Source organism: Curtobacterium herbarum (assembly GCF_016907335.1).
Lineage (GTDB): Bacteria > Actinomycetota > Actinomycetes > Actinomycetales > Microbacteriaceae > Curtobacterium > Curtobacterium herbarum.
The window spans coordinates 56,479-110,887 of the sequence record NZ_JAFBBT010000001.1 but is presented as its reverse complement, the minus strand read 5'-3'; the positions used below and the strand labels follow the sequence as shown (position 1 = coordinate 110,887).

65 protein-coding genes (2 of these 65 running past the window's edge) are annotated in these 54,409 nt (G+C 72.2%); 18 read left to right on the top strand and 47 right to left on the bottom strand.

Translation table 11 applies throughout. The features are described 5' to 3' along the window. From JOD51_RS00600 to JOD51_RS00580, 4 genes are all read right to left on the bottom strand, one after another. Positions 1-408: the 5' portion of an ATP-binding cassette domain-containing protein gene (locus JOD51_RS00600; protein WP_204606591.1), read on the bottom strand. It extends 207 nt beyond the left edge of the window; 408 of the gene's 615 nt are visible here — the first part of the coding sequence; it begins with the start codon at positions 406-408; its stop codon lies beyond the left edge, outside the window. A gap of 17 nt (positions 409-425) precedes the next feature. Beyond that, on the bottom strand, positions 426-2,453 hold the full coding sequence (locus tag JOD51_RS00595) for a bacteriocin-associated integral membrane family protein (protein WP_204606590.1): 2,028 nt from the start codon (positions 2,451-2,453) through the stop codon (positions 426-428). 172 nt (positions 2,454-2,625) lie between these two features. Further along, a complete protein-coding gene (locus tag JOD51_RS00585; RefSeq protein ID WP_204606588.1) occupies positions 2,626-2,928 on the bottom strand; it encodes a hypothetical protein in 303 nt (100 codons plus the stop codon). A gap of 99 nt (positions 2,929-3,027) precedes the next feature. Further along, on the bottom strand, positions 3,028-4,008 hold the full coding sequence (locus JOD51_RS00580; protein ID WP_204606587.1) for an NAD-dependent epimerase/dehydratase family protein: 981 nt from the start codon (positions 4,006-4,008) through the stop codon (positions 3,028-3,030). 88 nt (positions 4,009-4,096) lie between these two features. On the opposite strand from JOD51_RS00580, the gene JOD51_RS00575 reads away from it, so the two are divergent. Continuing rightward, entirely contained in the window at positions 4,097-5,077 is a 981-nt protein-coding gene (locus JOD51_RS00575) for an aldo/keto reductase (protein ID WP_204606586.1), read from the top strand. A 125-nt stretch (positions 5,078-5,202) separates the two neighbouring features. Continuing rightward, positions 5,203-6,087, top strand: coding sequence for an SGNH/GDSL hydrolase family protein (locus tag JOD51_RS16805; RefSeq protein ID WP_204606585.1), 885 nt, complete (start codon positions 5,203-5,205; stop codon positions 6,085-6,087). A 102-nt stretch (positions 6,088-6,189) separates the two neighbouring features. Here the strand turns inward: JOD51_RS16805 and JOD51_RS00565 are convergent, their stop codons facing one another. Further along, on the bottom strand, positions 6,190-7,152 hold the full coding sequence (locus JOD51_RS00565) for an SDR family NAD(P)-dependent oxidoreductase (protein WP_204606584.1): 963 nt from the start codon (positions 7,150-7,152) through the stop codon (positions 6,190-6,192). 89 nt (positions 7,153-7,241) lie between these two features. Then, positions 7,242-7,736, bottom strand: coding sequence for a DUF4126 family protein (locus JOD51_RS00560; protein WP_204606583.1), 495 nt, complete (start codon positions 7,734-7,736; stop codon positions 7,242-7,244). A 240-nt stretch (positions 7,737-7,976) separates the two neighbouring features. Here JOD51_RS00560 and JOD51_RS17260 point away from each other — a divergent pair, with 240 nt between their 5' ends. After that, positions 7,977-8,102, top strand: a complete 126-nt coding sequence (locus JOD51_RS17260; protein WP_258366233.1) for a hypothetical protein — start codon at positions 7,977-7,979, stop codon at positions 8,100-8,102. Positions 8,103-8,227: 125 nt separating this feature from the next. Next, a complete protein-coding gene (locus JOD51_RS00555; RefSeq protein WP_204606582.1) occupies positions 8,228-8,755 on the top strand; it encodes a hypothetical protein in 528 nt (175 codons plus the stop codon). 45 nt (positions 8,756-8,800) lie between these two features. Here JOD51_RS00555 and JOD51_RS00550 read toward each other — a convergent pair whose 3' ends face one another. Beyond that, positions 8,801-9,379, bottom strand: coding sequence for a TetR/AcrR family transcriptional regulator (locus tag JOD51_RS00550; protein WP_204606581.1), 579 nt, complete (start codon positions 9,377-9,379; stop codon positions 8,801-8,803). 88 nt (positions 9,380-9,467) lie between these two features. Here JOD51_RS00550 and JOD51_RS00545 point away from each other — a divergent pair, with 88 nt between their 5' ends. After that, entirely contained in the window at positions 9,468-10,349 is an 882-nt protein-coding gene (locus JOD51_RS00545) for an SDR family oxidoreductase (RefSeq protein WP_204606580.1), read from the top strand. 74 nt (positions 10,350-10,423) lie between these two features. Here JOD51_RS00545 and JOD51_RS00540 read toward each other — a convergent pair whose 3' ends face one another. Continuing rightward, positions 10,424-11,614: an FAD-dependent monooxygenase gene (locus JOD51_RS00540; RefSeq protein WP_204606579.1), complete on the bottom strand. Its 1,191-nt coding sequence runs from the start codon at positions 11,612-11,614 to the stop codon at positions 10,424-10,426. A gap of 57 nt (positions 11,615-11,671) precedes the next feature. Here JOD51_RS00540 and JOD51_RS00535 point away from each other — a divergent pair, with 57 nt between their 5' ends. Next, positions 11,672-12,163: a MarR family winged helix-turn-helix transcriptional regulator gene (locus tag JOD51_RS00535; protein WP_204606578.1), complete on the top strand. Its 492-nt coding sequence runs from the start codon at positions 11,672-11,674 to the stop codon at positions 12,161-12,163. Between the two features lie 124 nt (positions 12,164-12,287). On the opposite strand, the gene JOD51_RS00530 is transcribed toward JOD51_RS00535, so the two are convergent. The 3 genes from JOD51_RS00530 to JOD51_RS00520 form a co-directional block, all read right to left on the bottom strand. Continuing rightward, positions 12,288-14,054: a pectate lyase-like domain-containing protein gene (locus JOD51_RS00530; RefSeq protein WP_204606577.1), complete on the bottom strand. Its 1,767-nt coding sequence runs from the start codon at positions 14,052-14,054 to the stop codon at positions 12,288-12,290. Positions 14,055-14,364: 310 nt separating this feature from the next. Then, on the bottom strand, positions 14,365-15,417 hold the full coding sequence (locus JOD51_RS00525) for a BLUF domain-containing protein (RefSeq protein WP_204606576.1): 1,053 nt from the start codon (positions 15,415-15,417) through the stop codon (positions 14,365-14,367). Between the two features lie 214 nt (positions 15,418-15,631). Then, the gene (locus JOD51_RS00520; RefSeq protein ID WP_204606575.1) at positions 15,632-16,180 is read right to left on the bottom strand and encodes a hypothetical protein; all 549 of its coding nucleotides are present in this window, start codon (positions 16,178-16,180) and stop codon (positions 15,632-15,634) included. A gap of 146 nt (positions 16,181-16,326) precedes the next feature. Here JOD51_RS00520 and JOD51_RS17455 point away from each other — a divergent pair, with 146 nt between their 5' ends. The 3 genes from JOD51_RS17455 (at position 16,327) to JOD51_RS00505 (ending at position 19,301) form a co-directional block, all read left to right on the top strand. Then, entirely contained in the window at positions 16,327-18,291 is a 1,965-nt protein-coding gene (locus JOD51_RS17455; protein WP_204606574.1) for an alpha/beta hydrolase, read from the top strand. A 126-nt stretch (positions 18,292-18,417) separates the two neighbouring features. Further along, positions 18,418-18,798, top strand: a complete 381-nt coding sequence (locus JOD51_RS00510; protein ID WP_204606573.1) for a hypothetical protein — start codon at positions 18,418-18,420, stop codon at positions 18,796-18,798. Positions 18,799-18,830: 32 nt separating this feature from the next. Then, the gene (locus JOD51_RS00505; RefSeq protein WP_204606572.1) at positions 18,831-19,301 is read left to right on the top strand and encodes a hypothetical protein; all 471 of its coding nucleotides are present in this window, start codon (positions 18,831-18,833) and stop codon (positions 19,299-19,301) included. A 21-nt stretch (positions 19,302-19,322) separates the two neighbouring features. On the opposite strand, the gene JOD51_RS00500 is transcribed toward JOD51_RS00505, so the two are convergent. The 8 genes from JOD51_RS00500 to JOD51_RS00465 form a co-directional block, all read right to left on the bottom strand. Beyond that, a complete protein-coding gene (locus tag JOD51_RS00500) occupies positions 19,323-19,769 on the bottom strand; it encodes a hypothetical protein (protein WP_204606571.1) in 447 nt (148 codons plus the stop codon). A 125-nt stretch (positions 19,770-19,894) separates the two neighbouring features. Continuing rightward, positions 19,895-20,179, bottom strand: coding sequence for a hypothetical protein (locus JOD51_RS00495; protein WP_204606570.1), 285 nt, complete (start codon positions 20,177-20,179; stop codon positions 19,895-19,897). A gap of 82 nt (positions 20,180-20,261) precedes the next feature. Then, positions 20,262-21,182, bottom strand: coding sequence for a PfkB family carbohydrate kinase (locus JOD51_RS00490; protein ID WP_204606569.1), 921 nt, complete (start codon positions 21,180-21,182; stop codon positions 20,262-20,264). Next, on the bottom strand, positions 21,179-22,687 hold the full coding sequence (locus JOD51_RS00485) for a purine-cytosine permease family protein (RefSeq protein ID WP_239539742.1): 1,509 nt from the start codon (positions 22,685-22,687) through the stop codon (positions 21,179-21,181). Before JOD51_RS00485 ends, JOD51_RS00490 begins: the two co-directional genes overlap by 4 nt. A gap of 89 nt (positions 22,688-22,776) precedes the next feature. After that, positions 22,777-23,814: an ADP-ribosylglycohydrolase family protein gene (locus JOD51_RS00480; protein WP_204606568.1), complete on the bottom strand. Its 1,038-nt coding sequence runs from the start codon at positions 23,812-23,814 to the stop codon at positions 22,777-22,779. Beyond that, positions 23,814-24,521: a GntR family transcriptional regulator gene (locus tag JOD51_RS00475; protein WP_204606567.1), complete on the bottom strand. Its 708-nt coding sequence runs from the start codon at positions 24,519-24,521 to the stop codon at positions 23,814-23,816. Before JOD51_RS00475 ends, JOD51_RS00480 begins: the two co-directional genes overlap by 1 nt. Before the next feature lie 90 nt (positions 24,522-24,611). Continuing rightward, a complete protein-coding gene (locus tag JOD51_RS00470) occupies positions 24,612-25,649 on the bottom strand; it encodes a zinc-binding dehydrogenase (protein WP_204606566.1) in 1,038 nt (345 codons plus the stop codon). A 25-nt stretch (positions 25,650-25,674) separates the two neighbouring features. Then, the gene (locus JOD51_RS00465; RefSeq protein ID WP_204606565.1) at positions 25,675-26,241 is read right to left on the bottom strand and encodes a TetR/AcrR family transcriptional regulator; all 567 of its coding nucleotides are present in this window, start codon (positions 26,239-26,241) and stop codon (positions 25,675-25,677) included. 92 nt (positions 26,242-26,333) lie between these two features. Between JOD51_RS00465 and JOD51_RS00460 the strand changes: the two genes are divergently transcribed. Beyond that, a complete protein-coding gene (locus tag JOD51_RS00460; RefSeq protein WP_204606564.1) occupies positions 26,334-27,410 on the top strand; it encodes a zinc-binding alcohol dehydrogenase family protein in 1,077 nt (358 codons plus the stop codon). Beyond that, positions 27,410-28,096 (top strand): NAD(P)-dependent oxidoreductase, encoded by a 687-nt coding sequence (locus JOD51_RS00455; protein ID WP_204606563.1) that lies wholly within the window; start codon positions 27,410-27,412, stop codon positions 28,094-28,096. The genes JOD51_RS00460 and JOD51_RS00455 overlap by 1 nt, the downstream gene beginning before the upstream one ends. Here JOD51_RS00455 and JOD51_RS00450 read toward each other — a convergent pair. The 6 genes from JOD51_RS00450 to JOD51_RS00430 form a co-directional block, all read right to left on the bottom strand. Beyond that, entirely contained in the window at positions 28,093-28,260 is a 168-nt protein-coding gene (locus tag JOD51_RS00450; RefSeq protein WP_204606562.1) for a hypothetical protein, read from the bottom strand. The two genes, JOD51_RS00455 and JOD51_RS00450, sit on opposite strands and share 4 nt — an antisense overlap. Beyond that, on the bottom strand, positions 28,253-28,423 hold the full coding sequence (locus JOD51_RS00445; protein ID WP_204606561.1) for a hypothetical protein: 171 nt from the start codon (positions 28,421-28,423) through the stop codon (positions 28,253-28,255). The genes JOD51_RS00450 and JOD51_RS00445 overlap by 8 nt, the downstream gene beginning before the upstream one ends. A 103-nt stretch (positions 28,424-28,526) precedes the next feature. Further along, on the bottom strand, positions 28,527-28,658 hold the full coding sequence (locus tag JOD51_RS17255) for a hypothetical protein (protein WP_259558207.1): 132 nt from the start codon (positions 28,656-28,658) through the stop codon (positions 28,527-28,529). A gap of 31 nt (positions 28,659-28,689) precedes the next feature. Then, positions 28,690-29,004, bottom strand: a complete 315-nt coding sequence (locus JOD51_RS00440) for a DMT family transporter (RefSeq protein ID WP_204606560.1) — start codon at positions 29,002-29,004, stop codon at positions 28,690-28,692. Further along, entirely contained in the window at positions 29,004-29,366 is a 363-nt protein-coding gene (locus JOD51_RS00435; RefSeq protein ID WP_425551835.1) for a DMT family transporter, read from the bottom strand. The genes JOD51_RS00440 and JOD51_RS00435 overlap by 1 nt, the downstream gene beginning before the upstream one ends. After that, positions 29,363-29,977, bottom strand: coding sequence for a TetR/AcrR family transcriptional regulator (locus JOD51_RS00430; RefSeq protein ID WP_204606559.1), 615 nt, complete (start codon positions 29,975-29,977; stop codon positions 29,363-29,365). Before JOD51_RS00430 ends, JOD51_RS00435 begins: the two co-directional genes overlap by 4 nt. A 373-nt stretch (positions 29,978-30,350) precedes the next feature. Between JOD51_RS00430 and JOD51_RS00425 the strand changes: the two genes are divergently transcribed. Further along, positions 30,351-30,824 carry an ASCH domain-containing protein gene (locus tag JOD51_RS00425; protein WP_204606558.1) on the top strand — a complete coding sequence of 158 codons (474 nt, stop codon included), beginning with the start codon at positions 30,351-30,353 and terminating at the stop codon, positions 30,822-30,824. A gap of 67 nt (positions 30,825-30,891) precedes the next feature. On the opposite strand, the gene JOD51_RS00420 is transcribed toward JOD51_RS00425, so the two are convergent. Next, complete coding sequence (locus JOD51_RS00420) at positions 30,892-32,094, bottom strand: FAD-binding domain-containing protein (RefSeq protein ID WP_204606557.1); 1,203 nt, start codon at positions 32,092-32,094, stop codon at positions 30,892-30,894. A gap of 107 nt (positions 32,095-32,201) precedes the next feature. Between JOD51_RS00420 and pip the strand changes: the two genes are divergently transcribed. Both pip and JOD51_RS00410 read left to right on the top strand, forming a co-directional pair. Next, positions 32,202-33,158, top strand: a complete 957-nt coding sequence (gene pip / locus JOD51_RS00415; protein WP_239539741.1) for a prolyl aminopeptidase — start codon at positions 32,202-32,204, stop codon at positions 33,156-33,158. Continuing rightward, a complete protein-coding gene (locus JOD51_RS00410) occupies positions 33,155-33,553 on the top strand; it encodes a hypothetical protein (RefSeq protein ID WP_204606556.1) in 399 nt (132 codons plus the stop codon). Before pip ends, JOD51_RS00410 begins: the two co-directional genes overlap by 4 nt. A 91-nt stretch (positions 33,554-33,644) precedes the next feature. Here the strand turns inward: JOD51_RS00410 and JOD51_RS00405 are convergent, their stop codons facing one another. The 8 genes from JOD51_RS00405 to JOD51_RS00370 form a co-directional block, all read right to left on the bottom strand. After that, positions 33,645-34,307, bottom strand: a complete 663-nt coding sequence (locus JOD51_RS00405; protein WP_204606555.1) for a hypothetical protein — start codon at positions 34,305-34,307, stop codon at positions 33,645-33,647. Continuing rightward, positions 34,304-35,170, bottom strand: coding sequence for an ATP-binding cassette domain-containing protein (locus tag JOD51_RS00400; RefSeq protein WP_204606554.1), 867 nt, complete (start codon positions 35,168-35,170; stop codon positions 34,304-34,306). Before JOD51_RS00400 ends, JOD51_RS00405 begins: the two co-directional genes overlap by 4 nt. A 141-nt stretch (positions 35,171-35,311) precedes the next feature. Beyond that, the gene (locus JOD51_RS00395) at positions 35,312-35,851 is read right to left on the bottom strand and encodes a GNAT family N-acetyltransferase (RefSeq protein ID WP_204606553.1); all 540 of its coding nucleotides are present in this window, start codon (positions 35,849-35,851) and stop codon (positions 35,312-35,314) included. 25 nt (positions 35,852-35,876) lie between these two features. After that, a complete protein-coding gene (locus JOD51_RS00390; protein ID WP_204606552.1) occupies positions 35,877-36,686 on the bottom strand; it encodes a class I SAM-dependent methyltransferase in 810 nt (269 codons plus the stop codon). Beyond that, the gene (locus tag JOD51_RS00385) at positions 36,683-37,486 is read right to left on the bottom strand and encodes an ABC transporter ATP-binding protein (protein ID WP_204606551.1); all 804 of its coding nucleotides are present in this window, start codon (positions 37,484-37,486) and stop codon (positions 36,683-36,685) included. The genes JOD51_RS00390 and JOD51_RS00385 overlap by 4 nt, the downstream gene beginning before the upstream one ends. Further along, positions 37,483-38,433: an ABC transporter substrate-binding protein gene (locus JOD51_RS00380; protein ID WP_204606550.1), complete on the bottom strand. Its 951-nt coding sequence runs from the start codon at positions 38,431-38,433 to the stop codon at positions 37,483-37,485. Before JOD51_RS00380 ends, JOD51_RS00385 begins: the two co-directional genes overlap by 4 nt. 184 nt (positions 38,434-38,617) lie before the next feature. Further along, positions 38,618-39,724 carry a FecCD family ABC transporter permease gene (locus JOD51_RS00375; protein WP_204606549.1) on the bottom strand — a complete coding sequence of 369 codons (1,107 nt, stop codon included), beginning with the start codon at positions 39,722-39,724 and terminating at the stop codon, positions 38,618-38,620. A gap of 71 nt (positions 39,725-39,795) precedes the next feature. After that, a complete protein-coding gene (locus tag JOD51_RS00370) occupies positions 39,796-40,590 on the bottom strand; it encodes an alpha/beta fold hydrolase (protein WP_204606548.1) in 795 nt (264 codons plus the stop codon). Between the two features lie 132 nt (positions 40,591-40,722). Here JOD51_RS00370 and JOD51_RS00365 point away from each other — a divergent pair, with 132 nt between their 5' ends. Next, positions 40,723-41,520, top strand: coding sequence for a response regulator transcription factor (locus tag JOD51_RS00365; RefSeq protein ID WP_239539740.1), 798 nt, complete (start codon positions 40,723-40,725; stop codon positions 41,518-41,520). Between the two features lie 56 nt (positions 41,521-41,576). Here JOD51_RS00365 and JOD51_RS00360 read toward each other — a convergent pair whose 3' ends face one another. The 3 genes from JOD51_RS00360 to JOD51_RS00350 all read right to left on the bottom strand — a co-directional run bounded on the left by JOD51_RS00360 (position 41,577) and on the right by JOD51_RS00350 (position 44,814). Continuing rightward, a complete protein-coding gene (locus JOD51_RS00360) occupies positions 41,577-42,899 on the bottom strand; it encodes an extracellular solute-binding protein (protein ID WP_204606547.1) in 1,323 nt (440 codons plus the stop codon). A gap of 143 nt (positions 42,900-43,042) precedes the next feature. Then, positions 43,043-43,873, bottom strand: a complete 831-nt coding sequence (locus JOD51_RS00355; protein WP_204606546.1) for a carbohydrate ABC transporter permease — start codon at positions 43,871-43,873, stop codon at positions 43,043-43,045. Further along, positions 43,873-44,814, bottom strand: coding sequence for a carbohydrate ABC transporter permease (locus JOD51_RS00350; protein WP_204606545.1), 942 nt, complete (start codon positions 44,812-44,814; stop codon positions 43,873-43,875). The genes JOD51_RS00355 and JOD51_RS00350 overlap by 1 nt, the downstream gene beginning before the upstream one ends. Before the next feature lie 230 nt (positions 44,815-45,044). Here JOD51_RS00350 and JOD51_RS00345 point away from each other — a divergent pair, with 230 nt between their 5' ends. The 3 genes from JOD51_RS00345 (at position 45,045) to JOD51_RS00335 (ending at position 47,123) form a co-directional block, all read left to right on the top strand. Further along, positions 45,045-45,887, top strand: a complete 843-nt coding sequence (locus tag JOD51_RS00345) for an inositol monophosphatase family protein (protein ID WP_204606544.1) — start codon at positions 45,045-45,047, stop codon at positions 45,885-45,887. A 71-nt stretch (positions 45,888-45,958) separates the two neighbouring features. Further along, entirely contained in the window at positions 45,959-46,774 is an 816-nt protein-coding gene (locus JOD51_RS00340) for an acyl-CoA thioester hydrolase/BAAT C-terminal domain-containing protein (RefSeq protein ID WP_204606543.1), read from the top strand. A 7-nt stretch (positions 46,775-46,781) separates the two neighbouring features. After that, the gene (locus JOD51_RS00335) at positions 46,782-47,123 is read left to right on the top strand and encodes a hypothetical protein (RefSeq protein ID WP_204606542.1); all 342 of its coding nucleotides are present in this window, start codon (positions 46,782-46,784) and stop codon (positions 47,121-47,123) included. Positions 47,124-47,156: 33 nt separating this feature from the next. On the opposite strand, the gene JOD51_RS00330 is transcribed toward JOD51_RS00335, so the two are convergent. From JOD51_RS00330 to phnH, 10 genes are all read right to left on the bottom strand, one after another. Then, positions 47,157-47,300, bottom strand: a complete 144-nt coding sequence (locus JOD51_RS00330) for a hypothetical protein (RefSeq protein WP_204606541.1) — start codon at positions 47,298-47,300, stop codon at positions 47,157-47,159. Between the two features lie 79 nt (positions 47,301-47,379). Then, positions 47,380-48,261, bottom strand: a complete 882-nt coding sequence (locus JOD51_RS00325) for an oxidoreductase (protein WP_204606540.1) — start codon at positions 48,259-48,261, stop codon at positions 47,380-47,382. Next, the gene (gene phnN, locus JOD51_RS00320; RefSeq protein ID WP_204606539.1) at positions 48,258-48,872 is read right to left on the bottom strand and encodes a phosphonate metabolism protein/1,5-bisphosphokinase (PRPP-forming) PhnN; all 615 of its coding nucleotides are present in this window, start codon (positions 48,870-48,872) and stop codon (positions 48,258-48,260) included. Before phnN ends, JOD51_RS00325 begins: the two co-directional genes overlap by 4 nt. Then, positions 48,869-50,044, bottom strand: a complete 1,176-nt coding sequence (locus JOD51_RS00315) for an alpha-D-ribose 1-methylphosphonate 5-triphosphate diphosphatase (protein ID WP_204606538.1) — start codon at positions 50,042-50,044, stop codon at positions 48,869-48,871. Before JOD51_RS00315 ends, phnN begins: the two co-directional genes overlap by 4 nt. Further along, the gene (locus tag JOD51_RS00310) at positions 50,041-50,790 is read right to left on the bottom strand and encodes a DUF1045 domain-containing protein (RefSeq protein WP_204606537.1); all 750 of its coding nucleotides are present in this window, start codon (positions 50,788-50,790) and stop codon (positions 50,041-50,043) included. Before JOD51_RS00310 ends, JOD51_RS00315 begins: the two co-directional genes overlap by 4 nt. Continuing rightward, the gene (phnL, locus tag JOD51_RS00305) at positions 50,787-51,512 is read right to left on the bottom strand and encodes a phosphonate C-P lyase system protein PhnL (RefSeq protein WP_204606536.1); all 726 of its coding nucleotides are present in this window, start codon (positions 51,510-51,512) and stop codon (positions 50,787-50,789) included. The genes JOD51_RS00310 and phnL overlap by 4 nt, the downstream gene beginning before the upstream one ends. A 7-nt stretch (positions 51,513-51,519) precedes the next feature. Further along, entirely contained in the window at positions 51,520-52,299 is a 780-nt protein-coding gene (gene phnK, locus JOD51_RS00300) for a phosphonate C-P lyase system protein PhnK (protein ID WP_204606535.1), read from the bottom strand. Further along, positions 52,296-53,225, bottom strand: a complete 930-nt coding sequence (locus JOD51_RS00295) for an alpha-D-ribose 1-methylphosphonate 5-phosphate C-P-lyase PhnJ (RefSeq protein WP_204606534.1) — start codon at positions 53,223-53,225, stop codon at positions 52,296-52,298. The genes phnK and JOD51_RS00295 overlap by 4 nt, the downstream gene beginning before the upstream one ends. Then, positions 53,222-54,325: a carbon-phosphorus lyase complex subunit gene (locus JOD51_RS00290; RefSeq protein ID WP_204606533.1), complete on the bottom strand. Its 1,104-nt coding sequence runs from the start codon at positions 54,323-54,325 to the stop codon at positions 53,222-53,224. Before JOD51_RS00290 ends, JOD51_RS00295 begins: the two co-directional genes overlap by 4 nt. Continuing rightward, positions 54,325-54,409 carry the 3' end of a phosphonate C-P lyase system protein PhnH gene (gene phnH / locus JOD51_RS00285; protein WP_204606532.1) on the bottom strand. 536 nt of this gene lie beyond the right edge of the window, so only the last 85 of its 621 coding nucleotides appear in the window; the start codon falls outside the window, past its right edge — the gene reads right to left on this strand; the stop codon is at positions 54,325-54,327. Before phnH ends, JOD51_RS00290 begins: the two co-directional genes overlap by 1 nt.

Sequence of the window (54,409 nt, the reverse complement as noted above, 5' to 3'; positions counted from 1 at the left end):
ACGCTGCTGCTCACCACCGCTGAGGTCGTGCGCCCGGTCACTCCCGCGCCCCGCGAGTCCGACGCGTTCCAACGCCTCGGCGGTCGTCATCCGGCGGGCACCTCGCGATCGACCGGGTCGCCCGATGCGGATGTTGGCATCGACCGTCATGTCCGGGACGAGGCCGAAGTCCTGGAAGAGGTAGCCGAGGTGGTCACGCCGGAGTCGTCTGGCCCGTCGACGGCTCCGTCCCGCATCAGTGCCACCGACGTGGATCGTCCCGGCATCCAGCGAGTCGATGAGCCCGATGCAGTCGAGCAGGGTCGACTTGCCGCAGCCGCTCGGCCCGGTGAGCGCGAGCACCTCACCACGGGCCACCGTGAACGACAGATCCCGCCAGAGCAGGCGTCCGCCTCGGTGCTTCGTCACACGGTCGACCTGGATCATCACGAGCCGCACCCGCGGGACCGGACGACCGTGCGCGTCGAGACTGCGGCCACGGCGGCGGCGACCGCCGCGAGCACCACGAGCACGGCGGCTGCGGTGATGCCACCCAGGCCGGCGGCGCGCGCAGCGGGATCGAGCGCCGACACGGCTCCGGACCCGTCAGGTCGTGTCTGCCACCATCGGTTCACGACGGCGATGCCGCCAGCCCCCAGCAGCAGGCCCTCGACCAGCATGAGCTCGCCGTTGGCCCGCAGCGACGAGTGACCGGCTGCGATGCCGGCGAAGAGCCTGCGGCCGTGCCGCCGGTGCTGTGCCGCAGTGCTGATCAGGGCGAGGGTGACGGCGGCCGCGAGACCGCTGATGACGGCGAGGATGCCGATGTCGACGATGGTCGCGGCCTGTCGCTGGCGATCTGCCGCCGCCTGACCCACCGACACGACCGCGCTGAAGTCGTCGCCGAGACCAGCGGCCTCGATGGCACGGTCGGCGGCGGACTCGGAGGTGAAGACCACATCGCCGGTGGACAACCAGGCGCCCAGTTGGTCCGCTGTGAAGACGGCAGAGGCGTCGGGGACGACCACCACCACGGCGTCGGTCAACCAGGAGACGGCTGACGAGTCACCCGCGTACGTGTACACCCCAGCCGATCGGAGGGAGCCACCGCCGATGTGACGTCGTTGCGCTGCGGACGCTCCCCGTAGCTCCCATCCGCTCACCGCGCGGGTCACCGCAGTTCGGTCCAGCTCAGCCCCTGGAGGAGTCCACAGCGTGATGCGGTCGTCGGTCGCCGTGATGCGCTCACCGTTCTGCGCCCGGAGGTCCTGGTGGCGCAGGTACTCCTCGTCGACGAACAGTGCCGCCACCGACCCCGACCCGGTCCCCGTACCGACCTCGACCGCAGCGGTGAGCAGGGCATCGTGCCGTTCGAGTGCGGAGCCGACGAAGTCCCCGATCCGGTCCCAGTAGTCCTGCGAGTCGGATCCCGGTCGTGGGTCCGGGGTCACCCAGAGCTGGACGGCGTCCCCGGCCGCTCGCAGCGCACGGTCGTCGGAGCCTGATCTGCTCACGGCGATCGCCGACGTGAGGTCGAACACCGCGGCGACCACCAGCAGCACCGCGGGGAGTCGAGCGACCTGGGTCAGCAGGACGAGCGCACCTGCAGGCCGGGCTCCTCGGAGACCGGCCGCGATGGGCTGCCGAGCGGCGATGAGTGCCCCGAGGACGGTGGCTGCCACGACCGGGACGAGCAGGGCGGCGCAGAACACCGCTGCTGCCGTCGCGAACGTCGTCCACGAAGCCAGCCCGTTGTGGAGCCAGAGGAGGAGTGCCACGACCGGCGCCCCGACGAGGACCACGAGCACGGTCGCCCGGACCTCCGACAGCTCGGTGCAGACGATGACACCCGCGCTCCGGCCGTGCAGTCCGCGCACCGCGGTCCGTCGTGGAGCACCGATCGTCCCGGCGAGGCAGAGCGTCACGCAACCGAGCACGAGTGAACCGATGAGTCCGGACGTGCCCTGGGTGCCCCCGGTCACGCCGAGGCGGTCCAGGGCGGGAACGGTTGCGGAACTGGTCGTGAAACCGGCGGTGCGCAGCGCCGCCGCGGTGGCGTGTTCGGCTGCGGCGCCACCGATGACCTCGTACGAGCCGACAGGGTCGTGGTGGTCGAGCGCTGCCATCGGCCGCACCGTGGTCCGGACGGATCGGGAGAACTCGGTGTAGCCGTCACGCAACCAGTCCGTGCCGACGCTCCCCGGCGCGTTCGTCACCAGAACGGTGCGCCGGGCCGTCGGTGCAGACCGGTCGGCGACGGTCCGCACGATCGTGGCGTGGTGTCGGCGAGCGACGTGTTCCAGCGCTGAGGCGATCCGCCCGTTGGACGTCGTCCTGCCCTCTGCCGCCGCCGTCACGACCGACGAGACGCCGACCACGCCCGACTCGCTGAGCCGGACCGAGCCGAGGAAGGCGAGGACGACGGCGAGGAGGGGCGGGATGACGTAGGCGAGACGCACTGATCGCATCCGCATGGAGTCTCCTTCCGGACCGCGGAGGGACCGCGGCGGCGAGCGGGGCGTTCCGTCACGAACGCCCCGCTGTCCGGTCAGCAGTTGTGGTAGTACGCCTTGTTGCCGCTCCGGGCCTTCGGTGCCGTGGCGAGCGCGTACCTGCCGCCCGCCACTCCGGTGACGCGCTTCGACTTCACGCCGACGGCCGTGGCGCCGTGGCACCGTGGCACCGACGCTCTCGGAAGAAGTTCGACCAGGCGTCGTCCTTCCCGACGCCCCACTGCCAGAAGCTGCCGCCACCGCCGTCGTCCTTCCGCGCCGTGCTGCCGCGGGTCTCACCGGTCGAGCCGGGCCCGTCACTCGTCATCAGGACGCCGCCCGCTTCGGAACCGGATCCGAGCACGTCGACCGGTGATGCCGACGCGACGGTCGCGGGTCCGACGGCGATCGCGGACGCGAGCACCAGGCTCGCCAGTACGGACTTCTTGTTCGTCATCGCTGTCTCTCTCCCTGCCCCCCGTTGAGGCAGACCGAGCGTCCCAGCACGATCCGACTGACGTCAAGTACACCGTATTTCAGTCGATCAGGGGTGCTCTCACACGACGAGCGCCCCCGCCACCTCGACCTGCCCGTGCTCCACGAGCCACCGCACCGCGTCGAGCACGGTCTCCTCCGCCGTGTACCGCGGCGCGTAGCCGAGCACCCGCCGTGCCTTGTCGGTGCTGAACACGTGGCTGCGCGACAGGTGCTCCCAGCTCGCGTCGGCGTACTCAGCCACGGTGACCGCGCGGAACCGGTCCCACGTGACGGACTCGAGCCGGGCCTCCTGGCCGAACCAGGACGCGGCGAGCGCCGCGTACCCGCGCACGTTCAGCGCGGTGGGGGCGACGACGGTGAAGTCCTCGCCGACCGCGGCGTCGCGGTGCTCGACGGCGAGCTCGAACGCCTGGGCGACGTCGTCAGCGTGGACGTGGGCCATCGTCTCGGCACCGAGGCCGGGCACGAGCAGGGGCTCCCCGGCGGACAGCGTGCGCCAGACGGCGGGGTCGAGGTTGCCGACCGGGCCGATCGGCGCCCAGCCGGGGCCGCTGATGTGTCCCGGGTGCAGCGAGGTCGTCGCGACACCCCCATCGGCGGTCTCCTGCTGGAGCATCCGGGCGATGGCGTCCTTCTGCGTGCCGTACTCGCCCACCGGCGGGATCGCGTTCTCCTCGGTGACGGGCAGCACGACGCTGGGTCCGGCGCGCCAGATCGAGCCGCAGTGGACCAGGTGCACGTCGGTGCCGCGGAGCGCGTCGACGAGCGCGGTGGCGGACTCGATGGTGAAGCAGACGAGGTCGACGACGACGTCCGGGCGCAGCGCGACGATGCGGTCGCCGAAGACGCCGTCCTGGTCCTCCTGCTCGCGGTCGGCGGTGACCTGCTCGACCTGCTGCCACTCCGGGGCGTCGACGTACGCCGATCGGGTGCCGCGACTGATGGTGATGACGTCGTGGCCGGCACGCACCAGACGGGGGACGAGGAAGGTGCCGATGTGGCCGGTGGCCCCGATGACGACGACGCGCTGTCTGCTCATGCCGTCACCGTACGCGCGGCCGCCCGCTCGCCACGCGCACCGGACGATGCCACCGTCCGCCCGGCGACCAGGGGCTACCGTCGAACCCATGCAGCGACGCACACTGGGCCGTACCGGCCGTGAGACCTCCGTGATCGGACTCGGCACCTGGCAGTTCGGCGGTGACTGGGGGCCGGTCGCGGCCGAGGACGCCTTCGCCGTGATGGACGCCGCCGCCGAGGCCGGCACCACCCTGTTCGACACCGCCGACGTGTACGGCGACGGCCGGAGCGAGCAGCTCATCGGCCGCTGGATCGCCGCGAACCCGGAGTCCGGGGTGACGGTCGCGACGAAGATGGGCCGCCGGGTGGACCAGGTCCCGTCGAACTACGTGGCCGCGAACTTCCGACAGTGGGTGGACCGGTCGCGGGAGAACCTCGGCCAGGACACGCTCGACCTCGTCCAGCTGCACTGCCCGCCGACCGCGGTGTTCGCCGACGACGCCGTCCACGACGCCCTCGACGCCCTGGTCGCGGACGGCTCCATCGCGGCCTACGGCGTCAGCGTCGAGACCGCCGACCAGGCCCTCACCGCGATCGCCCGCCCGGGGGTCGCGAGCGTGCAGGTCATCCTCAACGCGTTCCGCCTCAAGCCGCTCGACCGCGTGCTGCCCGCCGCCCGGGAGGCCGGGGTCGCGATCCTGGCGCGCGTCCCGCTGGCCTCGGGGTTGCTGACCGGCAAGTACACGACCGAGACGACGTTCGTGCCGGAGGACCACCGCACCTACAACCGGGAGGGTCAGGCCTTCGACCAGGGCGAGACCTTCAGTGGCGTGCCGTTCGAGGACGGCGTCCGTGCGGCGCAGGAGTTCGCCGCGTCCCTGCCCGAGGGCGTCTCCGTCCCGCAGGCAGCGCTGGCGTGGGTGGTCGCGCAGGAGGGCGTGACCGCCGCGATCCCGGGTGCCCGGAACGCCGAGCAGGCCCGCTCGAACGCCGCCGCCGGGTCCCTCGACCTGCCGGACGACCTCGACGCGACCGTGCACGAGCTCTACGACCGGTGGTTCCGCGCGACGGTGCACGAGCGCTGGTGACCGGCGGCCTCGGGGCCCGCTGACGTCCCGGGTTCCTGTGGTCCGCTCGGAAGGGCCTCAGGAAGCGGGACCACTTCCCATCCGGCCCGCGGCCTGCGCGGGCCGGTCGGTCCTACGGTGAGGCCGTGCAACCACGTGCCCTCCGTCAGCCCCGCGTCCACGAGCCCCGTCCGGGTCGTCGCCGACGCACGCTGTGCGTCGCGGGGGTCTTCGGTGCTGCCGCCCTGCTCGGCGCGGGCGTGGTGGTGGTTCCGGGCATCGCCGCGGCGGCTGAACACCCGGCGGTCGTCGGGAGTGCGCCCGACGAGCGGGGAGCGGGCGTCGTCCCGGCGGGCACCGTCCGGGTCGACGCCGAGCGCACCTGGGAACTCGACCACACGCCGAACCAGGTGCTGACCGGGCCGCTCGGTACGGCAGCACCCGGTGCCGTGCGCTTCGCGTACGCCGGAGACTCGATCACCGCTCGCCCCGGTTCGTGGTTGCGCGACCTCGCCGCCGATCCTGCCGTCCACGCTCTCGGCGGGTACGCCCACAGCGGCTACCGCGCCGGCCAGGTCGCCGCGCTCATGCCCGCCGTGCCCGGAGCCGACGTCCTGGTCGTCGAGCTCGGCACGAACGACGTCAACCAGGACGTCCCGGCCGCCCACACGATCGCGGCGATCAACGCCCTGGTCGCCCGGGACGGCGCACCGCACGTCCTCGTCGTCGACACCCCGCCGTCCGACCACACGACGAGCCTGTGGGGCGTCGACCGGCGGACCGGGAACGCCGAGATGAACCGTGACCTGGCGAGCGACGCCCGGCACCACGGCTGGACGGTCGTCGACCCGTTCGCCGCCGTCCGCACCGCAGACGGCGCGTACACCCCGGGAACGACGCTCGACGGGATCCACCCGACGACGGCGGCCAACACCGCGATCGCGCGGCGGCTCGCCCGGGCGATCGTCGCCGCGGGCCACTCGGCGACCACCGCCGCGTCGGCCGCCGGCACGACCGCGGCCGGGGCCTGACGCACCGACGAGCTCCCGGGCGGACCGTGTGCACCTGGTCGCCCGACGGCGGCACGGCAGCGTGCTCTAATGACCACTCAGCGCGTGGCGAGCAACGCGTACTCAGCGCGTGGCGAGCAACGCGTCGCTCGCGTCCCACAGCCGCTCGGCGGACTCCGGGTCCAGCGCCTCCGGGCGCACTCCCACGAGCGGCCGGTCGTCGCTCGCCGGCACCGCCTCGGCGCAGTCCTCGAAGTACCGGCCACCGACACCCTCGACGAGCGGTGACGCCGCCACGAGCACCGAGGTCGCGGCGCCCTGCTCCGGGGTCTTGAAGCCCTCGGCCGGCGAGCCGTCCTCGTGGACGATGCCGATCGCGAGCGCCTGCTCGTGCGACAGGTGCCGGGAGAGGTCGGTGAGGATGCCGCCGGGGTGCACGGCGTTCGCGACGATGCCGTCCGCGGCCCAGCGTCGGGTGGCCTCCACCGCGAAGAGCGCGTTCGCGGTCTTCGACTGCCCGTAGGCCACCCACGGGTCGTAGGGGCGCCGCTCGAACATGAGGTCGTCGAGGTCGATCCCGGCGGTGTGGTGGCCCGCGGAGCTCAGCGCGACGACCCGTGCGGCGCGTCCGGTCCGGTCCGCCCCGGCACGCAGGGCGTCACGGAGGCCGGTGACCAGGCCGTGGTGCCCGAGGTGGTTCGTGGCGAACTGCAGCTCCCAGCCCTCCGGCGTCCGGAGCTCGGGGGTCGCCATGACGCCGGCGTTGCCGATGACGACGTCGACCGGCCCGGTCCACCCGGCGACGAAGGCGCGGACGGAGGCACGGTCGGCGAGGTCGAGCGGACGGACCTCGACCGAGGCACCGGGGACGTCGGCACGGAGTCGTCCGGCCGTCCGCTCCCCCTGCTCGGGTCGCCGCACGGCGAGGACGACCGAGGCCCCCGCACCGACCAGGGCGGCCGAGGTCGCGGCACCGACCCCGGCGGCACCGCCGGTCACGATGACCCGCAGCCCCGTGAGGTCGATGCCGCGGAGGACCTCCGCGGCGGTGGTCGTGGCGTCGAACGGGGTCGTGATCCGGGACATGCTCGGGATTCTACGCAACAGGTGTCGTTGACGGACGGGAGGCCCGGCGCACGTCGTGTGCCGGGCCTCCCGTCCGTCAGGTGGTCACGTCAGTCGGCGCGCAGCACCGCACGTGAGCCGGCGATGACGGCGACGTCCTCGGCGACGGCGACGACCGGGTCCGGCAGGACCGAGGCGACGGCCTTGCGGGCGCCCCAGGCGACGTAGGAGCCGACCAGCGCGCCGATCGCGCCGAGGATCGCACCCTCGATGCGCAGGTCGGACTTGCCGGACTTCGTGGTGGTGCCGAGGGCGAGCCCGGCGAACGCGCCCGCACCGATGCGGCCGAGCAGGGCCGGGAACGCGATCCGGTTCGGGGTCTTCGGCATCTTGTCCCCGATGATCTCGCCCGCGGCGCCGACGACGAGGCCGGCGCGACCGATCGACGAGTCGAAGGTCTTCCAGTCCTGCCACTCACCACGCAGGTCCTTGTCGCCGTGGTGCAGTCCGAGGACGGCGAGCGGCGTGGCGGAGCGGCCTCCGCTGAGGACCCCGAGCAGCAGTGCCCGCGTCAGCGTGCTGGTGGTCCGGCTCTTCTTCGACATGTTTCGTCTCCTTCGTGTCCCGGTCGACGCTACTCAGTCCGGCTGTCCCCGAGGCTCAGCCCCTCCCACCACGGGCCGCCCGACGCGAGCGGCTGCGGGTTCGTCCCCCGACGGCGGGCTGGTCACGGCTGCGCGAGACACCGGCGTCCCGCTCGGACGTCCCCCGCGAAGTGGACGGGAGCGGGAATGCGTGCAGGCCCCCGCGTGTACAGATGATCACCTCGACGAAAGGAGTCCGCCGTGATCGACGACGACCGCACCCCTGGCCAGCGCACCGACGTGGCCCAGCACCCGCAGTTCCGCCTGCAGGACGACGAACCGACGGGCTTCGGCCGCTGGCTCGGACTCATCAACGCCGGAGACTGACCGCTCCGGGCGCACCCAGCTCGACGACGGGAGGCCCGTCACCGCTCCCCGGGACCGGTGACGGGCCTCCTGTGCGTTGCCCCCGCGACCGGCGGCGCGTCGGCCCGCGCGGGTACGGTCGGAGCGTGCACGGGATCGGTGAGGTCGACGAAGCAGGGCGACTGCGGCTGCTCGGCAGCGCGACGGCGGGTGCGGGTTTCGCGCTCGTGTTCACCATGCTCGTCCTGTCCTCGTTCCAGACCGCGACCCCGCAGGTGCTCGTGTCCGTCGGACTGCCCGCAGCCCTGGTCGGCGCGGCCGTCGCCGGCTGGTTGCAACTCCGGTCGTGGCGGATCGACGGCGGCTACGAGAACGTCGTGATGGTCGAGCGGTGGGTGACCGAGCGGCAGGTGCCGACCGGGGTCCCCGCGGAGATCTGGGTCCCGCGCCTGCAGGCCCAGGCCGACCAGCAGACCGCCGGCTGGGGCAAGATCGTGCTCGCCGTCTTCTGGAGTGCGATGACGTGGTCCATGCGCGACCAGCACGGCACCGTGATCACGCTGCTGCTGCTCGGGCTGTGGGCCGGCCTGGCGCTGTGGAGTGCGCTGTGGGTGATCCCGCGGGCGCGGGTGGCCAGGGACATGCTGCGGCAGGGCGTCGTCGTCCGCGACTGACGGGCCAGACCAGCCTGACCGGTCGAGCCAGCCTGACCGGTCGCGTCAGCCGAGCGCCGCCGTCGCCGTGCGCAGCTCCTGCAGGACGTCGAGTGCATGACGCGCGAGCCCGTCGTCGTCGCTCCGTTCGCCCTCTGACCAGCGCGCGTAGCCCTGCTTGAACGCCAGGACCCCCATCTCGCTCGCCAGGTGCGCGGTGGTCTCGGGCACCCCGCGCTCGAGCAGCGCGGTCGTCATCGCCGCGGCCATGCCGACGCTCTTCAACGCGTCCCGCTCCTGCAGCTCCGTGCTCGCTGCGACGGCGGCCTTGAGGCGCGGACCGAGTTCGCGGTTGCGCGGACCCATCTCGCCCGAGGCCCGTTCGAGTCCGGCGGCCACGGCCTCCAGCGGGCTGGCGCCCTCCGGCGCTGCCGTGATCCCCTCGGCGAGCAGGAGGCTCAGGGTCTCCTGCCCGGCGACGAGGAGCTCGCGCTTGTCGGGGAAGTGCCGGAAGAAGGTGCTCTTCGTGACACCGGCGCGTTCGGCGATCTCGGTGACGGTCGTCGCGTCGTAGCCCTGCTCGGTGAACAGGTCGACGGCGGCGATGACGAGCCGTTCGCGTGCCCCTGGTTCCCATCGCGCCATGGTCCGATCATAGTCGATGGGACAATTGTCCCATCGTGGGTCTACAGTGACGGTACACATGTCCCATCACTCGACTCGAGGAGTCCCTATGCACGTCTTCGTCACCGGTGGCACCGGCACGATCGGCACCGCCGTCGTCGCCGAACTGCTCACCCACGGGCACACCGTCCTCGGGCTCGCCCGCTCGGACGCCTCCGCCGCCACCCTCACCGCTGCCGGAGCAGAACCACTGCACGGCTCCCTCACCGACCTCGACGCCCTGCGTGCCGGCGCCGCTCGGGCCGACGGGGTCATCAGCCTCGCCTTCAGCCGCGACTACGGCAGCGCCGAGGCACTCGAGCAGGGGCTGGCCGAGGAGCGCGACGCGATGGCGACCCTCGGTGCCGCGCTGATCGGCACGGACAAGCCGCTCGTCACCGTCTCGGGCACCCCGTGGGTGACGGGACGTGCCTCGACCGAGGCCGACCCACTGCCGACCGAGGGACCGGTCGCGAGCCGCGCGGTCGCCGTCACCGACCTGCTCGCACTGTCGTCGCAGGGCGTCCGGACCTCGGCCGTCCGGATGCCCCGCACGGTCCACGAGGACGGGCAGGGTGGCTTCGCCGGACTGCTCACCGACGCCGCTCGACGGTCCGGGATCGCCGGCTACCCGGGCGACGGCGAACAGCGCTGGCCCGCCGTGCACGCGCGCGACGCCGCTGCGCTGTTCCGGCTCGCGCTCGAGTCCGCACCCGGGGGCACCGCCTGGCACGCCGTCGCGGACGAGGGCGACCGGGTCCTCGACATCGCCACCGTCGTCGGGCGTCGCCTCGGCCTGCCGGTGCAGTCCGTCCCGAACGAGACGTTCGGCCCGTTCGGACCGATCTTCGCGATGGACCAGCCGTCCTCCAGTGCGCACACCCGGCAGGCGCTCGGATGGGAGCCGAAGCACCCGTCCCTGCTCGAGGACCTCGAGGCGCTGCAGCCCTGACCGACGCACCGCGCGGCGGACGGGAGGCGCCCCACCAGCTGGTGGGGCGCCTCCCGTCCGTGCCGGACCGGCGGTCAGCGCCCGACGAGCACCGGCAGCTCGCGGTCGGTCTCGGCGACCTGCGTGAGCTTCGCCGCGAGCGGGCGGAGCGGCTTCGACGTCAGCACCCGGTCCACGACACCGCGGAGTGCGAGCGCCAGCCGGGACTGCGGGTACGCGAACGCCATGAGCCCGCGCGGCAGGTCCTGCACGTCGTCGACCAGCGGGCGCATCCACGACTCGTACGCCGCCAGTGCTGCCTCCTGGTCCTGCGTCGGGTCGGCGAGCTGGGCGGCCAGGACGTACCCGGCGGTCAGCGCCAGGGAGGCGCCGCCACCACCCATCGGCGTGACGCACCACCCGGCGTCGCCGGCCATCACCACGTGCCCGCGGTGCCAGGTCGACATCCGGACCTGCTGGAGCTGGTCGATGTAGACGTCCGGTGACGTGTCGAGGGCGTCGAGGATCCGCGGCGCCTCCCACCCGACGCCGTCGTACCGGCGTCGCACGACGGCCAGCGTCTCCTCGCGGCTGAGCCCGATGACGTCGTCCCCGGGCGAGTAGGCGAGGATCGCCCGGATCGTGCCGTAGGGGTCGGGCCGGAGGTGGACCTGGCGGCCGCGGACGGCGTTGTGCCACCGCCAGCGGTCGTCGTCGCGGTCGGTCCGCGGGATCGTGCCGAAGACCATCGTGACGTCGAGGTCGCGCTGGTCGACGACGTCCTCGCCGAAGACCGTCGCCCGGGTGCGGGAGCGGACACCCTCGGCGATGACGAAGAGGTCGGCCCGGAGTCGTCGTCCGGCCTCGGTCGTCAGGGTGACCCCGTCTGCGTCGTCGTCGACGGCGGACACACTGTCGCCGTACACGAAGGTGACCCCGGCCGGCAGGGCGTCGAGGACCGTCCGGGCGAGGTCGCCGCGGAGGATCTCGAGTTCCGCGGTCGCACCGCCGGCCCCGTCGGAGGGCAGTTCCGCCGTGACGACGCCACGGCCGTCGACGAGGACCGTGCCCGTCTCGGTGGTGTTCGCCGCCTTGACGGCGTCGAAGAGGCCCATCCGACGGAGGACGTCGCGTGCGACCCCGCGGACGTCGACGTTCTGCCCACCGTCACGGAACGCGGGGGCGCGTTCGATGACGGTCACGTCCCATCCGGTCCGGCGGAGCCAGTAGGCGGTCGACAGGCCAGCGATACTGGCTCCGGAGACGACGGCGGTGCGGTTCTGCATGGTGCTCCTCTGATGGTTGAGCTTTACAGTAAAGACACTACACATTAAAGGAGCTAGATGACGAACGTGTTCGAGGCGCAGTGGGAGGCGTCGCAGGTCGAGGCGATGGAGGCCCTCCGGGCATGGGCCGTGGCGTTCGCGGAACTCAACCAGCAGATGTCGTCCTGGCTCGACCTGCCCACGACCGACGCGAACGCGCTGGGGCAGGTGCTCTGGGCGGACTCGTCCGGGGATCCGCTCTCGCCCGCACGGCTCGGGCAGCGGATCGGCATGACCTCCGGCTCCGTCACCGTCCTGGTGGACCGCCTGGAGGCCGCCGGTCTGCTCGCACGCAGCCGTGAGCACAGCGACCGACGCCGGGTGACCCTGCGGCCCACGCCCGCGGCACGGGAGCGTGCGCGCGCGTTCCTGGAGGAGTCGAGCGCCGAGATCGCCGCTGCGGTGCAGGGCTCGTCCGCCGCCGAGCTCGCGACCTCGACGGCGTTCATCCGGAAGATGGCCGCGGCCGCGTCGGGCGCCACGACGAGGCTCCGGGCCGCACGCTCGTAGTCCGGCCGTCGGCCCGGCCCGGTTCGGCCCGTCGGTCCGGTCCGCACCACGAGACGGACGGGAGGCCCGGTGCCAGCCGGCACCGGACCTCCCGTCCGTCAGGTGGTCGCGTCGCGACCACCGGTCAGTTGTAGCTGGCCACCCGGTTCGGCGCAGTGTTGCCCGCCGGGGTCGGGACGGCACCACCGACGCCGTTGATGACGCTCGAGATGGTGCCGGTGTCACCGAGGGACACCGTGACCAGCCCGTGCGCCTTCACGCCGGCCGCCTGCGGGACCTCGAACGCCCGGTCGGCGTGCACCGACTTGTTCGTGTTGAAGAAGCAGTAGACACCGCCGCCCCAGATCTCGTGCGTCGTGACGGTCGACGCGACCTTGTAGGCCGCGTAGCCAGCTCCGGTCGGACTCTGCCACGAGGCGTTGTCCGGCACGTCGTACGGCATCTCGTTCTGGAAGAAGATCGTCTTCCCGTTGTTGCCGTTCCACTGCACCTCGTACTTCTGGTAGTGCTCGACGAAGAGTCCGGTGGCCAGGACGTCGTTGCCGTTCACCTCGACACCGGTCGCGCCGGTGTTGACCGTCCAGCCCGTCGCGGCTCCACCGTGGTCGGCACGCCAGGCCCAGATGTGGTCGACGAGGGTGTCGTCCGCGTTCACCTGCAGCGTCGTCGTCGCCCGTCCCTGGACGCTCGAGCCGACGCGGAAGAACACGTCCTGGATGCTCTGCGGGTCGGCCGCGTGGTCGACGTGCGACCCGCTGGTGCCGAGGCGGAGCAGCTGCGCGCTGTTCTGCGAGCCGGCGTCGACGACGAGGTTCGAGACGTTCACCCCGGCGACGTCGGACGAGGTCAGCACGGCGTTGCCCCGCGTCGGGACGAGCGTCGGGAACCCGATGCCCGTGACGACGGTGTCGGCCCGGGTGACGTTCAGCGCGGCGTCGAGCTGGTAGGTGCCCGGCGTGAAGAACAGGTTGAGGCCCTGCGCCAGCGCGCTGTTGATCGTCGCCGCGGAGTCTCCCGGGTGCGCCACGTAGAAGTTGCGCATCGGGAGGTCCGTGCCGCCCGTGTTCGGCCAGGTGACGCCGCTCGAGTTCTGCTTGAGCGACGGCACGAAGACGTGGTACTTGTTCGACGAGTCGATGTACAGGTACGGCTTCTCGCGGGTCGTCGGCGTGGTGGCCAGCGTCGTGTAGCTCTTCGAGAAGTCGTTCGCGGGAGCACCCTGCACGCCCGAGAACGTCATGTTCCAGTTGCCGCCCTGCCACGACCCGAGCGTGGAGTTGCGGGTGTACCACTGCTGCTGCGAGCCCGACGTGACCGTGCCGTCGACCTTGCTGTCCGCGATGTAGCCGCCCGACGAGTACCCCTGACCGCCGTCCTGGTTCGACGGCCCCATCGTCAGGTTGCCCTTGATGTGCACACGGCGCATCGGCGCGGCCTGCGACACCGCCCAGCGGTCGGTTCCGCCCTCGGGCACGATCGCCAGGTTCTCGACCGAGCGCCAGAAGTTCTGCGTGGCGTTCGACTCGTCACCGGCGTTCCACCCGGAGTCGACGTTGACCGCGCCGGTGATCGTGACGTCGTCGGGGTTCTTCCCGAGGCCGGCGACCGAGGTGTAGAACCCCAGGTTCGCCCACACCCGGCCGTAGTTGCCCGGCTTGAACAGGAACGCCGACCGCTGCGTGCCGAACTGGGCGGTGGGGCTGCGGAGCTGGTTGTTGAACGCGGCGTCGACGTCGGCCTGGATGGTCGAGGTCGGTGTCGATGGGCTGTAGATCTTCACGTTGCTGCCGAAGTCCGGGGTGTCGCTCGTCGTGACCGCCTGGGCCGACATCGCCGGGACCAGCGCTCCCACGACGCCGGCACTCACGGCGAGGGCGACGAGACTTCTCATCCGTCGTTGCATGATGCTCGATTCATGACCGGTGCGGCGTCGTTGCCGCACGATCGCGACGCTAGACCCGACCGAGCACGCTCCGCAGTCGGACGAACGGCGGACAAGTGCCGGTCCGAGGAACGCGTTCGGCCGCCTGATCACCACCCGAAGGCGACCAGACGGCCGGCTCACCACCCTGGGTGAGCGAGCAGGGCGCGGATACCCGGTCCACGCCCTGGGATCATCATGGCCGACACGGGAGCGCTCCACAGCCCCCACTCCACGGGCAGACCGGTTGTTCGCCGGTCAGCGCGACGGCGCCGACCGGTCAGCGCGACGGCGCCGCCGGGGTGTCCCAGTAGGTCGGCTGCTCGTACTGCTCCGACCATCCGCGCCGCATCCGGGACGCCGCTCGGTCGAACGCATCCACCGGGTCGGTGTCGTTCGTGAGCAGCGCCTGCAGCCGCAGACCGTCGTACAGGGCGAGCAGCTGCTGCGCACCCCGCTCCGGGTCCATCGTCGCCGGCTCACGGCCCGTGCTGACGTCCGCGGCGAGCGCTGTGCGGATCGTCTGCCGGAACTCGCCGTAGACGGAGCGGTAGTAGTCGGCACCGGCGAGCGTGGGGTCCGTCGCGGTGGCGAGGGTGGAGGCCAGGAGGCGCATGAGTCCGGGCTCCTCGATGTGCGCCGCCAGGAGGGCGTGCAGGAACGCGATCGTGCCGCGCTCCGAGATCATCGGCAGGAGCGGCGCCGACACCGCGCGCGTCCAGCGTTCGACCGCCGCCGCGAGCAGGGCGTGGCGGGTCGGGAACAGCTCCTCGATCTCGCTGGCTTCCATGCCACCCCGCTCGGCGACGGTGTCGATCGTGAACGCGGTCGTCCCGCCGTCGCGCAGGATCGCGATCGCGCCGTTGAGGGCACGGGTGCGCGGGACCTCGTCATCGGACGCCCCCTGGTTGGTCAGCGGCGCGAGCGGGTGCTTCCGGAACCACTCGAGGAGGGCGCGGGCACGCGAGACGCCGAACTCGACGTCCGTCGGGCGGTCGGCGTCGAACAGGTCGCTGAACCCGGGGACGTCCCGCATGAGCGGGTCGAGGGGCTGGAACGCCATCGACCAGTCCGGGAACGACCGCTGCTGCACCGGGTCGTCGCAGAGCATCCGCACGTTCGTGTGCCGGGGGTCCAGACGGATCTGCTCGAAGCGCTCGTGGACGACGTCGTCCTCGCCCTCGATGATCCCGATGCAGTTGGCGTCGCGGTGGGCGAGCATGCCGGTCACCCCCATGCGCGTGTTCTTCTCGCGGCCGACGGCCAGGATCTGCGCGAGCTCCGAGTCCGAGATCGGCCGGGTCTGCGTGCTGGTGTAGACGAGCGAGCGCATCGCCGGCCTCCCTGTGTCGAGGAAGGGGGCGGTGTGCCCCCGGAACGAGTCAAGCGCTCCGCGGGCTGCGGCACCAGCCCCGTCTTCGGGTCGCGTGGGCACGGTGGCGGCGGGACCGCCGGACGGGAGGCGCGGGGCGGGGTCGGGCCGCGCCTCCCGTCCGGCGACGGGTCACCGTGTCACCGGGTCAGCGCTGTCCGTGTCTCCGGCTGGGTCAGGGTGTCGGGGACGACGTGCTCTGTCGTCTCCGTTCCTCGACCGCGCTGCCCGCGGCGCACTCGGAGACGCCGACGACGCTGAAGCGGCGCGCGTCGGCGAGGAAGTCCATCGACGTCGCGGGGCCGCCACGTCCGCGGACACCGAGGATCGGGTCTGCGGCTCCCGACCGGTACCGCTCGGTCGTCATGCCCCGGTCCTTCCACAGCTTCTCGACCGCTGCGACCGCCTTCGCCGGATCGGTCCGTGGCCTGTCCTGCATGAGGATGTACGTGTAGGTGAGGCCGTCGTCGGCTGCTTCGGTGCAGGACTCAGCGGTCGGTTCGCTGTACACCTTCCAGTGGCCGCCGACGCTCCTCGTGGTCTCGTCCACGACGCTGACGATCGACTTCTTGGCTTCTTCGGGCTTCACGTGCCCGCTGCCGGTGCAGGCGGTGAGGGCGAGCGTCAGCGCGACGACCGATGCCGCAACGACACTGCGTGTGCGGAGGCGGCCCGCGTCGGACGCCCGTCGCCCCGTCGTACCGGTCGTCGTCGCGTGCTGCATCCCCGTGCCTCCCCCGGTGCGCCCGAACGCACGTCCACGACAGTAGCCGCGTGGGCATGCCGGGAACTCGACCATGGGCAACGAGCGGCGGGATGGCTAGAATCGGGGGCGTGCGCTCGGGGCGAGTGCGCAGGGGGGAAGACTTCGTGGGGGACATCCAGTACGACGAAGCGTCAGCCGATGCACTCGTGCGTGCGGCGAGCGCTGCCGCTGAGCAGCTGCGCGGTCAGGGAGCGGGTCGGCGGGCCGCCGTCGAGCACGGCACCGACGACTTCGACGGCGCGTACGCCAAGCGCTTCGAGGAATCGGCGCAGATCGAGGCAGCCGACCGTCCGAAGCTCGCGTCGGTGCTCGACGACCTGGGCGACCAGGTGAACGACGCGACGGCGGCAGCGAAACGCGAACGCAAGCGGCAAGAGGACCTCGCGGCATGGCAGGTACGACAGGATGAACGGGACCGAAAAGCTGCCGAGTCCCCGACCACGTTCTTCGAGCCCCCGCCCGCACTGAGCTTCGACTTCAAGCCGTCCGAGACACCGATCGCGCCGCCGAGCATCTCGGCAGCGTTCTCGGCGCGAGTTCGGACGCGGACCGGAGGCGGTACGCCCAGCGGGAAGAGCTCCGCGAATCCCGACAATCTGCGGTCCTTCGCGACGGACTACCGGGCCCTCGACCGGGCAACAGCGGAGAAGCAGACGACGCTGTTGAACGCATGGAACGGCTTCACGGGCTCCTGCGGATGGGTTCGGATCTCGTCCGCCACGTTCTCCATCGGGTTCGACCGGCTGCTCGAGGAGAACGGCGAGGACGCCGCGTGGGCCGACAGGATCGCCGACGCGTTCGAACGCGCGGGAGGCCACGGGTCGCTCTCGAACGCGACGCTGGACGTGTCCGCCGCCGCCGAGCTGCCCCCCGCGATGCAGCAGATGTTCGCCCCCGGTCTGACTCCGGCCGAGGTCGCCGCTCTCTGGGCGAAGCTGGGGTACACGACGGCGGACGCTGCGAACCTCAAGTCCCTCCCGCTCCCGGTGTTGAGCAAGCTCGGCAACCTGGAGGGTGTCGACTACTGGGCGCGCTCCACGGCGAACCGGGTCGTGCTGAAGACTCGGATCGCCGAAGCAGCGGACGAGGTCGAAGCACTGAAGTCGACGATCGCGTACGACAACGGCGCCGCTTGGAGTCGGGCGTCGACGAACCTCGACGCGCTGCGCAACATCGACGACTCCCTGGACAAGCACAAGCACAACGGCGACCGGTACCTGATCACCCTGACCGAGGACGTCCCGCCACTCGCTGCGGTGTCCATCGGCGACCTCGACACGGCGAAGGACGTCACCTGGGCGGTTCCCGGCATGGGCTCCTCGACGACGGGCATGCTCCCCTGGACGACAGCGGCCCAGAACATCTACGACCAGCAGGCAGATGGCGGGCCGGACGACCGGGCCGTCATCGCGTGGATGGGGTACAAGGCTCCACCGGTGCCGGTCATGTCCGGGAGCCTCGACTTCGGCGTTCTCACCAACGGGGATGCGGAGACCGGCGGCGACAACCTTGCAGCTTCGATCCGCGGTCTGGACGCGGTCCGCTCGAGCGACATGCCGGTCACCAACGTCGTCGCTCATTCGTACGGCTCGACGACCGCGGCCTTCGGTCTCGCACAGCCCGGAGTCCACGTCGACACGTTCAGCACGATCGGTTCGGCGGGTATCCCGGACTCCCTTCCTGAGGCGGACGATCTGCATGCGACTCATGTGTATGCGGGGCAGGCACGGAACGTCTGGGCAGTTCCAGGTGATGAGAAGGGTGACCAGTGGGCTGGCTCAGGGCGGTTGAGTCCCGTGCACAGCATCGATCCCACGTCGCCGGACTTCGGTGCCACGCCGTTCGGTGCCGACGGTGTCACTGACGCCGACGGTGACGAACTCAAGGGCGTGAAGGACCACGGCGTCAGCACCCCCGATGGCGAGGGTTATCTTGACCCAGGCACAGAGTCGCTCACGAACATCGGCTTCGCGACGACCGGACAGGCCGACCGCATGACCGCGTACGTCCCGAAGGGACTGACGGACTTCGAGCAATCCATGCTCGACGAGATGATGAAGGCCCACTGACGCATGTCCCGAGAACTTCGGCACCGGATCGGTACGACCGCTGCGATCGCGATCGCCGCGCTCCTCGGTACGACCGGTTGCAGCGCTACCAGCAACCCAGGAGACACCAACGTGGAACCAGCAAGTGTGAAGAAGTCTGTGGTCGATGTCGTCGAGCGCTCGGCTGAAGCCGTCGGCGGGAGTTGGAAGGTCTACAGCGGCCCCTCCGTCGAAGGGTGTGGGGATGGCGTGGAAGACAAAGCCCGCTATGTGTACATCATGGAACGGTCCGGCTCGACCGGTGACAAGCCGGCCGAAGACGTGAAGGCCATGGCGAAGTTCTGGGACGGCGAGGGGATCGCAACCACGGCGTACAAGAGTGGCGGGGCGGACCCCCTCCTCGGGATGCGAGGAAAGGGCGGTCCGATCACGACGATCGCCTTCAACGCGTACCCGGAGCGCTACAGCATCACCGCCGTCTCCGCTTGCGCTGACGGCAACGTGCGCGACCTGCTCAAGGACGAGTGACCGAGCGTCGGGGCCGAAGCCTCCTGACGCCTGTGGCGATCAGCACGGTCGCCGTGATCGCGGCGCTCGCCCTCACCAGCTGCGGAGACATCACGTCCAACAGCGCGGGCCCGGCACCGTCGACCGTACGAAGGTCGATCGTCGACATCGTCGACAGCTCCACCGCGGTACTCGGCGGCCAGTGGGTGGTTTACAGCGGGCCCTCCGTGGAAGCGTGCGGCGGCGTTCCCGACCGTGCTCGGTACGTGTACATCATGGACAGGGTCGATCGGCCCGGTGATGACCCAACCGCGGACCTGGCCGCGATCTCGGCGCTCTGGAAGAAAAAGGGGATCGACGTCAGCGACTACGAGAGTGGTGGGACCGACCCACTCCGCGGCCTCCGCGGGGTCGGCGGACCAACGACATCCATCGGCTTCGATGCGTTCCCGGATGGCTACAGCATCACCGCTGTGTCGGACTGCGCGGACGGCAACGTGAACGACCTGCGGAGATCGGAGTGACCGCCGTTCACCCGGCCCACATCACTCCTGACTGTCACGGGTGATCTCGTCGAAGTCCCCCGCGACGCATCGTGAATCACCCTCGATGCTGTAACCCTCAGAGCTCGCGAGGAAGTCGACGGAACCCACCGGCCCTCCAGTGCCGCGGACGCCGCGGACCGGATCGCTGCCGCCGCTCTCGTAACGCTCGGTCGTCACACCCTGACGCTTCCAGAGTTGCTCGACGGTATCGACGTCGGCCACTGGGTCCTGGCCCGCGGGGCCGTACTTGATGTACACGTACGAGATCCCGCCGAGGCCGGGAACCCGATCGCACTTCCCGAGGCCCGGGCCGCTGTCTACCTCCCACCCGTCCCCGAGCGCAGTGGTCGAGCTGTCGACGAAGGCCACGACGGAATCCTTCGCTTCGTCCGCGGTCGTCCCGATCCCGCTGCCGCAGCCGGTGAGGACCGTCGCGGTGAGCAGCACCGCGCCGAGCGACCCTGCGATCAGCCCTGCTCGTCGCCGTCCGTTCATGGCCCCCCACCCGATCCGTCGCCGCCGTACCGCGCATCCGCGCGGCTCCAGCCGCCGTGCTCGCGTCCGACGACCCTCTACTGCGCGAACAGCACCTGGACGACCGCGATGACGGCGACGATCACGATCGGCACGCCGGCGATCACCAGCGCGGCCGGGATCTGTGTCCGTCGGATCGTCCGCGGGCCGCCAGCACCGCGGGCGAACTCCGTGGCCGCGACGAGTTCCGGCGCAGCGGCCGGCGGGATCGGCGGCGGAGCGGGTCGGTCGTCCTCGAACGCCGGGACCTCGACCACGAAGGCGGCCGGGTCCACGGTCGGGGGCAGCTGGGTGTACCGGTTGTGTTCGGTTCGCTCGTCCATGGTGTCCCTCCCTCCGTGCACACTATGCCGCCTGCCGCAGGGCGGGATGTGCAATCAGTTGCTCGCACTCCCGAGCTCGCGCTCACCCCGCTGCGAGCAGCGCGTCCGTCTCGTCCGCCGTCGGAGCGGTCGCCGGCCCAGTGCGGGTCACCGCGAGTGCTGCCGCCGCGTTGGCCCGGCGGACGGCGTCCTGGAGGCCCGCCCCACGACCCAGCGCCGCCGCCAGCACGCCGTCGTGTGCGTCACCCGCCCCGTTGGTGTCGACCGCGACGACGGGGAACCCGGGGACCAGGACCGGTTCGCTGCCGGACTCGACCACCCAGCAGCCGTCGGCGCCGTCCCGCACCAGGGCGGTGCCTCGCGCTGCCGTGGCGATGGCGGCGGCAGCCTCGGCGAGGGTGGCCGACGTCGGGGACAGCAGGCGGGCCTCCCGGCTGTTGGCGCTGACCACGTCGGAGCGGGCGGACACGGCGGCCAGGACGGCTGCCGGCAGGGTGTCGACGAGGGGTGACGGGTCGAACACCACGCGGACGGACGACGGCACCGTGCCGAGCCAGTCGGCGATGGCCGCACCGTTGACCGGATGCGCCAGGCCGTAGCCGGAGACGAAGACGACGTCGTCGGCGCGGAGGGTGACGCGGTCGAGGTCGGCCCGGGTGAGCTGTCCTTCCGCGCCGACGCTCGTGACGAAGGTGCGTTCGGTGGTGGCGTCGACGAGGGCCACGCAGTAGCCGCTGTCGACGTCGGGGAGCCCGGGCTGCACGACGGTGACCCCGGACTCCTCGAGCGCCTGGCGGACGACGTCGCCGAACGGACCGGTGCCGTACTGCCCGGCGAAGACGACGTCCATGCCGTCGCGACGGGCAGCGACCATCGTGTTGAGGCCGCCGCCGGCCGTGATCTCCGAGCCGTCGGCGATGACGTCACCGCCGGGCTCGGGCAGGGCACCGATGCGCATCACGATGTCGACGATGACGTTGCCGACCGAGACGAGGCGGCTCATCGGACGGTGTGCTCGGTGCGCGGGAGCGGTGCGGACTGGTCGGGCTGCTCGTGCAGGGTGCCGCGCGGGCCGCCGGTGAGCAGGTAGACCGCGGCCGCGACGATGAAGGTGACGACCCAACCGAGGCCGTTCGCACCGATCCAGGTGTCCGAGAACGCGCCGACGAACACCGGGTCGGCGTCACCCACCTGGACGTTGGTGAACAGGAAGCCGACGACGATCGCGACGACCCACGCGGTCACGGCACGCCAGGCGATGCCGCCCGCGTACCAGTAGCGGCCACCGCGGCGCAGGTCGAGGAGCGCGCTCGGGTCGTACCAGGTGCGGCGGAGCATGTCGGCGATGAAGACACCGAGCCAGGCCGTGATCGGGACGGCGAGCACCGAGATGAACGTGATGAACGGGGCGTAGAAGCCGTCGGCGACGAGCATGAAGTACATGGCGCCGAGCGTGGTGATGACGACGTCGACCGCGACGGCCCACACCCGCGGCACCTTCACGCCGAGGGTCAGCGTGGTGAGGCTCGCCGAGTACACCGACAGGTGGTTCGACAGCAGGAGCCCGCCGAACGCCGCGATCAGGTACGGCACGGCCATCCAGCTGGGCAGCATGTCGCGGATCGCGGCGACCGGGTCACCGGCCTGGGCGAGGGTCGGGTCACCCGCGGACACCAGGGAGCCCAGCCCGACCAGGACGACGAGCGGGATGCCGGCACCCGCGGCGCTGGCGGCGACGAGCTTGCCGGCGCGGACGCTGGTGCGCGTGTAGCGGGCGATGTCGGCGCCGGCGGTCGCCCAACCGATGCCGGTGCCGGCGGCGATGGTGCCGATGCCGATCACCATCGCGGCGACGGGGCCGGCGGGCTGGGCACCGACGACGTCCCAGTCGATGCGGGCGACGAGGAACACGGCGACGAAGACGTTGAGGGCACCGAAGACCCACGTCGCCCACTTCTGCACGGCGACGATGAACGCGTGGCCGAGGCCGGAGATGAGCACGGTCGCGGCCACGAACAGCAGGATCGCGACGACGGTGACGACCGGGTGCGCCTTCGAGCCGCCGTCGGTGCCGAACAGGATCGTGAACAGCGAGAGCAGCACGAACGCGGCCGTGGTGGTGTTCACGGTCTCCCAACCCAGTCGGCTGAGGAGCGAGACGGCGGTCGGGCCGATGTTGCCACGGACTCCGAAGACGGCGCGGCTCAGGGTCAGACCGGGAGCCCCACCACGACGGCCGGCGATCGAGATGACCCCGACGACGGCGAACGACCCGGCGGCACCGATGACGGCGACGAGCAGTGCCTGCCAGACGGTCAGGCCCTGGAACGCGACGAGGGTGGCGCCGAGGGGCAGCCCGAGGATCGAGATGTTCGCGGCGAACCAGACCCAGAACAGCGCACCGGGCGTGCCGGTGCGTTCGGCGACCGGGACCGGCTCGATGCCGCGCTGTTCGATCGTGGTCAGGGTGCCGGACTTGGTGCCGGTGTCCGTGGGGGTGGTGGTCATCAGGTCCTCTTACGTCATCGGAAGGGTGCGAGGGGTGAGGCCGGGCGACGGTGAAGGGGGGACACCGCCGCCCGGCGGTCTGTGGGGCGCTACCGGCGGGCGGCGGCGCGGAGCGCGAGGAGCTGCCCGGTGAGTTCGTCGAGGTGCAGGTCGTTGACGGTCTCGACCCGGTGGACGGCGTCGTCGGACCAGGCCGCAGCTCCGTGCACGGCGCCGAGGACGGCTCCGGCCATGGCGGCGATGGTGTCGGTGTCGCCGCCGATGCTCGCCGCGGTGCAGACGGTCTGCCAGGGGTCGAGGTCGAGGGCGACGAGGGCGAGGGCCGCGACGACCGACTCCTGCGACGCGACACTCGTCCCGATCAGTCCGGAGACGGCGTCGATCCGCTGGTCGGCCGGCACGGTGGCGAGGTGTCCCCGGGCCCACTCGGTGCGCTCGGCGATCGAGGCTCCGGCGACCCAGTGTCCGCGGGTCGCACCGAGGCGGGCGGCGGCGATGGCCACGTCGAGCGCTTCGGACCGGGTCGCACCGTCGATGCCGACGGAGACCGCGGCTGCGATCGCGCTGGCCCCGGCGATGCCGAGGCCGGTGTCGTGGGTGACCCGGGAGGCGTCCTGCACCGCATCGACGAGCGCCGTGACACCGTCCGAGCCGGTTGCACCGCTCCCACCGAGGGGCGTGGCGATGCCGACCGGGGTGATCCGCATCGCGGCACCGTTCGTGGTGCCCGTCGAGCCGGCTTCGGAGGCCGGGACCCCGTCGAGGATCCGCTGCACGGCCGTCTTGGTGCTCGGCCCGAGGAGGTCGAGCGAGCCCTTCGCCGCCATCGTCCGTTCCCAGGCGATGAGGGCCTGGGCGAAGTCGACCGGGTCGAGTCGTCCGCCGCCCTGCACGAGCAGCTGCGCCACGAGGACGGCTTGCTCGGTGTCGTCGGTGATGCTCGCCGCGGGCATGCCGTGTGCGATCCGCTGGTGGGGGCCGGCGTCGACGAAGCCGTCGATGACGCCGTGGTCGGTCCGGATCTGGTCGAGGGACATCGACTGTGTCGGCATGCCGAGGGCGTCACCGATCGCGAGCCCCCGGAAGGCCGCGAGCGCGTGCTCGTGCACGGTGCTGGTGGTCGTCATCACGCGCTCCCGAACTTCATGTGCAGGCGGAACCGGCTCGGGTCGAGCAGGCTGTCGACAGCCTCCACGAACGTGCCGTCGGCCGTGCGGGAGACCCGTCGGCTGTGGAGGAACGGCTCACCGGGCGCCCTGTGGAGGGAGGCCGCCTCCTCCGCGGTGAGCGGCTGGAGGTCGACCCACTGCTCGGCGAGCGCGGGCACCAGGCCGGCACTGGCGATGGTGGCGGTGAGGGAGTCGTCGACGAGCCCCTCGTCGACGGCGCGGGCCAGTCTGCCGAACGGCGGCACAAGGCTGCGCTCGAGCGAGATGTCCGGCCCACCGACCACGTGGCGGACGCGGTCGACCGCGATGAAGTCGGGGTCGTCGAGCCCGAGCTCGGCGGCCTGCCCGGGTCGGCTGACGCGCTCGATGCGCAGGACCCGGACGGCGATCTCGGTACCGGTGGCGGCGAGCGAGCGGGCCCAGCCGCTGCGGGGGTCGAGCGCGGCGCCGTCGAAGGTGACGATCGAGCCGATGCCGCCGTGGATGGCGATGTACTCCTCGTCGGCCAGGTCGGCGAGCGCTGCCCGCACGGTGCCGCGGCTGACGGCGAAGCGCTCGGCCAGGTCGTGCTCGCCCGGCAGGCGTTGGCCCGGCGCGTACCGACCCGTGGCGATCGCGTCGCGCAGGGCGTCGGCGACGAGGCGTCGCTTCGAGGAGACCGGCATGGACAGGAGACTACATGTACAAGACCTGTCCAGTCCACCGGGAGGCCCGTGCCCGGCTGGTCCGGCGCCTCCCGTCCGCCTCGGACCCGACTACAGGACGACGACCGTCGTCCCCGCCGACGTCGCCGGCCGGTCCATCGCCTCGAGCGCCGCCGGCGCTTCATCGAGCGGGATGGTCCGGCCGACCAGCGGCGCGGGGTCGAGCCGCCCGTCGGCGATCTCGGCGAGCATCGCCGGGTACTCGTGGGCGGACATGCCGTGGCTGCCGAGCAGTTCGAGCTCGAGTCCGATGACGCGGCCCAGGTCGACCTGCGGTGTGGCGTCCGCACCCGCGAGGAGTCCGACCTGCACGTGCCGACCACCCGGCCGGAGCGCGGCGATGCCCTGGCGGACGAGGGACGCGCGGCCGAGGGCCTCGACGACGACGTGGGCGCCGCCGTCCGTGGCGATGCGGATCTGCTCGTCGACGTCGTCGGTCCGGGCGTCGACCGTGGTGGTGGCGCCGAGGGTGCGGGCGAGTGCGAGTGCCTCGGCGGAGACGTCGACCGCGACGACCCGGGCGCCGCGCGAGACGGCGACGACGATCGCCGAGAGCCCGACTCCCCCGCAGCCGAGGACGACGACGTGCTCCCCGGGTGCCGTGCGGCCGCGGTTCACGACGGCCCGGTAGGCGGTGGCGAACCGGCAGCCGAGCCCCGCTGCCGTGGCGTCGTCGATGGCGTCCGGCACGGCGACCAGGTTCGTGTCGGCGTGGTGCACGACGACCTGTTCGGCGAAGGACCCGGGCCGGTCGAAGCCGGGCTGGGTCTGGTTCGGGCAGATGCTCTGGCGGCCGGCGACGCAGGTCGGGCAGGTGCCGCACGCGTTGACGAACGGTGCGGTCACGCGGGTGCCGGGCTGCCACTGCCGGACCTGGTCGCCGACGCGTTCGACGACGCCGACGAACTCGTGGCCGGGGACGTGCGGCAGCGCGACGGTGTCGTCGTGGCCGTGCCAGGCGTGCCAGTCGCTGCGGCAGACGCCGGTGGCGACGACCCGGACGACGGCGGCGTGCGGTGGGCACGCGGGCTCAGGGACGTCGGTGACGACGGGCGTCGCGGAGAAGGAGTCGAAGGTCACGGCACGCATGTGCCCGATCCTGCCACCCGGACGGTCAGGGCCGGGCAGCGAGGGGCAGGGCGGCGAGGACCTCGTCGATCACCACGGACATCGGGCGCGCGGTCGCCGGGTCCTCCTCGACCCAGGACTCCAGCGCCACCTGGAACACGAGCACGCCGATCTCGGCCAGGACGGTTGCCTGCAGCGGCGTCTCGCCCCGTCCGACGAGGGCGCCCCGGGCAGCGCGGACCAGGTCGGAGCGCTTCCGGGCGTCGCGGTCGCGGAGTTCGTCGTTGCCCTCGACGATCCGGCGCCAGGCCGCCGTCTGGGCGTGGTTGCCGTCGAAGCGTGCGGCGGCGACCTGGTGCAGCACGCTGCGAATGACCTGCATCGGCTCGAGGTCGGCGGGGGCCTCGGCGATGAGCCGTGCGGCGTTCTCGGGGATCTCGTCGCCGGCGAAGACGACCTCGCGCTTGTCGGCGAAGTGCCGGAAGAACGTCCGGGTCGTCAGACCGGCACGTGCGGTGATCTGCGGCACGGTCGTCGCGGCGAAGCCCTGCTCGGCGAAGAGTTCGAAGGCCGCACGCTCGAGTCGTCCTCGTGCATCCGGAGCCCATCGCATCGGTCGATCGTACCTGATGACACGACGTGCCATGAGGGCATATGATGACATCACGTGTCATCACACATGACATCGAAGAGCGAGGAGCTCGCATGACCACCGCCGACCCCACCACCACGCCGCAGAACGAGGCCCTGTTCCTGCTCGGCCCGGGCGGCCCCTTCGTGGTGCGCCCCACTCCGATGCCCACCCCCGGCGCCGGCGAGCTCGTCGTCCGGGTCCGGGCGATCGCGGTGAACCCCGTCGACGCCATCACCGGCCCGCTCCGCCGACTCGTCTCCCCGTGGGTGCGGTTCCCGACCGTCCTCGGCAGCGACGTCGCCGGTGAGGTCGTCGCGGTCGGCCCCGACGTCACGGACCTCCGGGTCGGCGACCGGGTGACCGCGTTCGCCGCCGGACAGGAGAAGGCCCGGAACCGCGCGTCGGAAGGCGGGTTCCAGCGGTACGTGACGGTCCTCGAGCGCGTCACCACGCGCCTCCCGGCCGACGTCGCCTTCGACCGCGCCGCGGTCCTGCCGCTGGCACTCGCGACGGCCGCCGCCGGGCTCTACGAGACCGACCAGCTCGGCCTGCCAGTCCCGACGGTGGGCGCCGCGCGCGCCGACGAGGTGGTGCTCGTCTGGGGTGCGTCGACGAGCGTCGGGATGAACGCCGTCCAGCTCGCCCGCGCCAGCAGCTACACCGTCGTCGCGACGGCCGGACGGGCGAACCACGACCTGGTCCGCTCCCTCGGTGCCGAGACCGTCGTCGACTACCGCGACGCCGACGTCGACCGCCAGGTCGTCGCAGCGCTCGGCGGACGGCGCCTGGTCGGCACCGTCGCGATCGGCAAGGGCTCGCTCGGACACGCCCTGCGCATCGCGCGCTCCACCCCCGGCACGAAACGGATCGCGTCCGCCTACCCGGACCCGGTGACCAGCGTGCGCTCGCGCATCGAACGGCTCCGCGGCGTGCACGTCACCGCGATCTGGGGCGGCACCCCCGTCGTCTCACCGGTCGGGCCGGCGGTCTTCCGCGACTTCCTGCCCGCGGCACTGGCCGACGGACGGTTCCGTCCGGCACCCGAGCCGACGGTCGTCGGCCACGGACTGGAGGCCCTCCCCACCGCCCTGCAGACCCTCCGGAACGGCGTCTCGGCGACCAAGGTCGTCGTCGGGATGGACGCCTGATGCCGTCGCAGCGCACGATCCTGGTGTTCGGCGGGACCGGTCAGACCGGGCGGCACCTCACCGACCTCGCCCTCGCCGCCGGGCACCACGTCCGCGTCCTCGCCCGCACACCCGCGAAGGCCGGGCCCCCGCGGGCCGGACTCGACGTCCGACGGGGGTCGGTGACCGACGACCTGGACCTCGACGGGCTGCTCGACGGTGTCGACTCGGTGGTCTCGCTGCTCGGTGACGTGCAGGCGCAGCGGACGGCGATGGTGAACACGGCGTTCGTCCGACGCCTGGTGCCGGCGATGCGCCGGACCGGGGTCCGCCGGTTCCTGTACCAGGCGGGTGCCCTCAGCGCGCCGCCGCACGGACGGTTGACGCCGGCACTCTGGGCGATCCGGAACACCGTGGCCCGCAGCTACGACGGCCAGCACCGGGACAACGAGGCGGTGATGCGGTACCTGGCGGACGAGGCGATGGACCTGCAGTGGATGGTGCACCGCGCCGGCATCGGGTCGGACGGCCCCTCGAAGGGCGTGCTCGAACGGACCGAGGGGACGCCGGGCATCGGGACGTTCCGAGACTGCGCCGACTACGACCTGCGGCTGCTCGACGACCCGACGGCGGTGCACACGACGAGCCTCAGTGCGTACCGGAAGCGTGCGGGCCGGACTGCGGGCCGGACTTCGGCGGGGGTCTAGCGGAACCGCGTCTCGGCGCGGAAGAAGTCGGAGTAGCGCGGCTCGGCCGACCCCCACAGGCGGGCGGTCACCATGGCCGCCAGGTCCTCCGGCGGGGTCAGCCCGTGCCGCCGCCACTGCGCCGGGTCGGCCCGAGCGGCACGGATCCCGTGCGGATCAGCCACCGATGCCGCCCTGGCCGGCATCCCGGCCGCCGGCGCGGTGCCGGGACTCGGACGGGGTGGCGGCCGGCTGCCAGCACCGGCCGAGGCTGATCGACCGGGTCGGCGGCAGCGAGACGTCGGCCGGGTCGACCCGGGTCGCGATCGGGGTGATGGTCGTGAACACGGTCGGCCCTCCCGGGGATCAGTGGAGCGTCCGACGGTGAGGATCTGGACGCTGATGTTTCAACGTCCTCATTTCTACGGGATGGCAACTGATGTGGCAATGCTCAGCGCCGTCGCCGTCGCCGTCGCCGCCGGGCGATCCCCGCCCCGCCGATGACCGCCACCACGACGACCGCGACCACGGCGACCCCGTCCGGTGCGAGGGCGAGGAGCAGGACGATCGCGCCACCGAGCACCACTTCAGCATCGGTCAGTCGGTGCCGTGGCTCAGTGCCCGAGCTCGACGAGCAGCACCCCCACGATGATGAGTCCGATCCCGGCGAGCATCAGCCGGGTCAGCGGCTCGCGGAACAGCACCCGCCCGAGCACCGCCGTCAGCGCCACCCCGGTCGCCGCCCAGATGCCGTACGCGACCCCGATCGGCAGCCCCAGGGTCAGGGCGACCGCGAGCAGGCTGAACGCGACGACGTACCCGATCGCGACGGGGACGTAGAAGCGCTTCTTGCCGTCGGTGGCGAGCTTCAGGCTGATCGTCGCCGCGACCTCGGAGACGATCGCGATCGCCAGCAGGACCCATCCCATCAGTGCGCCTCCTGCTTCCGGGCGGCGGCGGACCGTGCTGCCAGCGCTCGCTGCGAGCCGAGCTCGACGAGCAGCACCCCGACGGCGATGAGCGTGATGCCGATCCCCATCACGAGGGTGAGCGCCTGCCCGAACAGCACCGCCGCCAGCACCGCGGTCAGGGCGACGCCGGACGCTCCCCAGATGCCGTACGCGACGCCGATGCCCATGCCACGGCGGAGGACCAGGACCAGCATCCCGAACGCCACCAGGTACCCGACGACGACGAGCGCGTACCAGCCGGGGTGGTCGACGGCGGCCTGCAGGGCCAGCGAGGCGGTGACCTCGGCGACGATCGCGGAAGCCAGGAACAGCCACTTCACGATGCGCCGCCGTCCACCAGGGTGGCGGTCGTCCGGGCGGCGAGTGCGATCGTCGCGGTCGCGGCGTCGTCGTCGCGGTCCTGCAGCCAGGCGGTGCTGACGCCGTCGGCGAGCGCCACGAGCAGGCGGGCGACGGTCTCCGGGGGTGCGGTCCAGCGGAAGCGTCGGTCGTCGGTCCACGCCTCCAGGTGGGCACGCACGGCGTCGACGTACGTGCGCTGCTCCCAGTCGGCGACGTCCTGGAGGCCCGGGTCACGTCGTGCGAGGGCGAACAGCTCCACGAGGGCGAGCGCGGTCGCGGGGTCGGCGCGGGTGGTGTCGAGGTGGGCGGTGAGGCCGGCGGTGATCCGGGCCTCCGGGGCGAGTGCGGCGGTGTCGGTGGCGAAGGCGGCGGCCATCGCGGCGCGGAGCTGCCGTTCCAGGACGGCGCGGAACAGCGCCGGCTTCGTGGCGAAGCAGTAGTGGAAGGCGCCGTGCGGCAGGCCGGCACGGCTCGTGACGGCACGGGTGGTGACGGCGGCGACGCCCTCGTCACGCAGCACGGCGAGGGCGGCGTCGACGAGCTGGTCGCGGCGTTCCTCGACGCTGCGGTGCTCCTGGGTGGTGGTCATGGTGCGACCGTACCGTCAGACTTGGCCAAGTGGCCGAGTCTCCCAGTGACTTCGGGGCTGGGGGTCTGCTGAAGGGTTCCGCAGCGCGCCGTGAGCCCTTCTCCAGTGCGCCCTGGGAACGTCAGCGCCACCACACCGGAGGAGGGGTCCGATGCCGACACTGTCGCGACGCACACTGCACCGCGGACGCCTTCTGCCCGGGCGACGAACAGCTCGTGCACCGCATCACGCCGGCGCCCACGTCGAGCTTCACACTCGGGGCGCACGACTGGTCGTACTGGCGGCGTGTGGCACCCGAGCAGCTGCGGTTCCTCGCGGCAGCGCTCTGACCGGCCTCTGGCACCGACCGAGCCGACACCGCTAGGGTCGCGCCATGGACGCAGTGTCGCCCGCCGTGGCCGCCTTCTGGGCCGCCCGCCGTCTGGAGTCCCGGGACCTGCCCGTCGAGGTGCCCCTGGCGTGGGGCTTCGGCGCGACGCCCGAGCACGCCGACGAACTGCTCGCGCTGGTCCTGGCCGGCATGAAGGACGGCACGGCGTCGTCGCTCTGGGACTACCAGGCGACCGCGGAACCCCTGCCCGAGGTCGGTGAACACAGCGTCGTCCTCGACGGCACCGGTCAGCCCCGAGCGGTCATCGTGACGACGAACGTCCGGACCGTGCCGTTCGACCAGGTCGACGCCGAGCACGCCCGGGCCGAGGGTGAGGGCGACCGGACCCTGGACTACTGGCGGGCCTCGCACGAGCGGTACTGGCGTGAGCACTCCGAGGACCCGCGGGGCTGGGCGCCGGACATGCCCGTCGTCTGCGAGCGCTTCCGCCTGGTCTGGCCCGACCGGAGCGCCTGACCCGGCCGCGAGACGGACGGGAGGCGCGGTGCCAGCCGGCACCGCGCCTCCCGTCCGTGGGCCGGGCTCAGCCCACCACGAGCTGACGGACCAGCGCCGGGATGCGCTCCCGGAACGGGAAGAACCCGCGGGACGCGGACGGCCACGCCGCACTGTCCCACCGGCGACGGACGGTGACGAGACCGACACCCTCCGCGGCGAGGGCGGCACGTAGTGCGCCGAGCCGCTCGTGGACCGGCCCGACCGGTGCGTACGGGACCACCACGGTGTCGAGTTGCTCGGACTCCGCCCACCGCAGGACCGTCGACGGCAGCGTGTCGGCCAGCACCTGCGCCGAGCGGCCGCCGGTGTCCAGCGTCCGTTCGGCAGCGTCGTCGACGGCGGTCGCCGTGAAGGCCGCGACGAGGTCCGAGACCGCGAACGGGGACCGTGCGCCGGGGTCCGCTGCGACCGCCGTCGCCACCGGCGCGGTCAGCTGGGGGTGCTCGGCGAGCAGGCTCGACGCCTCGAGGTCCTCCTCGTGCAGCAGCAGGCCGATCCGCTCGCCGATCGTGCCCACGACGTCGTCTGACGCGATCGGCGTGCGCGGTGGCAGCGGCTCCTCGACGAGCGCCCGGGCGGTCGTGGCCAGACCGGTCGGCGAGAACCGCCCGTCCGTGTACCGGGCGATGTTCGACGCCGACGCCAGGTACGTCTTGCCGGCGGTCTGCAGCCCGGCGACCCACCGCCACGACAGGGTGTTCGAGGCCGCGTCGCCGTCGAGCAGGTGGCGGTGGAAGAAGTCGGCGCCGAGCTGCCACGGCATGCCGAGCGTGAAGACCCAGATGCTCGCGAACCACATGCGCGTGTGGTTGTGGAGGTAACCCGTGTCGATGAGCTCCCGCGCCCAGGCGTCCATCGCGTCGATGCCGGTCCGGCCGTGCACCGCGTCGTCGTAGCCGGTCGGCAGGGTCCCGGTCGCGAACCCGTCCACATCCCGCCGGTACCGGCGCCACACCTCGGGGTTCTGCTCGAGCCAGCCCTTCCAGTAGGTGCGCCAGAAGACCTCCTGCACGAACTTCTCGGCGGCGGACAGGCTGTGGCGGTCGAGGACGGCTGCGACGACCTCGTGCTCGGTCACCAGGCGGTGGCGCACGTACGGCGACAGCCCCGAGACGTTGGTCCGCGATGCCCCGAGGTCGGCGTTGCGGTCACGGGCGTAGTCCCGGCCGGCGCGGGGGACGAACTCGTCGAGGGCGTCGAGGCCGGCAGCTCTGGTGGGGATGAACACCCCCTGATCATGCGGGCGACCTCCGACGGTGCGGCCGTGCGCAGTGCGTTCCGCGCCGCGGGCCGACCGAGGCCCTGCAGGGCTGACCCGCCCGCTACCGTCGAGCCATGGCCTACCCGAGGACCGAACCCACCGCCTCCGGGATGCTCGACGTCGGCGACGGCACGTCCCTGTACTGGGAGGAGTCCGGCGCCCCCGACGGCGTCCCCGCCCTCTGGCTGCACGGCGGCCCCGGCGGCTCGCTCGGCAGCGGCTGGTACCGGACGCACTTCGACCCGACCCGGTACCGCCTGATCGGCATCGACCAGCGCGGCAGCGGCCGGAGCCGCCCCCTCGTCACCGAGTCCCGCGACCGGCTCGCCGACCACACCACGCAGCGGCTGATCGCCGACATCGAGGCGGTCCGACAGCACCTGGGCGTCGAGGACTGGGTCGTATCCGGGATCTCGTGGGGAACGACGCTCGCCCTCGCGTACGCGCAGCAGCACCCCGCACATGTCCGCGCGCTGGCCCTCATGGCCGTCACGACGACGAGCCGCGACGAGGTCGACTGGATCACCGAAGGCGTGGGACGCGTGTTCCCGGCGGAGTGGGAGGCGTTCGAGCAGGCCAGCCAGCGCCTCCCGGGTGAGCGCGTGGTCGACGCGTACGCACGTCGCCTGGCGGGGCCCGACCGGGAGGCCCGTGCGGACGCCGCGCAGGCCTGGGACCGGTGGGAGAACGTCCACGTCTCCCTCGACGACCCCGCGCTCCGCGAGCGCGGCCACCTGGGTCCGGAGCTGCGCGAGGGCTTCGCCACCCTCGTCACGCACTACTGGGCGAACGACGGGTTCCTGCCGGGCGACCAGGCCGTGCTCGCGCGCCTGGACCGGATCGCGCACGTGCCGACGGCGCTCGTGCACGGACGGCGGGACATCAGCGGGCCCGCCGTCACGGCCTGGCGTGTGCACCGGGGGCTGCCGGCGAGCACGCTCACCATCGTCGAGGACGAGGGGCACGGCGGGCCGGGTGGGAGTGCGGCGCTGGCGGCGGCGCTCGACGGGTTCGCGGGGTCCGGCTCGTGACGCCGGAGCAGGTCCGACACCTGGCGGAATTCCTGCCCGACGACTGGGGACACGTCGGACCCTCGACCGTGCGCCCGTCGGGGACCCTGGCCGCACCGGCGGCAGGGACGCGGGCGTTCAACCCGATCGGGGGTCCACCGCCGCTCGTCGAGACACCGTTGCGGGTCCTCGGCACCACGTCGGTCGACACCGATCTTGTGGTCCGCCTGGCGTTCGCGCACCCCGGCGGGGAAGAGCCCGTCGTCTGGGTGGTGAACCTGTCCGACGTCGCGGACGACACCCCGGTGCGTGAGGTCTCCAACGGTGTGTGGGGCATGCTCGCCCGTCGCCAGTCGGCAGACCTGCTGTCCCAGACGGTCACGACCAGCACCGGCGTCCGCCTGCTGGTCGACTGAGACGAGCGTCCATCTCATCCTCGTGACGGCAGAGGATCGTTGCCGTCACGGCTGGCCCACATCCGGCGCAGGTCGGCCGTCGCCGTGCGTGTCAGGGAGATCGGCGACGGTACGCCCAGAGGGTGAGTCCGAGCAGGAGCACGTCGCCCACCACGAGGAGCCCGGCGGGCGGGAGCGCCTCCGACCAGGGCGCTGATCGCCCGGCCCCCGACAGTGCGGCCAGGACGAGGATGAGAGGGGACTTCGGGATCGCGATCAACCCGACCGTGAGGCCCACCGCGAGGGTCCAGGAGAGGCCGGCGCGCGGGATCATTGGTCGGGCGCACGCCTGGCCGAGTGCGACTCCGGACAGTGCGCTCAGCCCGTTGATGAGCAGGAGCCCGGCGAGCGACCTCCCGATGCCCCCGGCGGCCCCGTGCGCGGGATCCGTCGCGATCGCAGACGCAACGCTCAGAACAGCCAGGAAGCAGGCGCAGCCGAAAGACGTCAGCAGCGTTGCGATCCGGGCCCGGACCATGCTCCCGTGGCTGACGCCCACGATGGTGATCTGACTGACGTCATCGACGTGCAACGCGGAGATCGTGACCCAGGTCGTGGCGGGGAACAGGATCAGCGCTGCGATGGACCCGGTACCGATCGCGTCACCTCCGGCTGAGGAGAAGACACCGATCGTCAAGGCGAACAGCACGATCGGGGGCACCCAGCGTTGCGACACCAGGCACCGGGCCAGGACGTACCGGGCAAGTGCGATCACCGTCCGCCTCCCCTGGGTGGGACCGGACCGACGGCCCGCACCGACCAGCCGTCATCGAGCGCCGTCCGCAGGAAGTCGTCGACACGGCCGGCCTCCACGGTGAACGAGACGTCGTCGTCGTGCACGTTCTCGTCCCGGTGCAGCGACACGGTCGCCGCGGCCGCTCGGAGTCGATCCAACGAAGTCCGATCAGACGGACGGAGGGTGATCAGGGCGGCACCGGTCGACGGCGCTCGCTCCGGAGTGACCTCGGTGAGCCGTGCGTCCTGCAGTCGGTACTGCACGTCCGGTCGGATCGTTCTCGTCAGTTCGTGCTCGGTGAGGATGATCGCAGTACCGGACGCCACCGCCCGTTCGATCATCGCGTTGACGATCACCGTCGTGTCGTCGTCCAGACCGGTGTTCGGTTCGTCCAGGAAGCAGACGGACACGGGGCTCAGGAACGCCTGCGCGATCGCCAGCTTCTGGGCGTTGCCCTTCGACAGCTCGTCGAGCACGGACGAGCGCGCGTTCGCCACCCCGAGCTCGTCGAGGAGGGCGAGCGCCCGCGGCTCGGTGTGCGCCCGGCGCTGCCCCCGGAGCCGTCCCATGTGGACGAGGTAGCTCAGGGGGGTCATGTGGTCAGGGGGCACGAACCGCTCCGGGACGATCGACTTCGGAGCCGTGGTGGTGCGGAGTACCCCGGCCGTCGCGTGAGCGGTCCCGCTCAGCACCCGCATCAGCGTGGACTTCCCGGATCCGTTGCCGCCGGAGATCCCCACCACCTGCCCCGGCCACACTTCGAGGTCCACTGCGGAGAAGACGTCGCGTCGGCCGAGACGCTTGCCGAGCCCGACCGCGGCGAGAACGGGCTCGTGGCTCACTCTGGATTCCCATCGACTCGACGAGTCCGGACCGTCCCGAATCCGGGGAGGTCGGGCACGGACCCTGGATCTGCTGCGCTGAGCAGACCGTAGCCGACTCCGCCAGCTCCGCGCGCTCACGCACGCACACGCCGGTCGTCGTCAGGCATCACTCCCGGGGCGCTCGACCGCGTACTTGAAGCCGACGTGGCTGGCGACGAAGCCGAGCCGCTCGTAGAAGCGGTGGGCGTCGACCCGCGCTGCGTCCGAGGTCAGCTGCACGAGTGACACGGCGAGCGCCGGCGCCGCCTGGTCGGTGACCCAGCGCATCAGTGCGCTCCCGATCCCCGCGGAGCGCTGCGCGCTCGAGACCCGGACCGACTCGACGAGCAGCCGCGCACTCCCCCGCCTGGACAGTCCGGGGATCAGCGTGAGCTGCAGGGTGCCGACGACGACACCGTCCGCGTCCTCCGCGACGACGAGGTCGTTGCCGGGGTCCGCCGCGATCTGCCGGAACGCTTCCGAGTGCGCGAGGAGCGCCTCCTGGCCGGACGCGGCGGACGCACCGTCGCGAGCGGCGCTGATCGGGTCGTCGGTCAGGAGGCGCACGATCGTCCCGAGGTCGTCGAGCGTCGCGCGACGGATCACCACCGCCGCGCCGCGGGTGGGGACGGTGGTGGGGAGGTCGAGGCGCGAGATCACACCGCATCATCTCGCGCCTCGACCATCAGCGGACGCCGTACACGACGTGGTCGTCGAGGTACTGCCAGACCGTGCCGACCTCGGCGAAGCCCGCGCTGCGGAGCGACTCGACGTGGAACCCGAGTGTCACCTTCGGCGGTGCCTCGTGCAGTTCCGCGCCCCAGACGGTGTCGCGCCGAGCGAGTGCCTCGGCGTAGCGCGGCGTCTCCGCCACCGCGGCCCACCAGGCGTCCCACGTGTCCGCGCCGCTCGCGAACCCCTCGCGCTGAGTCGCCGCGTCGTCGTCCGCGGCGATGGCAGCCATGGTGCTCTCGTCCCGTTGGTAGGACAGGTGGTCACCGTTGAGCAGGATGCCGCCGGGGTGCAGGAGGTCCGCGGTGCGTCGGAGGACGTCGACGAGGGTTCCCGGCTGGAGCCAGTGCAGAGCGGTGGAGCTGACGACCGCGTCGAACGGCGCGCTGGCGATGGCCGGGTGCTCGGCCCAGTGCGGGTCGGCGAGGTCGACCTCGGCGATCACGAGCCGAGGGTCGGCGGCGGCGAGGTCCGCGGCGATCGCGAGGAGGGCCGGGTCCTTGTCGGCGACGACGGCCGTGGCGCCGGGGACGGCGGCGAGCACTGCTTCCGCGAGCGAGCCGGTGCCACCGGCCAGGTCGAGGATCCGCGGAGCGGACGTGTCCGCGCAGACGGCGGCGACCACCCGGGCGATCGTGGCGAAGCGTTCGGCCCGGTGTCGGATGTAGGCGGTCTGCTGGGCGTCCCACCGGTTCGCCAGGTCGCGTGCCCGCGCCGTGTCGTCCGGGTTGGCCGTCGGGGTGGTGGTCGTGGTGTCGGTCATCTGGTGGGTCCTTCCGGAGCGGCCGAGGAGGTGGCCGGTGGGGTGGGCAGGCGGAACGTGAGGTGGATGTCGCCGTCGGGGTCGTCCCGGCGGGTGGTGTGGACGTCGTACACGGCGTCCAGGAGCGCGGGGCGGAGGACGTCGGCGGGCGGCCCGGCACCGACGACGCGGCCCGCGGCGAGGACGACCAGGTGGTCGCAGACGCGCGCGGCGACCTCGAGGTCGTGCAGGACGACGACGACCGTCGGTGCGATGCGCGGCAGGAGTTCGAGGACCTCGAGCCGGTGCCGCAGGTCGAGGTGGTTGGTCGGTTCGTCGAGGAGGACGTGGTCGGCACCGTGGGCGATCGCACGTGCGAGACCGACCCGCTGCAGTTCGCCGCCCGACAGCGCGGCCAACGGATCGCCGGCTCGGTGTGCCAGCGCGACCGCGTCGAGGGCTGCGGCGACCCGCTCGTCGGACCCCGCGCCTCCGCGGTCCAGCAGGCCGGCCCGGGCGAGGCCGCCCAGCGCGACCTCGTCGGCCACGGTGAGCGCCGGGTCCGGGTCGAGCCGTTGCGCCACGCTCGCGACGCGTTGGGCGATCCACCGGCGTGAGCGGTGTCGGACGTCCTGCCCGTCGATCTCGACGCGACCGTCGTCGGCCGGCACGGCTCGGAGGAGTGCGCGGAGCAGCGTCGTCTTGCCACTGCCGTTGGGCCCGACGATCCCCGTCACGGAGCCCGTCGCCGCGCTGAGGTCGACACCGTCCAGCAGCACCCGACGCCCGGCCCGGACGGTGACGGCGTGCGCCGCGATCACCCGAGCGCGTCGAGCTGTCGGGCGAGCTCGGCCGGACCCGCTACCGACAGGGTCGAGGGTGGGTCGGTGAAGGGGAAGCGGAGTGCGACGACTCGGTGGTGTCGGACCGCGGAGAGTCCCGAGACGCCGGGTGCCGTGCGGAAGCTGTCGATGGTGTCCTGCGCCGTCCCGCTCGAGTAGAGCAACACGATGGTCGACGGGTCGCGGGAGATGATGTCCTCCACGTTCGCGTCGAAGACCCGCTGCTTCGAGTCCGCGTAGACGTTGTGGAGCCCGACCGCTCGGAACACCGGCGTCACCATGCTCGGGCCGCCGTAGGGCGAGAGGACTCCCCCGCCGGACGACACGTACAGGGCGGCAGCGGTCCCGCGGTCGGTGGCGGCGGACTGCTTCGACAAGGTGGCGCGTCCAGCCTGGACCGCGTCCTCGGCCAGCGCCCGCTGCCCGAGGACCGTGCCGAGCGTCCGCAGTTCGCTCCAGACCCGGCCGAACGTCGCCGTGCGGCTCAGCTCGGGCCCGGGGTCCGTGCAGTACGCCGAGGGTGTGTAGAGCGGGATTCCGGCGGCCTGCAGTGCGTCCCGGTCGACGGCGTTCGCGGGGGCGATCACCAGGTCGGGCTTCGCTCCGAGGAGGCTCTCCTGCGACACGACGGACCCACCGGTCGAGGTCTGCTTCGTCGACAGCACGTGCAGGTGCGCGAGGTCGCGGTAGGTCTGCTTCGCGTACAGGTCGGGGGCGAGTGGTGCGGTGATGCCGACGATCCGGTCGACGGCACGGAGTGCCTGGAGCTTCGGGAGTTCGTCGTTGTTGACGAGCACGATGCGGCGCGGGGCCGCGGTGATCGTCACGGGGGTGCCGCAGTTCTCGATCGTGACCGGGAAGTGCGCGGCGCCGTTCGGGCTCGTGGTCGGTTCGGTGGCGCTGGACGATGCCGCGCAGCCGCTCATGCTGACCACGGCGGCGGTGGCGAGCAGGCCGATCGTCGTCAGGACCGTGGCGGACCGGGTTCGGTTTCGGATTCGGGTTCGGGTTCGGGTTCGTGGTCGGGTTCGCAAGGGGTGCTCTCCAGTGTGGGGTCGACCGAGGGGTCGACCGAGGGGTGGACCGAGGGGTGGACGGCCAGGGGGGCGGTCAGGGGGCGGACGCGGGGGCGGTGCGGCGGAGGAGGACCAGGAGGAACGGCGCACCGAGCACACCGGTCACGACCCCGACGGGGATCTCCTGGGGCGCGAAGACGGTGCGTGCGACCGTGTCCGCGACGACGAGCAGGACCGCGCCGAGCAACGCCGACACCGGCAGCACCGCCCGGTGTCGGCCACCGACGAGCCGCCGTGCCAGGTGCGGGACGACGAGGCCGATGAACCCGACACCGCCGACCGCGGCGACGATGACGCCGACCATCGCCGAGACACCGACCATCAGGCCGATCCGCGCGCGTTCGGGGTCGATGCCCGCGGACCGCGCGGAGTCGTCTCCGGAAGCGAGCGCGTCGATGAACGGTGCGATGACGACGAGCGCGACGAGCCCGAGGCCGGCTGTCGCTGCTGCGACGACGAGCGCGACCGGCTGCACCGATCCCAGCGAGCCCAGGAGCCAGAACAGGACCGAGCGCGCGGCCTCCGGGGAGTCGCTCCAGAAGACCAGGAAGCTCGTCGCCGCGTTGAGGGCGTAGCCGACGGCCAGCCCGGCGAGCACGAGCCGGATCGGACCGCGACGGCTGGCGGTCCCGGCCAGGGCCACGACGAGCAGCACGGCGCCGATCGCCCCGGCCAGGGCCGCGCCGGAGAAGAGGAGCGCGCCGCCTCCGCCGATGACCAGGACCACGAGTGCGACGCCGGTGCTGGCGCCGGAGTTGATGCCGAGCAGGTACGGGTCGGCCAGGCCGTTCCGGACGAGGGCCTGCAGGACCGCGCCCCCGGCGGCCAACACGGCGCCGGCGATGATCCCCATCGCGACCCGAGGTGCGCGCGTGCCCCAGACGATCTGGTCGGCGGATGCGGACCCGGCACCCGATCGGACCCCGCCGAGGTGGTCGACCACGATGCCGATGACCTGGGTCGGAGCGATCGACACCGGACCGATCATCATCGCGGCGACGGCGACCACGGCGAGCACCGCCACGAGCAGGGTGATCCGGACCGCTGCGCGACGACGGGAGCGGCGCATCAGGAGCAGGACACCGTCGGCCGGAAGCGTCGACGAGGACGTCGGACGGACCGCCGGCAACGACTCGGACATGGGTCTCCTTGATGAGAACGGATCTCATTAGTACCAGATCCGGGCGCAGGAGACACAACCGAGGGACGGACTCACATCAGCGCAACCCAGGAGCGCAGGGCGTCGATCCACTGGTCGAACGCGTCGAGGTGCGCGTCGTGCGAGGCGTCGTGGAGCCGCCCCACGGTCACCGAGCGACCACGACGGACGAACTCCTGCTGCTGCTCGGCCGTGAACATGCCACCGTCGGCGTACAGGACCAGGGTCGGGGCCGTGACGGACTCCCACTCCGCCCAGCGGGGCGTGCCGACGGCCTCGATCGTGGACTGCACGACGTCGGCGTCGAAGCGGGGGTGGAGACCGTCCGGGCGCTCCTCCAGGTCGGCGACCCAGGCCTCCGCGAGTGCCCCGTCACCGAGCTCGGCCCGGGCAGCCGCGCGATCGGCGAACGGCGTCGGCCACGAGCGGAAGAACGCACCGAGGGCAGCGTGGTCCTCCGGCGTGCCGCTGCCCTGGTCCACCTCGAGCAGGACGAGGCCACGCACCAGGTCCGGCCGAGCGGCCGCCACGAGCATCGCGGTGTGCGCCCCCATGGACTGGCCGACGAGGACCACCGGCGGCGCCGTCAGCGCGTCGATGACCGCGACCACGTCGGCGACGAACGCCGCGCGCGAGGTGTCCGCCGGTCGCCTGGTGCTCCGGCCGTGGCCGCGCTGGTCGACCAGGACGACGGAGTGGCCGGCGAGGGCCTCTGCCGTCGGGACGAACTCCCGGCTGCTGCCGGCCAGGCCGTGCAGGACGACGACGGTCGGGCCGGCGCCCGGCCACACCAGCGTCGCGATCTCGGTTCCGTCGGCGGTGGTGACCGTGCGCGTCGTCGCTTCCACGGATACGAGCCTAGGGAATGCTTTGAGAGGCACCGATCCCGGGCCACTCCCCCCGATGGACGACTCCGACTCCAGGGGGATTCCGCCCCCGACCCGGCCCACGAGGCGACCACGGGTCCTACCGTGAGCAGCATGCCGAAACTGCTGCGGGCCTCCATCGTGCCGGCCGTCGCCACCGCCCTCCTCGCCGCCTGGGTCGCGACGCAACACGGCCAGTTCACCGCGGACGTCCCCCTGCACGAGGACACCTTCGCCACGAGCCCGTACGCGGTCCTGGTGATGGTCGGGTACGCCGCGACACTCGGCGTGGCGCGCCTGCGGCCGACCTGGGCCGTCATCGGCACGGTGCTGCTGGTGACCCTGCAACTGCTCTTCTGGCCGGCTCGGTTCAGCCAGGCGAGCTGGGTCGGCTACCTGGTCCTCCTGCCGCTTCCCGCGCTCGTCGCCCGGTCTGCTGACCCCGCCCACCGGCGTCGGCTGCTCGCCGGCGTCCTGGCCGCTGCGGTCGGCGTCGGCGCGCTGCTGACGGTCCCGACGGTCTCGCTGTCCGGCCGGTGGGGCACGATCAACGGCCTCCCCTGGGGCGGCCGCATCACCAGCGACATCGCGGTGTGGCTCGTCGTGGCGGTCGCGGCCGCGGCGCTGTCCTGGAGGGTCGGCGGACGTCGACCGGACACCGCACCGGTCCCGATCCCCCCGCTGACACACCACTCGGTGGTCGCGACGCTGTCGACGCGGGAGCGCGAGATCTTCCGGCTCCTCGCCGAGGGGCGCTCGAACGCCGACATCGCACGGCAGGCCTACATCAGCGAGACGACCGTGAAGACCCACGTCGGCAACATCCTGACCAAGCTCGAGCTCGGCTCGCGCAGCGAGGTCATCGCGTTCGCGTACCGGAACGGTCTGATGGCGCCGGAACGCGCGCAGTAACGGACGGGAGGCACGGTGCGGGTCCGCACCGTGCCTCCCGTCCGCGACGGCTCAGCTCACTTGCCGGCAGCCTCGTTGTAGTCCGCGATCTGCGCGGACGCCTGCTTCTCGGCCGTCCGCATGGTGGCGCGGACGTCCGCGCCCTCGACCACTCGGTTGAACGCGCCGATGACGGTCGCGCGGACCGTCGGGAACGCTCCGGTCACGCAGCCCGCCGCCGCGGTGCTCGACGGGTCGGCCGCCAGCTGCCGGTACATGGCCGCGACGTTCGGGTCGGCCAGGGACTGCTTGCCAACGCTGGTCGACGCCGCCCCGGTGTTCATCGCCAGGTAGCCGGTCGCCTTCGCCCACTTCGCCTGCACGTCGGGCGTCTGCAGCCACTTCGCGAAGTCGTACGAGGCGCGCTGCTCGGCGGACGAGTGCCCCTTGCCGGAGATCCAGAGCGCGTTGCCGCCGATGACCTGGCCGGCGTCCTTCGACGAGGCGGTGGTGGGGAACGTCGTGACGACGGACTTCGAGCCGTCCGGGTCGACGGTCGTGTACGCGCCGGACGAGGTCATCAGCATGCCGACCTTGCCGCTGGCGAAGGCGGAGTTCATGGCGGCGGAGTCGGTGCCCGGGTTGAGCGCGACGCCGTCCTGGTACAGCGACTGCAGCCGGGTCATGAAGCCGACCTGGGTGTCGGAGGTCAGGCTGACCCCGTCGACCTTCGTCGACCCGCGGCCGTTGTCTGGCGAGCAGAAGGGCTTGCCGCCCGAGGCGGAGAGCTCCTCGAGCATCCACGAGTCGGCCATGTTCATGCTGAAGCCGTAGGCCCCGGTCGCCTTGTGGATCGCCTCGGCCCAGGTCGCGACCTGGTCGAGGGTCTTCGGCGGGGACTTCGGGTCGAGTCCGGCCCGCTCGACGAGCGCCTTGTCGAGGTACAGGACGGGGACGGACACCGAGAACGGCATCGCTGCCAGTCCGTCCTTCCCGCTGTAGTAGCGCTTCGCGGCGGGGGCCATCGACGAGGTGTCGACCTTCCCCAGGCTGGTGGGGGCGACGGTCTGGCCGGAGTCCATCATGAAGCCGGTCGACACGTCGTTCATCATGAGCAGGTCCGGCGTCGACGACGACTGCACGGCGGCGGTGTACTTCGTCTGCACCGCGGCGTAGTCGCCCTGGTACGACGCCTTGACGGTGGCGTGGTCGGCGTTGTGGGCGTTGTACTCGGACACCAGGGTGTCGAGTTCGGTGGCGGCGGGGCCGGACATGGCGTGCCAGAAGTCGACGGTGACGGGACCGGACGAGGCGGCCGACCCGGAGGCCGAGCACCCGGCGAGCGCCAGCACGGTGGCGGCGCCGAGGACGAGGGCGGCGGTGGAGCGTCGAGACGACATGGTGCTGCTTCCTGTTCGGGGTGGGGAGCGGTGAGGGAGACGGGAGGAACGGACGGTCACGCGGGCGCGTCGGCGGTCACCGCTGCGCGGTGGCCGTGCAGTGCGCCGGTCACTTCGGTGCGCCGGTCACTTCAGGGCGCCGGTCACTTGAGGGCGCCGGCGGTCAGGCCACCGGCCAGGAACCGCTGGGCGACGAGGACCAGGACGAGCACCGGCAGCGTGACCATCGCGGCGCCGGCCAGGACGACACCGACGTCGGACGCCTGGGCATCGGCGAGTTGGGCGATGCCCACCTGCACGGTGCGGTTCTCCGGTGAGTTCGTGACGAGCAGCGGCCAGAAGAACCCGTTCCACGCGGCCGTGGCGCTGACGAGGGTGACGGACACCAGGGTCGGCCGAGTGATCGGCAGCAGCATCGACCGGATGAACCGGAAGTGGCCGGCGCCGTCGAGCACCGCGGCCTCGCGCAGTTCGTCGGGGAAGCTCAGGAACGCCTGCCGGAACAGGAAGATCGTCAGCGCCGACGCGACGAACGGCAGGAACACCACGAGCAGGGTGTCGATGATGTGCCACGACGAGACGGTCAGGTAGTTCGCGATCAGGGTCGTCTCGCCGGGGATCATCATGCTGGCGAGCAGGACGAGGAACAGCGCCCGGGTGCCGCGGAGCCGGCAGAACACCAGCGCGTACGCGGTCATGATGCCGATCACGACCTGCAGCACCGTCTGGCAGAACGTCACCACGACGCTGTTCAGGAACTGCCGTCCGAGCGGCACGACCTGGGTCGCACGGACCAGGTTGTCGAACGTCAGGTGGACGGGCAGCAGGCCGGGCAGCCCCTGGTCGAGGTACTCGTTCGGGGTGAGCGCGCCCTCGAACACGTAGTAGAGCGGGAAGCACACGACCACGACGGCGACGATGAGCCAGGCGTAGACGAGGGCGCTGCGGAAGCGCCGGGCGGTGACGGGTCGCATCAGTAGTTCACCCGCTTCTCGAGCACACCGAACTGCACGAGGGACAGGCCGAGGACGAGCAGGAACAGCACGACGCCGAGCGCTGCCGCCAGCCCGAAGTTCGCGCTCGCCGAGCCGAACGCCTGCTGGTAGATCGCGTAGACGAGCGTGCGGGAGGAGTCGGCCGGGCCTCCCGAGGTGAGGATCTGGATCTGGCCGAACGTGGTGAGCGCCTCGACGGTGCCGGTGACCACGACGAAGAACAGGGTCGGCGTGACCAGCGGCAGCGACACCGACCAGAAGGTGCGGACCGGGCCGGCGCCGTCGAGCTGCGCGGCCTCGACGACCTGCGGGTCGATCGCCCCGAAGGCCCCGACGAGCAGCAGCACGGTGAACCCGAGCGAGCCCCAGACGGTGACGAGGACGACGCTCGTGAGTGCCCAGTGCGTGTCCGTCAGCCACGGGATGCCCTGGCCGCCGAACTGCCGGATGACGGTGTTCACCAGACCGGTACCGGGTGCGAGCATCGTCGCGAAGGCGACCGACCCCGCCGACACGGACACGACCATCGGCGAGGTGAGCAGTGCCCGGAAGACCGGCATCCCGCGCAGCTTCGCGGTCAGCGGCACGACGATGAGCAGTCCGAACACGATCCGTCCGGCGACGACGCCGATGCAGAACAGCGCGGTGTTGAGCATCGTCCGGGCGAAGGCCGGGTCGGTGAAGGTCCGGACGTAGTTCTGCAGCCCGACCGATCCGGCGGGCTGTCCGAAGATGTCGGTGCCCTGCGTGCTGAGGATGACGACGCGGACGAGCGGGTAGAAGACGAACACCCCGAACACGACCGACGCGGGCAGGAGCAGGGCCATGCCGACGCGGCGGTCGGACCGCAGCCAGGACCGGGTCGTCCTGGCGGGGCGGGCGGGACCGGCGAGCAGGCCGGGCCGGACGGACACCGTCATGTCGAGCAACCTTCGGGTAGGGAACGTTCCCTATCCGGGAACGGTGTCCACTGTGCGGGTGGCCGGAGGAACCGGTCAAGCGACGTCAGCGACCCGCCGCCGTCCGTTCACGCCGCGTTCAACGGACCAACCGTGTCGGAGCGCTGGGCACCCCCGGTGTTCACCTGCGGTTCGGCTCGGAGCAGCGCGTGGTTCCCCGTCCAGGACCGGCCGCGTCGTAGACCGGTCCCATGTCGTCGCCCGCCACGCCCACCGTCTCCCCCACCCCCGCCGCGCTCCGTGCCGCCGCCGAGGCCGCCTGCCTGGAGGTCGCTCCGCAACTCCTCGAGGCGTTCCGCTCGGACATGGCGATCACCACGAAGCGCGACGCCCACGACGTCGTCACGGTGCACGACCGGGCCGCCGAGGAGACCATCACCACCGCGCTGACCAGGGCGTTCCCCGGTTCGGTGGTGCTCGGGGAGGAGGGCGGCAGCACCGGTGACGCGTCCCTCCGGTGGATCGTGGACCCGATCGACGGCACCGCGAACTTCGCCCGGGGGCTGGCCTACTGGTGCGTCTCGATCGCCGCCGAGGTCGACGGGGTCGTCGTGGCCGGCGCCGTGTACGACCCGGTCGCCGACAACCTGTTCGCCGCCGACGACACCGGCGCGACCCGCGACGGTGCGCCCATCCGGTCGGTGTCCCTGCCCGAGGACGCCGCGACCGTGCTGACGAGCTTCCCGGTGCAGCAGGACCTGGAACTCCTCGGCGAGGAGGCTGCACTCGCCCTGGTCCGTGACCTCACGCTCCGGTACCGGCACCACCACAGCACGGGCAGCGGTGCGCTGAACCTCGCGCACGTCGCCGCCGGCTGGTCGGACGTCACGATGGGCTTCGCCACCCACCCGTGGGACGTCGCCGCGGGGGCGCTGGTGCTGGAGCGGGCCGGCGGGTGGTTCCGCGGCTTCACGTCCGGCGTCGCGACGGACCGGGCGCACCGGGCCGAGGACTACGTGGCGGCCGGCGGTGGCGTCGACCACCGGGCCCTGGTCGAACGGGTGCAGCAGCTCTCGAGCACGATCACGCCCTGACGTCCGGTCACCCGACGCGAGGGGTCCGTCGCCACGTTGCCCGAACGGGCGGAGGACCGCACCATGGGTCCATGCGTCGCACAGGACTCGACGACCCGGAGGGGGTCCGGTTCGATCCCGACCGTCCCACCGGTGACGCGGCGCTCGTCATCGCCGGCTCCAGCGGGAGGGTCGACGACCAGCGTGCCGCACGCTTCGCGCGGAGCGGTTTCATCGCCGAGTCCATCCGCTGGTTCGGTGGTCCCGGCCAGCACGCTGGCCCGTGGGAGATCCCACTCGAGGGCTTCATCGACCGGATCGAGCGACTCCGTGCCGTCAGCGACCGGGTGTGGGTGGTCGGCACGTCGCTCGGCGCGGAAGCGGCGCTGCTCGTCGGCGGCCAGCCCGGCGTGGACGGAGTGATCGCCTTCGCTCCGTCCGATGTGGTCTGGTCGTGGAAGGACGATGCCGGCGTCGAACGCTCGCACTGGACCCTCGGGGGCGAGCCGCTGCCGTTCGTGCCGCTCGACTGGTCTGCCGCCGAGCCGGAGGAGCCGGCGAGGTTCCGTCCGCTCTACGAGCGCTCCTGGCGTCGGGACCCGACCGCGGTGCTGCACGCGACCATCCCGGTCGAGCGCATCGGGAAGCTCCTCCTGGTGGCGGGCGGAGACGACCAGGTCTGGCCGAGCACCGCCAGTGCGGACCGGATCGTCGCCCGTCGGCAGGCTGCCGGCTCGGAGACGATCGTCGTCACCTCCGAGGACGCCGGGCACCGGACGGTCCTCCCCGGCGAACCGGTCGTGGTCGGCGGCCTCCCCATGCTGCGCGGCGGCACGGAACGAGCAGACCGCACCCTCGGAGCGCGGGCCTGGTCGGCGGTCGTCGCGATGACGGGCGATGGTGGATGATCTCGACATGCCGTCCGTGACCCCTGGCGAACGACGCGCCTCTACGGACGCGTTCCTCGTGCACCTGCAGCATCTGTTCGCGAACGACACGGACTGGAACGACGGCATGCAGTGGGTCGCCGGCCGCGCCCTGACCGACGACGTCGCGGTCGTGCTCTACCGCGATCGCCCGGGAGGCCCGGTCCTCGGGCGTCGCTACGACCTGGCCGTCGAACGCGCGCTGTTCACGGACGACAGCGCCGAAGCGATCGCCGGCGAGGCCTGGACGGGCGAGCTCCTTCCGGTGGACTGGGCCGACGGGCTCTGCGACGCCCCACGGAGCGTGCACTGGATCGGTGCGGCACCGTGAGGACGGGGCTGGGTCAGGACGACTCTGGTGCGGTCAGAAGATCGCGATGGGGTTGACCGGGACGCCGGTCAGTCCGGGGATCCGGGGCGGCGCGACGCTGAGCAGGAAGTCGTAGCGGCCGAGCCCGACGCAGGTGGAGGCGAGTTCGTCGACGGCGGCACTGTCGATGAGGGGCATGCCGAACTGGACGAGCCCGCGGCGGGCGAGTGACGCCTCCCGACCGTCCGCTGACGTGGTCCTCGTCGGCCGCGACGGATCAGCCCGGTCCGTCGCTCGCAGCGGCCAGGAGCGGTACGACGACGTCCGACAGCGGTGTGCGGACACCGTGCCGACGGCCGCGGCGCTGCACGACGCCGTTCCGCGCGTCCCACTCGAGCGGGAGGCCCGCGGTGCGATCCGTGAGGATCGACGTCCCGAGGTCGGCGGGCCGGGTCCGGAAGCCCTGCAGGATCGCCTCGACCACGCCGTCGTCGAGCACGGCCCCGTCCGCGCGGGCCACCGCGAGGCATTCGCGGAGGTAGGCACGGGCGACGTCGGCGACGTCCTCGCGCACGTACATCCCGGACCGGCGGCCGGTCAGGACCATGAGCCCCGCCACCGCGTTCTGCAGGAGCTTCCGCCAGGCGACGGCGTGGAAGTCCGTCGTCGTCGCGACCGTGCACCACGAACCGTCGAGTGCCGCCACGACCCGGTCGGCCGCGGCACCGGCCGGCAGGGTGAGCCGGGCCGCTCCGTGGAGGAGCACCTCGTCGTCGGGTCCGCGGGTCGCCGGGAACCAGACCACTGCCGGGACGATCGCTGCGCCGTGGACGAGCGGCCCCACCGTCTCGACCTGCTCGATGCCGTTCTGCAGCACGCACACGACGGTGTCCGGACCGCACACGGCCTGCAGCAGCGGAGCGACGCCGTCGACCTGTGTGGTCTTGACCGCGACGACGACCAGGTCGAAGGGGCCGTCGACGGGGTCGCCCTCCGTCCGGACCGGACCCGGCACGACGACGCGTCCCGACCCGGTCCGCAGGCGGAGCGCGTCGCGGGCCGAACGACCGAAGACGACCGGAGTGCGACCGACCTGGTGCAGGGCCGCCGCGACCGTGGTGCCGATCGCCCCCGGACCGATGAGCGCGATGGACGTCACCGTGGCCCACCGGCATCGGCGACCCGGCCGGCGGCGTCCGCCCGGAGGATCGCACGGAGCAGCGCTTCGCCCCCGGCCTCCAGGGATCCGTCGTTGCAGATCTCGAGGTCGACGTGCTGGTCGGGTGCGGGGTCCGGGCGGTGCAACCGTGCCGCCACCGCCTCGGCGGACTCGCGACTGCGCGCCCGGAGCCGCTCGGCGCGGACGGCGTCCGGCACGCTCACCCGGACCACCACGAGGTGTTCGCAGCGCCGGCTGAGTTCCGCGAGGACCCCGCGCGAGACGTTCGCGACGACGGTCCGGCCGGCACGGAGGTCCTCGTCGGTCTGCGCCGGGATGCCGTAGTCGAGCCCGTGGGCGTGCCAGTGGACGGCGAACGCACCCGCTCGGGCCGCCGCCGCGAAGGCCGCCGCGTCGAGCGGGTCGTGGTCCTCGCCCGCGCCCGAGGGCCGGGTGATCGTGCGCCGCGGGAACCGGACGGTGTCGGAGGTCCGGGCTCGTGCGTGGTCGATCAGGGCGTCCTTGCCGACGCCGCTCGCCCCGACGACCGCGACGAACGTCCCGGGCCCGATCGGGGTCGGGCCGGCCGGGGCCGGGCCGATCGGGCTCATGACACGCGCTCCCCGGTGCGGTAGACGCCCCGGACGACGGGCATGCTCCGACCGTTCGGACGGCGCTCGTCGGCGGGCAGCCCGTGCGTGGCGACCCGCACCAGGTCCGCACGCTTGCCGACCGCGATCTCGCCCCGGTCGTCGAGTCCGACCGCGCGGGCCGGGTTCGTGCTGATCAGCCGTGCGCCCTGCGCCATGGTCAGCACGCCGTCGGCCACGAGCTGGAAGACGGCGTGCAGCGGGCTCGACGGCACGTAGTCGGACGACAGGACGTCGAGCAGTTCGAGGTCGAGCAGCTCCGCCGCCGCGACGTTGCCGGACTGGCTGCCACCGCGGACGATGTTCGGCGCTCCCATCACCACCTGCAGACCCTGGTCCACCGCGGCCTGCGCAGCGACGACGGTCGTCGGGAACTCGGAGATGTGCACGCCGAGGGAGACCGACTCCGCCACGTGCTCGGGCGTCGCGTCGTCGTGGGCGGCGAGGGTGATGCCACGCTCGGCCGCGAGCCCGGCGATGGCGCGGCGGTTGCGACCGGCGTGGAGGGCCGACTGCTCGTGCAGCAACCGCACGTACTGCTCGAAGTCCGCCTCGCTCACCCGACGCTTGGCGAGGTAGTAGCGCTTGAAGTCCTCGATGTCGGCGTACTGGCGCTGACCGGGCGTGTGGTCCATCAGCGACGCGAGCCGGACGTACTGGTCGTCGTCGAACTCGTGGAAGGCGTCGAGGCAGTCGGCCGACGACACCTCGCAGCGCAGGTGGATCGCGTGCTCGGCACGGAGCAGCCCGGCGTCCATCGCCGACTCGACGGCCTCGGCCAGACGGTGCGCCGCCGCTGCCGCACCGTCGCGTCCGTCGGGCTCCGACCCGATGCGCACCGCGTCGAACACGGTCGTCGCCCCGGCTGCCGAGAGCTGGGCGTCGTGGGCCAGGACCGCGGGCAGCGGGTCCCACGAGACACCGGGGCGCGGGCTGAAGTGGTACTCGAGGTGGTCGGTGTGCAGCTCGACGACACCCGGCATCAGGTGGTCGCCGTCCAGGTCCTCCCCGACGGTCGCGGCCGGACCGCTCGTGATGTCGGCGATCACACCGTCGCGGACCAGGACGGAACCGAGCACGGTCTCGTCGCCGAGCACGACACGGGTGTTGGTAAAGACGGTCTCGCGGGTCATCGTGTTCCTTCGCTGGCTGGGGCTTCTGCGGTGCGGGAGGTGAGGGTGGGGTGGAGCCGGTGCGCGGTGTGCAGGACGAACGGCGCTCCGGGCTCGGGTTCGACGAACAGCGCCAGGGCGTCGATCGGGACGTCCTGCCCCAGCACCTCGTCGAACCAGCTCCGGAGCATGCGTTCGACCTCGGGCTGCTGGCCAGCCGGGACGCGGTCGGTCAGGGTCAGGTGGAAGCGGAACTCCTCGAGCACGTACGGGTAGCCGTAGGTGTCGAGCAGCTCCCGTTGCCGCTCGGTCAACGAGGCCGGGTCGCGGCGAGCGCGGTCCGCGTCGGACAGCGGCGCCCGGAAGCGGTCGAACTTCACGACCACGTCGTTCGCGATGGCGTCGAGCCGCGGGGCCGGGACGCCGGGGACCAGCGCGAAGAAGCCGTCCATCCGCGTCAGGGTCAGCGCCGGGAGCACGACGTGCGGGCGTCGGGCGGCGAACCGGGCGACCGCACCGTCCAGCTCGTCGAGACCGTGCCCGCGCGCCAGCCGGAAGGGTGCCTTGAGCGTCCCGTGGAAGCCGTACCGCCGGGCGTGCTCGGTGATCGCGTCGATCGATGAACGACTGTGCCCGAGCGGCGTCGCGGCGGTCACCGGCTCCCCGGTGACGCTCCGGCCCAGCCACTGTTCCGCCAGGGTGCGGAGCCGGGCCGCACCCGCGTGCACCGACGGCGTCCCCGGCACGGCGTAGAGCGCGGCCCTCATGCGTCCACCCGTGCGCGTTCCCGTGCCACCGCCGGCGACGACATCGCGACGTCGACGACGCGGTCGGCGACCGCGTCCCGCACCGCGACGTCGTGGAAGATCCCGAGCATCGCGGTGCCGTCGCGACGCTTCTCGGCGATCAGCTCGACGACCACGTCGCGGTTCCGCACGTCGAGCGACGCGGTCGGCTCGTCCAGCAGCAGCAGCGGCAGGTCCGCGATGAACCCGCGCGCGATGTTCACCCGCTGCTGCTCGCCACCGGAGAAGGTGGCGGGCGGCAGCGACCACAGGCGTTCCGGGATGTGCACCCGGGTGAGCAGCGTGGCGGCGCGGTCACGGGCCTCCCGGCGGTCGACGCCACGCTCGAGCAGCGGCTCGGCGACCACCTGGAGCGCGGGCACGCGCGGCACGCACCGCAGGAACTGGCTGACGTACCCCATGCTGTCGCGGCGGGCCGCGATGACCTGCCGGGGGTCGGCGGTGGCGAGGTCGAGCGGCGGGTCACCGCCGAGCAGGACGCTGCCCCGGTCGACGGCGTAGTTGCCGTAGACCATCTTCAGCACCGAGCTCTTGCCGGCGCCGGACGCGCCGCCGAGGACGACGCACTCGCCGGGGTGCACGCGGAAGCTGAGTCCGCGGAGCACCTCGATCTGCTGCCCGCCCTGCAGGTGCATGGTGAAGGTCTTCTCGACCTCGGAGACGGTGAGGATGGGTTCGGTCATGGTGCGTTCACCCCTGGAGGATCGAGGAGACGAGGAGCTGCGTGTACGCAGCCTGGGGGTCGTCGAGCACCCGGTCGGTCAGGCCGGACTCGATGACCCGCCCGCCCTGCATGACGAGCGTGCGGTGCGAGATGAGCCGCGCGACGGCGAGGTCGTGCGTGACGATCACGACGGCCAGACCGAGCTCCGCGACGAGCGAGCGGATCAGGTCGAGCAGACGCGCCTGCACCGACACGTCGAGCCCACTGGTCGGCTCGTCCATGAACACCAGCCGCGGTGAGACCACGAGGTTCCGGGCGATCTGCAGGCGCTGCCGCATGCCGCCGGAGAACGTCGCCGGGGTGTCGTCGATGCGGTCCACCGGGATCTCGACGCGCTCGAGCCACTCGGCCGCAGCGGTCCGGATCTGTCCGTAGTGCCGCCAGCCCGTCGCCATCAGCGGTTCCCCGACGTTGCCGCCGGCGCTGACGTGCATCCGGAGGCCGTCGGCGGCGTCCTGGTGCACGAAGCCCCACTCGGACCGCCACAGCCGCCGGAGGGTGCTCTCGCTGAGGTCGCCGAGCTCGACCGTCTCGCCGTCGGCCATCGTGTACCGGATCGACCCCTCCGTCAGCGCCAGGCGTCGGGAGAGGGTGCCGAGCAGGGTGGACTTGCCGGAGCCGGACTCACCGACGACGGCGAGCACCTCACCCGGCCACAGCTCGAAGTCGACGTCCCGGCAGCCGTACCGGTCGCCGTAGCGGTGTCCGGCGCCGCGGACGGCGAGCAGGGGACGTGGCTCGCTCATGCGGTGACCTCCTCGGTCGTCGTGGTCGGGACGGCGGTGGGCACGGCGGCCCCGGGGGCCCCGCCCGCGGGGGCGGCGCCTCCAGCGGCGGTGCCCGCGGCGGCCCGCTCGCAGTGGTCGGTGTCCGAGCAGGCGAACAGCACGCCCCCGACGTCGTCCGTGATGATCTCGTCGAGGTACACCCCGGTCGACCCGCAGATCGCACACGGCTGCTCGAACCGCTGGGGCTCGAACGGGTGGTCCTCGAACCCCAGGCTGACGACATCGGTGAACGGCGGCACGGCGTAGATGCGCTTCTCACGACCGGCGCCGTACAGGTGCAGCGCAGGGCTCCGGTGCAGCTTCGGGTTGTCGAAGCTCGGGGTCGGCGACGGGTCCATCAGGTACCGCCCGTTGACCATCACCGGGTACGCGTACGTCGTGGCGATGTGGCCGAACCGGGCGATGTCCTCGTAGAGCTTCACGTAGACCAGGCCGTACTCCTCGAGCGCGTGCATCCGCCGCGTCTCGGTCTCGCGCGGCTCCAGGAAGCGCAGCGGCTCGGGGATCGGCACCTGGTAGACCATGACCTGGCCGTCGTGCAGCGGTGTCTCGGGGATGCGGTGCCGGGTCTGGATGACCGTCGCCTCGTCCGTGCGGGTCGTGGTGGCGGCGCCGCTCACCTTGGCGAAGAACTGGCGGATGGACACCGCGTTCGTGGTGTCGTCGGCGCCCTGGTCGATGACCTTCAGGACGTCGTCCTCACCGATCACGGCGGCGGTCACCTGCACGCCGCCCGTGCCCCATCCCCGCGGCATCGGCACCTCGCGGGACGCGAACGGCACCTGGAACCCGGGGATCGCCACCGCCTTGAGCAGGGCGCGGCGGATCATCCGCTTGGTCTGCTCGTCGAGGTACCCGACGTTGTACACCAGCTCGCCGCTCATGCGCGGACCTCTTCCGTCTCGGCGACAGCAGCCGCGCGTTCCTCGTGCTCGTGGCGGAGCCGTCGGACCAGGCCGAGCTCCGCCTGGAAGTCGACGTAGTGCGGCAGCTTGAGGTGCTCGACGAACCCCGTCGCCTGCACGTTGTCGCTGTGGCTGACGACGAACTCCTCGTCCTGCGCCGGCGCCTCCCGCCGCTCACCGAACTCGTCGGCGCGCAGTGCCCGGTCGAGCAGCGACATCGACATCGCCTTGCGCTCACTCCGGCCGAACGCCAGGCCGTAGCCGCGGGTGAACTGTGCGGGCTTGTCGGCACTGCCGGTGAACTGGTTGATCATCTGGCACTCGGTGACCTCGACCCGGCCGAGCGGCACCGCGAAGCCGAGCTCGGGGGCGTCGAACTCGACCTCGACCTCGCCGACCCGGACCTCCCCGGCGAACGGGTGCGTGCGACCGAAGCCGCGCTGCGTCGAGTAGCCGAGCGCGAGCAGGAACCCCTCGTCGCCCCGCGCCAGTGCCTGCAGCCGTTCGGCGCGGCTCATCGGGAACATCGTCGGGTCGCGGGTCAGGTCGGCGGGCTCCGGGTCGGTGGAGTCCGGCGAGCGCTCCGGTTCGATGAGCGACGCGTCGCCGAGCAGGTCGTTGACGCGCGGCATCGGACCGGACGGCTCCGCCGCACTCGCCGTGACGACGGGCCCGTCGGTGGTGGCCTCGGCGAACAGGCGGTGCGTGTAGTCGAAGGTCACGCCCAGCTGCTGTCCGCCCGGCAGGTCCTTGAACGTCGCCGAGATCCGTCGCTGCGGCGGGAGCGTCGCGGTGTCGAGCGGCAGCGTGTAGCCGAAGCGCGGCAGGGTGGTGCGGTAGGACCGCACCAGGGTGACGGCTTCGAGCACGTCGCCCTGCGCCTGCAGGACGGCGCGTGCCGCCAGCTCGGGGTCGTACAGCGACCCCTCGTTCATGACGCGTGCGACGAGCACGGCGAGCTGGCCGGCGACCGCGTCGACGGCGATCCGGGGCGTGCCGGGATCGCCACGGCCCTCCTGGGCGAGCAGGGCGTGGGCGTTCGCGATCGCCTTCTCGCCGCCCTTGACTGCGACGTACATCAGGCCTCCGTGGTGGTGTCGGACACGGCGAGCCGTGTGGTCCGGGGGAAGGCCGAGACGTGGTCGTCCTCGACGAGGAGCAGG

Coding starts and splice junctions, on each gene's coding strand:
- JOD51_RS00565 (WP_204606584.1), bottom strand. CDS start 7,152: ATGTCCCGGATCACGACCCCGTTCGACGCCACGACCACCGCCGCGGAG.
- JOD51_RS00475 (WP_204606567.1), bottom strand. CDS start 24,521: ATGCCGGTCTCCTCGAAGCGACGCCTCGTCGCCGACGCCCTGCGCGAC.
- JOD51_RS00290 (WP_204606533.1), bottom strand. CDS start 54,325: ATGTACGTCGCAGTCAAGGGCGGCGAGAAGGCGATCGCGAACGCCCAC.
- JOD51_RS00355 (WP_204606546.1), bottom strand. CDS start 43,873: ATGCGACCCGTCACCGCCCGGCGCTTCCGCAGCGCCCTCGTCTACGCC.
- phnK (WP_204606535.1), bottom strand. CDS start 52,299: ATGAGCGAGCCACGTCCCCTGCTCGCCGTCCGCGGCGCCGGACACCGC.
- JOD51_RS00495 (WP_204606570.1), bottom strand. CDS start 20,179: ATGGACGAGCGAACCGAACACAACCGGTACACCCAGCTGCCCCCGACC.
- JOD51_RS00425 (WP_204606558.1), top strand. CDS start 30,351: ATGGACGCAGTGTCGCCCGCCGTGGCCGCCTTCTGGGCCGCCCGCCGT.
- JOD51_RS00460 (WP_204606564.1), top strand. CDS start 26,334: ATGACCACCGCCGACCCCACCACCACGCCGCAGAACGAGGCCCTGTTC.
- JOD51_RS00345 (WP_204606544.1), top strand. CDS start 45,045: ATGTCGTCGCCCGCCACGCCCACCGTCTCCCCCACCCCCGCCGCGCTC.
- JOD51_RS00575 (WP_204606586.1), top strand. CDS start 4,097: ATGCAGCGACGCACACTGGGCCGTACCGGCCGTGAGACCTCCGTGATC.
- JOD51_RS00330 (WP_204606541.1), bottom strand. CDS start 47,300: ATGCCCCTCATCGACAGTGCCGCCGTCGACGAACTCGCCTCCACCTGC.
- JOD51_RS00580 (WP_204606587.1), bottom strand. CDS start 4,008: ATGAGCAGACAGCGCGTCGTCGTCATCGGGGCCACCGGCCACATCGGC.
- JOD51_RS00535 (WP_204606578.1), top strand. CDS start 11,672: ATGACGAACGTGTTCGAGGCGCAGTGGGAGGCGTCGCAGGTCGAGGCG.
- JOD51_RS00360 (WP_204606547.1), bottom strand. CDS start 42,899: ATGTCGTCTCGACGCTCCACCGCCGCCCTCGTCCTCGGCGCCGCCACC.
- JOD51_RS00340 (WP_204606543.1), top strand. CDS start 45,959: ATGCGTCGCACAGGACTCGACGACCCGGAGGGGGTCCGGTTCGATCCC.
- JOD51_RS00295 (WP_204606534.1), bottom strand. CDS start 53,225: ATGAGCGGCGAGCTGGTGTACAACGTCGGGTACCTCGACGAGCAGACC.
- JOD51_RS00550 (WP_204606581.1), bottom strand. CDS start 9,379: ATGGCGCGATGGGAACCAGGGGCACGCGAACGGCTCGTCATCGCCGCC.
- JOD51_RS00390 (WP_204606552.1), bottom strand. CDS start 36,686: ATGACCGACACCACGACCACCACCCCGACGGCCAACCCGGACGACACG.
- JOD51_RS00365 (WP_239539740.1), top strand. CDS start 40,723: ATGCCGAAACTGCTGCGGGCCTCCATCGTGCCGGCCGTCGCCACCGCC.
- JOD51_RS00480 (WP_204606568.1), bottom strand. CDS start 23,814: ATGACGACCACCAGCACCGTGCACGAGCACGCGCTCGCGGCCTTCCGG.
- JOD51_RS00540 (WP_204606579.1), bottom strand. CDS start 11,614: ATGCAGAACCGCACCGCCGTCGTCTCCGGAGCCAGTATCGCTGGCCTG.
- JOD51_RS00465 (WP_204606565.1), bottom strand. CDS start 26,241: ATGCGATGGGCTCCGGATGCACGAGGACGACTCGAGCGTGCGGCCTTC.
- JOD51_RS00485 (WP_239539742.1), bottom strand. CDS start 22,687: ATGACCACCACCCCCACGGACACCGGCACCAAGTCCGGCACCCTGACC.
- JOD51_RS00310 (WP_204606537.1), bottom strand. CDS start 50,790: ATGAGGGCCGCGCTCTACGCCGTGCCGGGGACGCCGTCGGTGCACGCG.
- JOD51_RS00380 (WP_204606550.1), bottom strand. CDS start 38,433: ATGAGCGGCTGCGCGGCATCGTCCAGCGCCACCGAACCGACCACGAGC.
- JOD51_RS00335 (WP_204606542.1), top strand. CDS start 46,782: ATGCCGTCCGTGACCCCTGGCGAACGACGCGCCTCTACGGACGCGTTC.
- JOD51_RS00560 (WP_204606583.1), bottom strand. CDS start 7,736: ATGTCGAAGAAGAGCCGGACCACCAGCACGCTGACGCGGGCACTGCTG.
- JOD51_RS00350 (WP_204606545.1), bottom strand. CDS start 44,814: ATGACGGTGTCCGTCCGGCCCGGCCTGCTCGCCGGTCCCGCCCGCCCC.
- JOD51_RS00440 (WP_204606560.1), bottom strand. CDS start 29,004: ATGGGATGGGTCCTGCTGGCGATCGCGATCGTCTCCGAGGTCGCGGCG.
- JOD51_RS00525 (WP_204606576.1), bottom strand. CDS start 15,417: ATGCGCTCGCTCGTCTACACCAGCACGCAGACCCGGCCGATCTCGGAC.
- JOD51_RS00585 (WP_204606588.1), bottom strand. CDS start 2,928: ATGACGAACAAGAAGTCCGTACTGGCGAGCCTGGTGCTCGCGTCCGCG.
- JOD51_RS00520 (WP_204606575.1), bottom strand. CDS start 16,180: ATGCAGCACGCGACGACGACCGGTACGACGGGGCGACGGGCGTCCGAC.
- JOD51_RS00375 (WP_204606549.1), bottom strand. CDS start 39,724: ATGTCCGAGTCGTTGCCGGCGGTCCGTCCGACGTCCTCGTCGACGCTT.
- JOD51_RS00595 (WP_204606590.1), bottom strand. CDS start 2,453: ATGCGGATGCGATCAGTGCGTCTCGCCTACGTCATCCCGCCCCTCCTC.
- pip (WP_239539741.1), top strand. CDS start 32,202: ATGGCCTACCCGAGGACCGAACCCACCGCCTCCGGGATGCTCGACGTC.
- JOD51_RS00490 (WP_204606569.1), bottom strand. CDS start 21,182: ATGAGCCGCCTCGTCTCGGTCGGCAACGTCATCGTCGACATCGTGATG.
- JOD51_RS00470 (WP_204606566.1), bottom strand. CDS start 25,649: ATGCGTGCCGTGACCTTCGACTCCTTCTCCGCGACGCCCGTCGTCACC.
- phnL (WP_204606536.1), bottom strand. CDS start 51,512: ATGACCGAACCCATCCTCACCGTCTCCGAGGTCGAGAAGACCTTCACC.
- JOD51_RS00455 (WP_204606563.1), top strand. CDS start 27,410: ATGCCGTCGCAGCGCACGATCCTGGTGTTCGGCGGGACCGGTCAGACC.
- JOD51_RS00315 (WP_204606538.1), bottom strand. CDS start 50,044: ATGACCCGCGAGACCGTCTTTACCAACACCCGTGTCGTGCTCGGCGAC.
- JOD51_RS00530 (WP_204606577.1), bottom strand. CDS start 14,054: ATGAGAAGTCTCGTCGCCCTCGCCGTGAGTGCCGGCGTCGTGGGAGCG.
- phnN (WP_204606539.1), bottom strand. CDS start 48,872: ATGAGCCCGATCGGCCCGGCCCCGGCCGGCCCGACCCCGATCGGGCCC.
- JOD51_RS00430 (WP_204606559.1), bottom strand. CDS start 29,977: ATGACCACCACCCAGGAGCACCGCAGCGTCGAGGAACGCCGCGACCAG.
- JOD51_RS00545 (WP_204606580.1), top strand. CDS start 9,468: ATGCACGTCTTCGTCACCGGTGGCACCGGCACGATCGGCACCGCCGTC.